58 protein-coding genes and 2 tRNA genes (2 of these 60 only partly in view) are annotated in these 55,791 nt (G+C 73.3%); 24 read left to right on the top strand and 36 right to left on the bottom strand.

What is annotated here, in order from left to right; translation table 11 throughout:
* Positions 1-1,031, top strand: the 3' portion of a protein-coding gene (locus BUE29_RS20420; protein WP_073392310.1) for an ATP-grasp domain-containing protein. The gene continues 295 nt to the left of window position 1, outside the view; only the last 1,031 of its 1,326 coding nucleotides appear in the window; its start codon lies beyond the left edge, outside the window; the stop codon is at positions 1,029-1,031.
* A 2-nt stretch (positions 1,032-1,033) separates the two neighbouring features.
* The gene (locus tag BUE29_RS20415; protein WP_073392309.1) at positions 1,034-2,080 is read left to right on the top strand and encodes a D-alanine--D-alanine ligase family protein; all 1,047 of its coding nucleotides are present in this window, start codon (positions 1,034-1,036) and stop codon (positions 2,078-2,080) included.
* Here BUE29_RS20415 and BUE29_RS20410 read toward each other — a convergent pair.
* From BUE29_RS20410 to metG, 4 genes are all read right to left on the bottom strand, one after another.
* Positions 2,074-3,234: a resuscitation-promoting factor gene (locus BUE29_RS20410; RefSeq protein WP_159440917.1), complete on the bottom strand. Its 1,161-nt coding sequence runs from the start codon at positions 3,232-3,234 to the stop codon at positions 2,074-2,076. The two genes, BUE29_RS20415 and BUE29_RS20410, sit on opposite strands and share 7 nt — an antisense overlap.
* Positions 3,235-3,308: 74 nt before the next feature.
* Entirely contained in the window at positions 3,309-4,436 is a 1,128-nt protein-coding gene (locus BUE29_RS23535; protein ID WP_143168295.1) for a resuscitation-promoting factor, read from the bottom strand.
* Between the two features lie 344 nt (positions 4,437-4,780).
* Positions 4,781-5,635 (bottom strand): TatD family hydrolase, encoded by an 855-nt coding sequence (locus BUE29_RS20400; protein WP_073392307.1) that lies wholly within the window; start codon positions 5,633-5,635, stop codon positions 4,781-4,783.
* Entirely contained in the window at positions 5,619-7,418 is a 1,800-nt protein-coding gene (metG, locus tag BUE29_RS20395) for a methionine--tRNA ligase (RefSeq protein ID WP_073392368.1), read from the bottom strand. The genes BUE29_RS20400 and metG overlap by 17 nt, the downstream gene beginning before the upstream one ends.
* A gap of 205 nt (positions 7,419-7,623) precedes the next feature.
* Here metG and BUE29_RS20390 point away from each other — a divergent pair, with 205 nt between their 5' ends.
* Positions 7,624-9,267 carry a S53 family peptidase gene (locus BUE29_RS20390; protein ID WP_073392306.1) on the top strand — a complete coding sequence of 548 codons (1,644 nt, stop codon included), beginning with the start codon at positions 7,624-7,626 and terminating at the stop codon, positions 9,265-9,267.
* A gap of 46 nt (positions 9,268-9,313) precedes the next feature.
* On the opposite strand, the gene rsmI is transcribed toward BUE29_RS20390, so the two are convergent.
* Positions 9,314-10,159, bottom strand: coding sequence for a 16S rRNA (cytidine(1402)-2'-O)-methyltransferase (rsmI, locus tag BUE29_RS20385; RefSeq protein WP_073392305.1), 846 nt, complete (start codon positions 10,157-10,159; stop codon positions 9,314-9,316).
* A 227-nt stretch (positions 10,160-10,386) separates the two neighbouring features.
* On the opposite strand from rsmI, the gene BUE29_RS20380 reads away from it, so the two are divergent.
* The 3 genes from BUE29_RS20380 to BUE29_RS20370 all read left to right on the top strand — a co-directional run bounded on the left by BUE29_RS20380 (position 10,387) and on the right by BUE29_RS20370 (position 14,731).
* Positions 10,387-12,030 (top strand): dolichyl-phosphate-mannose--protein mannosyltransferase, encoded by a 1,644-nt coding sequence (locus BUE29_RS20380; protein ID WP_084181566.1) that lies wholly within the window; start codon positions 10,387-10,389, stop codon positions 12,028-12,030.
* A gap of 40 nt (positions 12,031-12,070) precedes the next feature.
* On the top strand, positions 12,071-13,120 hold the full coding sequence (locus BUE29_RS22930) for a hypothetical protein (RefSeq protein WP_200800344.1): 1,050 nt from the start codon (positions 12,071-12,073) through the stop codon (positions 13,118-13,120).
* 81 nt (positions 13,121-13,201) lie between these two features.
* The gene (locus tag BUE29_RS20370; protein WP_073392303.1) at positions 13,202-14,731 is read left to right on the top strand and encodes an AMP-binding protein; all 1,530 of its coding nucleotides are present in this window, start codon (positions 13,202-13,204) and stop codon (positions 14,729-14,731) included.
* Here BUE29_RS20370 and BUE29_RS20365 read toward each other — a convergent pair.
* Positions 14,719-15,420: a phosphatase PAP2 family protein gene (locus tag BUE29_RS20365; RefSeq protein WP_159440916.1), complete on the bottom strand. Its 702-nt coding sequence runs from the start codon at positions 15,418-15,420 to the stop codon at positions 14,719-14,721. The genes BUE29_RS20370 and BUE29_RS20365 overlap by 13 nt on opposite strands.
* A 141-nt stretch (positions 15,421-15,561) precedes the next feature.
* Between BUE29_RS20365 and BUE29_RS20360 the strand changes: the two genes are divergently transcribed.
* Both BUE29_RS20360 and BUE29_RS20355 read left to right on the top strand, forming a co-directional pair.
* The gene (locus BUE29_RS20360) at positions 15,562-15,816 is read left to right on the top strand and encodes a hypothetical protein (RefSeq protein ID WP_073392301.1); all 255 of its coding nucleotides are present in this window, start codon (positions 15,562-15,564) and stop codon (positions 15,814-15,816) included.
* Positions 15,816-16,019 carry a CsbD family protein gene (locus BUE29_RS20355; RefSeq protein WP_073392300.1) on the top strand — a complete coding sequence of 68 codons (204 nt, stop codon included), beginning with the start codon at positions 15,816-15,818 and terminating at the stop codon, positions 16,017-16,019. Before BUE29_RS20360 ends, BUE29_RS20355 begins: the two co-directional genes overlap by 1 nt.
* A gap of 126 nt (positions 16,020-16,145) precedes the next feature.
* Here BUE29_RS20355 and BUE29_RS20350 read toward each other — a convergent pair.
* The 4 genes from BUE29_RS20350 to glp all read right to left on the bottom strand — a co-directional run bounded on the left by BUE29_RS20350 (position 16,146) and on the right by glp (position 19,047).
* Positions 16,146-16,219 (bottom strand) — tRNA-Ala (locus tag BUE29_RS20350).
* Between the two features lie 63 nt (positions 16,220-16,282).
* Positions 16,283-16,996, bottom strand: a complete 714-nt coding sequence (gene sepX / locus BUE29_RS22265; RefSeq protein WP_143168293.1) for a divisome protein SepX/GlpR — start codon at positions 16,994-16,996, stop codon at positions 16,283-16,285.
* Between the two features lie 139 nt (positions 16,997-17,135).
* Positions 17,136-17,780, bottom strand: coding sequence for a GNAT family N-acetyltransferase (locus BUE29_RS20335; RefSeq protein ID WP_073392297.1), 645 nt, complete (start codon positions 17,778-17,780; stop codon positions 17,136-17,138).
* A gap of 25 nt (positions 17,781-17,805) precedes the next feature.
* Positions 17,806-19,047 (bottom strand): molybdotransferase-like divisome protein Glp, encoded by a 1,242-nt coding sequence (gene glp, locus BUE29_RS20330; RefSeq protein WP_073392296.1) that lies wholly within the window; start codon positions 19,045-19,047, stop codon positions 17,806-17,808.
* Between the two features lie 140 nt (positions 19,048-19,187).
* Here glp and BUE29_RS20325 point away from each other — a divergent pair, with 140 nt between their 5' ends.
* The 5 genes from BUE29_RS20325 to mscL all read left to right on the top strand — a co-directional run bounded on the left by BUE29_RS20325 (position 19,188) and on the right by mscL (position 22,965).
* Positions 19,188-20,567, top strand: coding sequence for a UTP--glucose-1-phosphate uridylyltransferase (locus BUE29_RS20325; RefSeq protein WP_073392295.1), 1,380 nt, complete (start codon positions 19,188-19,190; stop codon positions 20,565-20,567).
* On the top strand, positions 20,564-21,115 hold the full coding sequence (locus tag BUE29_RS20320; RefSeq protein ID WP_073392294.1) for a 5-formyltetrahydrofolate cyclo-ligase: 552 nt from the start codon (positions 20,564-20,566) through the stop codon (positions 21,113-21,115). The genes BUE29_RS20325 and BUE29_RS20320 overlap by 4 nt, the downstream gene beginning before the upstream one ends.
* A gap of 66 nt (positions 21,116-21,181) precedes the next feature.
* On the top strand, positions 21,182-21,625 hold the full coding sequence (locus BUE29_RS20315; protein WP_073392293.1) for an FmdB family zinc ribbon protein: 444 nt from the start codon (positions 21,182-21,184) through the stop codon (positions 21,623-21,625).
* A gap of 120 nt (positions 21,626-21,745) precedes the next feature.
* Positions 21,746-22,402 (top strand): SAF domain-containing protein, encoded by a 657-nt coding sequence (locus BUE29_RS20310; protein ID WP_084181560.1) that lies wholly within the window; start codon positions 21,746-21,748, stop codon positions 22,400-22,402.
* 77 nt (positions 22,403-22,479) lie between these two features.
* Entirely contained in the window at positions 22,480-22,965 is a 486-nt protein-coding gene (mscL, locus tag BUE29_RS20305; RefSeq protein WP_073392292.1) for a large conductance mechanosensitive channel protein MscL, read from the top strand.
* A gap of 47 nt (positions 22,966-23,012) precedes the next feature.
* Here mscL and BUE29_RS20300 read toward each other — a convergent pair whose 3' ends face one another.
* Genes BUE29_RS20300 through moaC form a run of 4 tightly spaced genes read right to left on the bottom strand, consistent with a single transcriptional unit; the run spans position 23,013 to position 24,821 of the window.
* Positions 23,013-23,198 carry a hypothetical protein gene (locus BUE29_RS20300; protein ID WP_073392291.1) on the bottom strand — a complete coding sequence of 62 codons (186 nt, stop codon included), beginning with the start codon at positions 23,196-23,198 and terminating at the stop codon, positions 23,013-23,015.
* On the bottom strand, positions 23,195-23,704 hold the full coding sequence (locus BUE29_RS20295) for a molybdenum cofactor biosynthesis protein MoaE (RefSeq protein ID WP_234971538.1): 510 nt from the start codon (positions 23,702-23,704) through the stop codon (positions 23,195-23,197). The genes BUE29_RS20300 and BUE29_RS20295 overlap by 4 nt, the downstream gene beginning before the upstream one ends.
* Entirely contained in the window at positions 23,704-24,192 is a 489-nt protein-coding gene (locus BUE29_RS20290) for a MogA/MoaB family molybdenum cofactor biosynthesis protein (RefSeq protein WP_073392290.1), read from the bottom strand. The genes BUE29_RS20295 and BUE29_RS20290 overlap by 1 nt, the downstream gene beginning before the upstream one ends.
* Positions 24,189-24,821, bottom strand: coding sequence for a cyclic pyranopterin monophosphate synthase MoaC (gene moaC, locus BUE29_RS20285; RefSeq protein ID WP_234971537.1), 633 nt, complete (start codon positions 24,819-24,821; stop codon positions 24,189-24,191). Before moaC ends, BUE29_RS20290 begins: the two co-directional genes overlap by 4 nt.
* Positions 24,822-24,968: 147 nt before the next feature.
* On the opposite strand from moaC, the gene BUE29_RS20280 reads away from it, so the two are divergent.
* Positions 24,969-26,537 carry a CocE/NonD family hydrolase gene (locus BUE29_RS20280; RefSeq protein ID WP_143168292.1) on the top strand — a complete coding sequence of 523 codons (1,569 nt, stop codon included), beginning with the start codon at positions 24,969-24,971 and terminating at the stop codon, positions 26,535-26,537.
* Between the two features lie 21 nt (positions 26,538-26,558).
* Here the strand turns inward: BUE29_RS20280 and BUE29_RS20275 are convergent, their stop codons facing one another.
* Complete coding sequence (locus BUE29_RS20275; protein WP_073392288.1) at positions 26,559-27,146, bottom strand: signal peptidase I; 588 nt, start codon at positions 27,144-27,146, stop codon at positions 26,559-26,561.
* A 276-nt stretch (positions 27,147-27,422) separates the two neighbouring features.
* On the opposite strand from BUE29_RS20275, the gene BUE29_RS20270 reads away from it, so the two are divergent.
* Positions 27,423-28,091: a TasA family protein gene (locus BUE29_RS20270; RefSeq protein WP_073392287.1), complete on the top strand. Its 669-nt coding sequence runs from the start codon at positions 27,423-27,425 to the stop codon at positions 28,089-28,091.
* A gap of 3 nt (positions 28,092-28,094) precedes the next feature.
* The gene (locus BUE29_RS20265) at positions 28,095-28,634 is read left to right on the top strand and encodes a hypothetical protein (protein ID WP_073392286.1); all 540 of its coding nucleotides are present in this window, start codon (positions 28,095-28,097) and stop codon (positions 28,632-28,634) included.
* A gap of 48 nt (positions 28,635-28,682) precedes the next feature.
* Here BUE29_RS20265 and BUE29_RS20260 read toward each other — a convergent pair whose 3' ends face one another.
* From BUE29_RS20260 to BUE29_RS22650, 5 genes are all read right to left on the bottom strand, one after another.
* A complete protein-coding gene (locus BUE29_RS20260) occupies positions 28,683-29,465 on the bottom strand; it encodes a bestrophin-like domain (RefSeq protein ID WP_073392285.1) in 783 nt (260 codons plus the stop codon).
* Positions 29,465-30,286, bottom strand: a complete 822-nt coding sequence (locus BUE29_RS22260) for a hypothetical protein (protein ID WP_143168291.1) — start codon at positions 30,284-30,286, stop codon at positions 29,465-29,467. Before BUE29_RS22260 ends, BUE29_RS20260 begins: the two co-directional genes overlap by 1 nt.
* Entirely contained in the window at positions 30,283-32,322 is a 2,040-nt protein-coding gene (locus tag BUE29_RS20255) for a hypothetical protein (RefSeq protein ID WP_159440915.1), read from the bottom strand. Before BUE29_RS20255 ends, BUE29_RS22260 begins: the two co-directional genes overlap by 4 nt.
* On the bottom strand, positions 32,310-32,552 hold the full coding sequence (locus BUE29_RS22655; protein WP_073392283.1) for a hypothetical protein: 243 nt from the start codon (positions 32,550-32,552) through the stop codon (positions 32,310-32,312). The genes BUE29_RS20255 and BUE29_RS22655 overlap by 13 nt, the downstream gene beginning before the upstream one ends.
* Positions 32,553-32,615: 63 nt before the next feature.
* On the bottom strand, positions 32,616-32,876 hold the full coding sequence (locus tag BUE29_RS22650; protein ID WP_073392282.1) for a hypothetical protein: 261 nt from the start codon (positions 32,874-32,876) through the stop codon (positions 32,616-32,618).
* Positions 32,877-33,053: 177 nt separating this feature from the next.
* Between BUE29_RS22650 and BUE29_RS22645 the strand changes: the two genes are divergently transcribed.
* Together BUE29_RS22645 and BUE29_RS20235 are read left to right on the top strand one after the other, a co-directional pair.
* Positions 33,054-33,278, top strand: a complete 225-nt coding sequence (locus BUE29_RS22645) for a Nif11 family protein (protein ID WP_073392281.1) — start codon at positions 33,054-33,056, stop codon at positions 33,276-33,278.
* Positions 33,279-33,355: 77 nt separating this feature from the next.
* Positions 33,356-33,607: a hypothetical protein gene (locus BUE29_RS20235; RefSeq protein ID WP_073392280.1), complete on the top strand. Its 252-nt coding sequence runs from the start codon at positions 33,356-33,358 to the stop codon at positions 33,605-33,607.
* On the opposite strand, the gene BUE29_RS20230 is transcribed toward BUE29_RS20235, so the two are convergent.
* Positions 33,601-34,302, bottom strand: a complete 702-nt coding sequence (locus tag BUE29_RS20230; protein ID WP_143168289.1) for a response regulator transcription factor — start codon at positions 34,300-34,302, stop codon at positions 33,601-33,603. The genes BUE29_RS20235 and BUE29_RS20230 overlap by 7 nt on opposite strands.
* Positions 34,303-34,613: 311 nt before the next feature.
* On the opposite strand from BUE29_RS20230, the gene BUE29_RS20225 reads away from it, so the two are divergent.
* The 6 genes from BUE29_RS20225 to BUE29_RS20200 all read left to right on the top strand — a co-directional run bounded on the left by BUE29_RS20225 (position 34,614) and on the right by BUE29_RS20200 (position 41,993).
* Positions 34,614-36,227, top strand: coding sequence for an IPT/TIG domain-containing protein (locus BUE29_RS20225; protein ID WP_073392278.1), 1,614 nt, complete (start codon positions 34,614-34,616; stop codon positions 36,225-36,227).
* A 35-nt stretch (positions 36,228-36,262) separates the two neighbouring features.
* Positions 36,263-36,335 (top strand) — tRNA-Arg (locus tag BUE29_RS20220).
* Between the two features lie 139 nt (positions 36,336-36,474).
* Positions 36,475-37,611, top strand: coding sequence for a glycosyltransferase 87 family protein (locus tag BUE29_RS20215; protein ID WP_159440914.1), 1,137 nt, complete (start codon positions 36,475-36,477; stop codon positions 37,609-37,611).
* Positions 37,612-37,623: 12 nt separating this feature from the next.
* Entirely contained in the window at positions 37,624-38,874 is a 1,251-nt protein-coding gene (locus BUE29_RS20210) for an arginine deiminase (RefSeq protein ID WP_200800343.1), read from the top strand.
* Positions 38,871-39,641 carry an SDR family NAD(P)-dependent oxidoreductase gene (locus tag BUE29_RS20205; RefSeq protein ID WP_073392276.1) on the top strand — a complete coding sequence of 257 codons (771 nt, stop codon included), beginning with the start codon at positions 38,871-38,873 and terminating at the stop codon, positions 39,639-39,641. Before BUE29_RS20210 ends, BUE29_RS20205 begins: the two co-directional genes overlap by 4 nt.
* Before the next feature lie 33 nt (positions 39,642-39,674).
* The gene (locus tag BUE29_RS20200) at positions 39,675-41,993 is read left to right on the top strand and encodes a HelD family protein (RefSeq protein WP_084181550.1); all 2,319 of its coding nucleotides are present in this window, start codon (positions 39,675-39,677) and stop codon (positions 41,991-41,993) included.
* Here BUE29_RS20200 and BUE29_RS20195 read toward each other — a convergent pair.
* The 15 genes from BUE29_RS20195 to BUE29_RS20130 all read right to left on the bottom strand — a co-directional run.
* Positions 41,956-43,230, bottom strand: coding sequence for a sensor domain-containing phosphodiesterase (locus BUE29_RS20195; protein WP_073392275.1), 1,275 nt, complete (start codon positions 43,228-43,230; stop codon positions 41,956-41,958). The two genes, BUE29_RS20200 and BUE29_RS20195, sit on opposite strands and share 38 nt — an antisense overlap.
* 258 nt (positions 43,231-43,488) lie before the next feature.
* Positions 43,489-43,662: a hypothetical protein gene (locus tag BUE29_RS22925; protein ID WP_200800342.1), complete on the bottom strand. Its 174-nt coding sequence runs from the start codon at positions 43,660-43,662 to the stop codon at positions 43,489-43,491.
* Between the two features lie 68 nt (positions 43,663-43,730).
* Complete coding sequence (locus tag BUE29_RS20190) at positions 43,731-44,285, bottom strand: DoxX family protein (protein ID WP_084181602.1); 555 nt, start codon at positions 44,283-44,285, stop codon at positions 43,731-43,733.
* Between the two features lie 121 nt (positions 44,286-44,406).
* A complete protein-coding gene (locus tag BUE29_RS20185; protein WP_073392274.1) occupies positions 44,407-46,041 on the bottom strand; it encodes a solute symporter family protein in 1,635 nt (544 codons plus the stop codon).
* Entirely contained in the window at positions 46,038-46,412 is a 375-nt protein-coding gene (locus tag BUE29_RS20180) for a DUF485 domain-containing protein (RefSeq protein ID WP_073392273.1), read from the bottom strand. Before BUE29_RS20180 ends, BUE29_RS20185 begins: the two co-directional genes overlap by 4 nt.
* Before the next feature lie 73 nt (positions 46,413-46,485).
* Entirely contained in the window at positions 46,486-47,586 is a 1,101-nt protein-coding gene (locus tag BUE29_RS20175) for an MSMEG_0565 family glycosyltransferase (RefSeq protein ID WP_073392272.1), read from the bottom strand.
* Between the two features lie 5 nt (positions 47,587-47,591).
* Positions 47,592-48,422, bottom strand: coding sequence for a carbon-nitrogen hydrolase family protein (locus BUE29_RS20170; protein ID WP_073392271.1), 831 nt, complete (start codon positions 48,420-48,422; stop codon positions 47,592-47,594).
* Entirely contained in the window at positions 48,422-49,681 is a 1,260-nt protein-coding gene (locus BUE29_RS20165; RefSeq protein ID WP_073392270.1) for an MSMEG_0569 family flavin-dependent oxidoreductase, read from the bottom strand. Before BUE29_RS20165 ends, BUE29_RS20170 begins: the two co-directional genes overlap by 1 nt.
* Positions 49,681-50,526: a carbon-nitrogen hydrolase family protein gene (locus BUE29_RS20160; RefSeq protein ID WP_073392269.1), complete on the bottom strand. Its 846-nt coding sequence runs from the start codon at positions 50,524-50,526 to the stop codon at positions 49,681-49,683. Before BUE29_RS20160 ends, BUE29_RS20165 begins: the two co-directional genes overlap by 1 nt.
* On the bottom strand, positions 50,523-51,929 hold the full coding sequence (locus BUE29_RS20155; RefSeq protein ID WP_073392361.1) for an MSMEG_0567/sll0787 family protein: 1,407 nt from the start codon (positions 51,927-51,929) through the stop codon (positions 50,523-50,525). Before BUE29_RS20155 ends, BUE29_RS20160 begins: the two co-directional genes overlap by 4 nt.
* 5 nt (positions 51,930-51,934) lie before the next feature.
* Positions 51,935-52,993, bottom strand: a complete 1,059-nt coding sequence (locus BUE29_RS20150; protein ID WP_073392268.1) for an MSMEG_0568 family radical SAM protein — start codon at positions 52,991-52,993, stop codon at positions 51,935-51,937.
* 3 nt (positions 52,994-52,996) lie between these two features.
* Entirely contained in the window at positions 52,997-53,521 is a 525-nt protein-coding gene (locus BUE29_RS20145) for an MSMEG_0572/Sll0783 family nitrogen starvation response protein (RefSeq protein WP_073392267.1), read from the bottom strand.
* Between the two features lie 33 nt (positions 53,522-53,554).
* Positions 53,555-54,379, bottom strand: coding sequence for an amidohydrolase family protein (locus BUE29_RS20140; RefSeq protein ID WP_073392266.1), 825 nt, complete (start codon positions 54,377-54,379; stop codon positions 53,555-53,557).
* Between the two features lie 123 nt (positions 54,380-54,502).
* Positions 54,503-55,537, bottom strand: coding sequence for a dipeptidase (locus BUE29_RS20135; RefSeq protein ID WP_084181601.1), 1,035 nt, complete (start codon positions 55,535-55,537; stop codon positions 54,503-54,505).
* A 47-nt stretch (positions 55,538-55,584) separates the two neighbouring features.
* Positions 55,585-55,791 carry the 3' portion of an MBL fold metallo-hydrolase gene (locus BUE29_RS20130; protein ID WP_073392264.1) on the bottom strand. Its footprint extends 432 nt past the window's final position, so the window shows 207 of its 639 coding nt (coding positions 433-639); the start codon falls outside the window, past its right edge — the gene reads right to left on this strand; the stop codon is at positions 55,585-55,587.

Below are 55,791 nucleotides of genomic sequence, written 5' to 3'. Positions count from 1 at the left end.
CCTTCCACGTCGTCCCGCGCCCCGAGGACCCCGGGTACGCGCAGGCGCTGCTCGACGTCGTGCGGGCCGAGGGCGTCGACCTGTACGTCCCGGTGTGCAGCCCGGCCGCGAGCCGGTACGACGCCGACGCCGCCGCGCTGCTCGCGCCGCACTGCGAGGTGCTGCACCTCGACGGCGACGCCGTGCGCATGCTCGACGACAAGTACGAGTTCGCGCGGACGGCGGCGAAGCTCGGTCTCGACGTTCCCGACACCCACCTCGTCACGTCCGCGGACGACGTCCCCGAGCGCGTGGACGGCGCCGCCGCCCCCTACGTGCTCAAGAACCTCGCCTACGACCCGGTGAACCGTCTCGACCTCACTCCGCTGCCGCGCCCGACGCCGGAACGGACGCTCGCCTTCGCGCGGTCCAAGCCGATCTCGCCCGAACGGCCGTGGATCGTGCAGTCGCTGCTGGCCGGGCAGGAGTACTGCACCCACAGCACGGTGCGCGACGGGCGCGTCCTCGTCTGGGCGTGCTGCGCCTCCTCGGCGTTCCAGGTCAACTACGCGATGGTCGAGCAGCCCGAGATCGAGCGCTGGGTGCGCGACTTCGTCGGCCCGTTGCGGCTGACCGGGCAGGTCAGCTTCGACTTCATCGCCGGCCCGGACGGCCGGGTCCGCGCGATCGAGTGCAACCCGCGCACGCACTCGGCGATCACGATGTTCCACGACCACCCCGACCTCGCCGCCGCCTACCTCGGCGAGCTCGGCGACACCGCCCCGCTGCGGCCGTTGCCCGGCTCGCGACCGACGTACTGGCTCTACCACGAGCTGTGGCGCGTGCTGCGCCGGCCGTCGACCGCGGCCGAGCGGTGGCGCGTCGTGCGCGCGGGCACCGACGCCGTCTTCGACCGGGACGACCCGCTGCCGTTCCTGCTCGTGCACCACCTGCAGGTCCCGGTCCTGCTCCTGCGTGCACTGCGCCGCGGCACGCGGTGGACCCGCATCGACTTCAACATCGGCAAGCTCGTCGAGCCCGGGGGCGACTGATCGTGCCCCGCCCGCCGCGCCGCGTCCTGCACCTCGCGGGTTCGCCGACCGACGACTTCTTCGCCGACCTGTCCCTGCTGTACGCGGCGGACTGCCTGGCCGCGGTCGCCGACCCCGCGCGCTACGACCCGCTGATCGCGTGGGTCTCGCCGGACGGGTCGTGGCGATTCCCGGCGAGCCTGGATCGCGGCGATATCGCCGCGGCTGCGCCGTACACCCTGCCCGCCGCGACTGCCCGGCTGGCCGACGAGGGCGTCGAGGTGGTCGTCCCCCAGCTCTTCTGCCGGGCGGGAATGACGACGTACCGCGCACTGATCGAGGCGCAGGGCATCCCGCTGGTCGGCAACACCGGCGACGTCATGGCGCTGACGGCGAACAAGGCCCAGGCGAAGCAGGTCGTGGCCGGCGCCGGCGTGCGCGTCGCGGCGGGCCGCGTGGTGGACCGCGGCGAGGATCCCGCCGTGGCGCTGCCCGCCGTCGTCAAGCCGGTGGACGCGGACAACTCCGCCGGGGTCAGCCTGGTCCGCGAGCGGGTCGAGCTGCGCACGGCCCTGGCGGCCGCCCTGGCGCACTCCCGGCAGGCGCTGGTCGAGTCCTACGTCGAGCTCGGCCGCGAGGTCCGCTGCGGCGTGGTGGAGCGCGACGGCGAGCTGGTGGTGCTGCCGCTGGAGGAGTACGCCGTGCACCCGACGCGCAAGCCCGTGCGCGGCGCGGACGACAAGCTGGCCCGTGACGGCGCGGGCGAGCTCGGCCTCGTCGCGAAGGACGCCGAGCACGCCTGGATCGTGCCGCCGGACGACCCGGTGAACGCCGCCGTCGGCGCCGCAGCCCGGGCGGCGCACCGCGCGCTCGGCTGTCGGCACTACAGCCTGTTCGACTTCCGGGTCGATCCCACCGGCACGCCGGTCTTCCTCGAGGCGAGCCTCTACTGCTCGTTCGCGCGGACGAGCGTGCTGGCGGTCATGGCCGCCGCCGCGGGCATCCCGGTCGAGCGGCTGTTCGCCGACCTCGTCACCGCCGCGACGGCGGGCGAGGGTGCGCCTCAGTAGTAGTTGTGGGCCTGCCAGAAGCCCCAGGCGCCGCACGGGGTGTCGTAGCGGGCCTGGATGTAGCCGAGGCCCCACTTGACCTGGGTGCGGTAGTCGGTCTGCCAGTTCGGGCCTGCCGAGGACATCTTGGAGCCGGGCAGCGACTGCGGGATGCCGTAGGCGCCGCTGGGGTTGGCCGCGTTGACCCGCCAGCCGCTCTCGTGGTTCCACATGGTCACGAGGCAGTCGTACTCGTCGTTGCCCCAGCCGTACTTGCTGCTCATCAGCGAGCGGGCGTAGGCCTTGGCCGAACCGGGGTCGGGCGTGCCGGTGGCCGGGGCCACCACGACCTTCTTCGTGCCGACGGCGACGACGCGGGTCCGGGGCTCGCTGACCACGATCGTCCTGACGACCTTGCGGCCGGTCTCCTTGCCGTCGACCAGGACCACCGAGTACGTGATCTGCGAGCGGCCGTTGCGCCCACTGGTGAGGATCTTGGTGCGGCCCTTGGTCAGCTTCTTGTCGTCGTGCCGCGAGGTCTCGTACTTGACGTCGACGGTGCGCGTGAGCGTGCGGGTGCCGACCCGCTGCAGCGTGATCGTCTGTCCGTCCGCCGTCGCGGCGGAGAGCGGGACGGACAACCGGTCGTCCTTGTCGGGGAGCACACGGATCTTCGTCAGCAGCGCCCGGACGGTCGCCTCGGTGGTGCTGACCGCCTCCCGCTCCCCGTCGTGGACGACGGTCACCAGGCGCGGCGTGCGGATCGCGATCGCGCTGGGGTCGAGCGGCAACCGCTTGGCGCGCGACACCGAGACGAAGTCGCTCGAGGAGTAGCCCAGCTGCGCCAGTGCCACGCTCACCGTCGGCGCGGTGGTCCAGACGTTCTTGGGCACGCCGTCGACGTTCAGGTGCAGCAGCCGCCCGCGGCGCAGGACGACGGTCATGCCGTCCTCGACCTTGCTGGTGGTGGTGGGGGCAACCAGGTCGTGCGACTTGACCTCGAAGCCCTCGTCAGCGAGCAGACCCCGCACGTCGGCGGCGGTGGTGTCGACGGTGGTGGCCTTGCCGTCGACGGTCAGGCGCACGGTCTTGTCGACGGTGGCCCACGCGACCGGGGCGGCGACGAGACCGGCCAGGACCGCCCCGTAGAGGCCGTACTTCACGCTGCGCAGCACTGGGTCAAACTCCTCGAGCACATCTGAGCTGCGTCCCGTCGGGGTTCACGGGACGGACGGGCGGGTCGAACCTGTCAGAGCCGCGACCCACAGACCGGCCACGGGCTCGACCCGCGGGCGTTGTAGACCTTCGTGGCGATCTCGATCTGCTCCTCGCGGCTGGCGAGGTCGGCCCGGGCCGCGTACTTGCCGCCGCCGTTGGAGTTCCACGTGCCCTCGTCGAACTGGACGCCGCCGTAGAAGCCGTTGCCGGTGTTGATGTGCCAGTTGCCGCCGGACTCGCAGTCGGCCAGCGCGTCCCAGTTCAGGCCGCCACCACCGCTGCTGCTGCCGCCGCTGCTGTGGCTGGTCGACACCTTGGGCTTGGGCCGGCTCTTGGTGCCGACGCGCTCGACCTGCGTGCGCGGGTCGGCGACCACCGAACGGTCGACGAGCTTCTGCCTGGTCTTCTTGCCGTCGACGTAGACGACCGAGTAGACCAGCCGCGCGGTGCCTTCCTTGCCGTTGCGCACGACCTTGCTGTTGCCCTTGTACATCTTCTTGTCGTCGACCTGCTTGACCGTGAAGTCGATCTTCTCGGTGCGGGTGACGCGCTTGGTGTCGACGCGCTGCACGCGCACGCGCAGGCCGTCCCCCACCACCGTGTCGAGCGACGGCGTGACCCGGTCGTTGCTGTCGAGCGTCACGCCGAGGTTCTTCAGCAGCTCACCGACGGTGCGGGCCGTCGAGACGGCGCGCTGCGATTTCTTGTCGTGCGCGACGACGACATCCTTCGGGGCGCGCAGCGCGATCGAGGTGGCGGCGTCGACCGGCAGTCGCTTGGCGCGCGACACGGAGACGAAGTTCGCCGGCGAGTAGCCGAGCTGCGTCAGGGCCTGCGCGACCGTCGGAGCCGTGGTCCAGACGTCCTTGGGCTTCCCGTCGACGTTCAGGTGGAGCAGTCGGCCCTGCTTGAGCACGATCTTCGAGCCGTCGGACACCGCGGTGTCCAGGCTCGGCGCGACGATGTCGTGACCGTCGACGTGGTAGCCGGCGTCCTTCAGCACACCGCGGACGTCGTCGGCCTGCGCGTCGACCTTCGTCGTGTGGCCGTCGACCACCAAGGTGACGGCGGTACCCCCGGAGGTCGCGAAGGCGGCCGTGCCGCCGACGACGCCGGCGAGAACCGCTCCGTACAGGCCGTACTTGACGCTGCGATGCACCCACACACTCCCACTGCCGTTCGGGCTCCGGTTCGGCCCGTCCTGGTTGGTCACGACAACGTAACGAGAGGTGCGGCCCGGGTCCAAAACCGGAGGGGCCGGCGGCGCCCGAATTGCCCCGATGACGGCATGTTGCAGCCCGTAGACGACCGGGAGCGTTTTCGGTCACGCACGGTGAGGAGCAGGGCTCGACTCAGGGTTGAGACAGGGGGGCGCAGCCGCATGATCGCGGGCCTCGCGGTCCTACCCGGAATGCCGGGCGCACCGCCCGTCCCAACTCATGGATGACGCACCAGGGGTCACTAACCGTTGCGAGCAACCAATAATTGTGACGCATGCCACAGTTAGGTGTCAGGTGTGTCGGGAACTCGGATCCCGAACACCCGGTGCGCGGTCCGTCGCGTCGCGGCGGCGAGGTCCCCCACGTCGTGACCACCGGCGCGCGCCAGCTCGCGCAGGGTGAGCGGCAGCAGGCGGGGCGCGTTGGGCCGGCCTCGGAACGGGTGCGGTGTCAGGAACGGCGCGTCGGTCTCGACCAGGACGTGCTCGGCCGGCGTCACGGCCGCGGCCTCGCGCAGCGCCGGCGCGTTCCGGAACGTCACGACCCCCGGGAAGGACAGCACGTACCCCGCCGCGACACATTCGCGGGCCATGGCCGCGTCCCCGGAGAACGCGTGGAACACGACGTGCTCCGGGGCGCCCTCCTCCCGCAGGATGCGCAGCACGTCGGCGTGCGCGTCCCGGTCGTGGATCATCAGCGGCAGCCGGGTGCGCTTGGCCAGCTCGATGTGGCGGCGGAAGTGCTCGTGCTGCAGCGCGGGTGCCGTGCGGTCCCAGTAGTAGTCCAGCCCCGTCTCGCCCACGGCCACGACGCCCGGCAGGCCGGCGAGCCGCTCCAGCTCGGCGTACCCGTCGTCGTCGAGGTCGCCGACCTCGGTGGGGTGGACGGCGACCGCCGCGTACAGGCCCGGGTGCCGCGCCGCGACGCCGGCGCACCAGCGTGACGAGGCGACGGTGTCACCGACGGTGACGGCGGCGGTGACGCCGACGGCCCGTGACGCCGCCAGCTCCGCGGTCACGAAGTCGTCGTCGGCGGCCACCCCGGCCCGCTGCGCCATCGCGTCCAGGTGCGTGTGGGCGTCCAGGACGGCCGAGGCGAGCGGTTCGGGGGACGGCGGCGGGTCAGTCTCCCGGGGCAAGCCGCTCGAGCTCCTCGGCCACGATCGCGGGGTCGAGCTTGGTGAACACCGGGGTCGGCGGTGCGAGCTGCCGGCCGACCTCGATCGGCACCGACTCCCAGCGCGCGCCGGTGTCGTAGTCGCCCGTCAGCACCGAATACGTCGGCGAGCCGACCGCGGTCGGCTCGTCGAGCTCGACGAGGTCGGGCATGGCGGCCCAGCGGCCCTCGCCGCGCAGCATCGCGTGCACCCTGGACGACGACGACGGCAGGAACGGCGTCAGCAGCGTCTTGGCGTCGTCGACGACCTGCAGCGCGACGTGCAGCACCGAGGCCATCCGCTCGGGGTCGCTGTTCTTGAGCTTCCAGGGCTCCATGTCGGACAGGTACTTGTTCGCCGCGCCCACGACCCCCATCGCCTCGCCGATGGCCGCCTTCTGCCGGGAACGGGCGAGCAGGTCGCCCACGGTGCCGAACGCGGCGCGCGAGGTCGCGAGCAGCGCGTGGTCGGCGTCGGTGAGCGCGCCCGGGTCCGGGACGGCACCCAGGTTCTTGGCCGTCATCGAGATCGTGCGGTTGACCAGGTTGCCCCAGCCCGCCACCAGCTCGTCGTTGTTGCGGCGCACGAACTCCGACCAGGTGAAGTCGGTGTCCTGCGTCTCGGGTCCGGCCACGGCGAGGTAGTAGCGCAGCGCGTCCGCGTCGTAGCGCGAGAGCATGTCGCCGACGTAGATGACGACGTTGCGCGACGAGGAGAACTTGCGTCCCTCCATGGTCAGGAACTCGCTCGAGACGACCTCGTAGGGCCGGTTCAGGGCGCCGAGCGAGCCGGGCGTGCCGCCCTTGGCGCCTACGCCGGAGTAGCCCATGAGCATCGCCGGCCAGATCTCGGCGTGGAAGACGATGTTGTCCTTGCCCATGAAGTAGTAGGCGCGGGCGTCGTCGGACTGCCACCACGCGCGCCAGGCCTCCGGCTCGCCGCGCAGCTGCGCCCACTGGATCGAGGCCGAGAGGTAGCCGACGACGGCGTCGAACCACACGTAGATGGACTTGTCCGGCCGGTCGCGCCAGCCGTCGAGCGGCACCGGGATGCCCCACTCGAGGTCGCGCGTGTACGAGCGCGGCTTGAGGTCGTCGAGCAGGTTGAGGCTGAAGCGCTGGACGTTGGGACGCCAGTGGTCCTGTTTGCGCAGCCACGTGGCGAGCACCTCGCCGAAGGCGGGCAGGTCGAGCATCATCTGCTCGATCTCGACGAACCGCGGGGTCTCGCCGTTGATGCGCGACACCGGGTCGATGAGGTCGACCGGGTCGAGCTGGTTGCCGCAGTTGTCGCACTGGTCGCCGCGGGCCTGCGGGTAGCCGCAGATCGGGCAGGTGCCCTCGATGTAGCGGTCGGGCAGCGTCCGGCCGGTGGACGGGCTGACCGCGCCGAGCTGCGTCTGCGGGAAGATGTAGCCGTTCTTCCGCAGGCCCAGGAAGATCTCCTGCGCGATCGCGTAATGGTTCTGCGTGGTGGTGCGGGTGAACAGGTCGAAGGACACGCCGAGCGCCTGGATGTCCTTGGCGATCACCAGCGCGTTGCGGTCGGCGAGCTCGCGGGCGCTCACGCCCTCCTGGTCGGCCTGCACCTGGATGGGCGTGCCGTGCTCGTCGGTGCCGCTGACCATCAGCACCTTGTTGCCCGCCATCCGCTGGTAGCGGCTGAAGACGTCGGGCGGGACGCCGATGCCCGCGACGTGCCCGATGTGGCGGGGTCCGTTGGCGTAGGGCCACGCGGCGGCGGTCAGGATGTGCTGGTCGGTCACGCGCACCAGCCTAGTGACGGCGGCACCGGCGTATCGGCGCCCGCGGCGCCACGGTGCGACGCCCGCGTCAGCTCCATGTGAACGGGATAAGAGTCGTGCGTACCGGTGTCCGGCCGGCGTCGTTGGGCCCGATGACCCTCGCACCCGGCGAGGCCGAAGCAGAGGACTCTCGATGGCCCATCGCTGCTCCCCCTCGCGTCGGACGGTGGCGCTGACCGCCGCCGGCATCCTGGTCGCCACCGGCGGCATCGCGCTGGATCCCGTCGCGGCCTCGGCCGCGACCTGGGTGCCCACCTCGACCACGGCGCTGTCGCCGACCGACGCGGTGCGGCTCGCCGCGGCCCCGGCGACGCGTTCGCTGCGGCTGACCGTCGGGCTGGCCCCGCGCAACCGGTCGGCGCTGGACACGTTGATCGCCCAGCAGGCGACGCCCGGCAGCGCGAACTACGAGAAGTACCTCACGCCGGCGCAGTTCACCGCCCGCTTCGCCGCGACCCAGGCCACCGCGACCCGCGTCACCGACTACCTGACCTCGCAGGGCATGCAGCACGTCACGGTGGCAAGCAACCGGCTTCAGGTCACCGCGGACGCCACCGTCGCCCAGGCGCAGCAGGCGTTCCACACGTCCATCGCGTCCTTCTCGCGGGCCGGGAAGCGCGTCATCGCCAACACCTCCGCCGCGCAGGTGCCGGCGACGCTCGCCGGTGCGGTCACCGGAGTGCTCGGGCTGTCCGACCTCGGCCCGGCGCTGCCGACGCTGCCGAGCGCGCCCAAGCTCACCGGCTACTACCCCAAGGAGTACAACACCGTCTACCACTCCGCGGGCACCAAGCCGGGCACCGGCACCACGCTCGCCGTCATCGCCCAGGGCGACCTCACCCAGACCGTGAAGGACCTGCGCTACGCCGAGGCCAAGCAGGGCCTGCCGCAGGTTCCGGTGACGCTGCGCTACAACGGCATCAAGAGCGCCGACACGGCCGGGACGATCGAGTGGGACCTCGACACGCAGACCAGCACCGGGATCGCGCCGAACGCGTCGCGGCTCTACGTCTACGTCGCCACGACGCTCACCGACTCCGACCTCGCGCGCTCGATCAACGACTTCGCCGCCCGCAACGAGGCCCGCTCGGGCAACGCGTCGCTCGGCGAGTGCGACCTGCTCCCCTACCTCGACGGCTCGATGGTCGTCGACGACATGGCGTTCGCCGAGGCCGCGGTGCAGGGCCAGACCTTCTTCGCCTCCTCCGGCGACACGGGCAGCTCGTGCCCGGTGGCTCCGACGAACGGCGTGCCCGGCAGCGGCCCGACCGACACCTCCTACCCGGCGTCCTCGCCCTACGTCCTCGGTGTCGGCGGGACGACGCTGCTCGCGAGCGATGCGAACGCCTACCAGTCCGAGATCGCGTGGAACGCCGGCGGCGGCGGGGTGTCGCCGGTCGAGTACCCCGGTGCGTGGACCAACGGCGTCAACCTCGCCGGCACCGCCGGCCTGCGCGGCGTCCCCGACGTGGCGTTCGCCGCCGACCCGGTCAGCGGCGGCAACATCTACGCCACCGACAGCGGGACGACCTCGGTGCAGACGGTCGGCGGCACCAGCCTCGCCTCGCCGCTGGCCATGGGGCTGTGGACGCGCATGGTCGCGACCCGCGGCGCGAAGCTGGGCTTCGCGCCGCCCAAGCTCTACGCGTACTACAGCCGGGTCCAGGCCGGGAACCCGGTCACGGCCGTCCCCGGCTTCCACGACGTCGTCGCCGGCGCGAACGGCGTCTACACGGCGCTCCCCGGCTACGACTACACGACGGGGCTCGGCAGCTTCGACGTCGCGGTGCTCACCGGCAAGCTGGGCTGAGCCCGCTCGGGCACGGTGGCGGCGCGGCGGGGCTCGACCGGAATCGTCAGCCCTGCTTCGCCGCCACCACCGCGTCGAAGACGGCCCGCTTGGGCACGCCCCGGTCGCGCGCGACCTCGGCGATCGCGTCCTTGCGGGGGTGGCCCGCCGCCTCGCGACGACCGACGTCGGCGGCGAGCTCGGCCGGCGAGGCGTCGTCGGCCGACGGCGTGGCCCCGGCGACGACGACGGTGATCTCACCGCGGACCTCCCCGCCCGCCCACTCGGCCAGCTCGCCGAGCGTGCCGCGCCGCACCTCCTCGTGGGTCTTCGTCAGCTCGCGGCAGACCGCCGCGGCCCGCTGCGACCCGAACGCGGCCGCGAGGTCGGCCAGCGTGGCCGCCAGTCGGTGCGGGGCCTCGAAGAGCACGAGCGTGCGCGCCTCGGCGGCGAGCGCGGCGACCGCCCGGCGCCGCTCGCCGCTCTTGCGGGGCAGGAAGCCCTCGAAGCAGAACCGGTCCACGGGCAGGCCCGACACCGCGAGGGCCGTGGTGACGGCCGAGGGGCCGGGCAGACAGGTCACGGGCAGTCCCGCGGCCACGGCGGCGGCGACGAGCCGGTAGCCGGGGTCGGACACCGACGGCATCCCGGCGTCGGTCACCACGAGGACGTCCGCCCCGTCGCGCAGCGCGTCGAGCAGCTGCGGCACCCGGCCGACCTCGTTGGCGTCGAAGAAGGACACGACGCGTCCGGCCGGCGCGACGTCGAGGTCGGCACACAGCCGCCGGAGCCGGCGGGTGTCCTCGGCGGCGATCACCGCGGCGGTGGCGAGCGCGTCGCGCAGCCGCCCCGACGCGTCGTCCGGACGCCCCAGCGGGGTCGCGGCGAGCAGGACGCGTCCGCTGTCGGCCATGTCAGCACCGTAGTGCGCCGCCGACTGGCGACTTCCGGGCCGACTGGCGAGCTATAGCTCGCCAGTCGGCCGGACAGTCGCCAGTCGACACACGAGGTCGCCAGTCGACGCGCGAGGTCGCCAGTCGACACACGAGGTCGCCGGTCATCGACACGCGAGGTCGCCGGTGGACACACGAGGTCGCCGGTGGACAGGTCCGGTCGGGAGGCTGTCTCTACTATGACGGCGTGACGGCGACGCTCGAGGCTCCGGCGAGCGTGCCGGGCCCGGACGACGCCGAGCCGCCCCACCCGCGCCGGCCGGCGCCCGCACAGCTCGCCCGGTGGCAGGACCCGCGGCCGCTATTGGGCTGGCTGATGACCGCCTTCGTCACGCTCGTCGCGGGGTTCACCCGGTTCTGGGCGCTCGGCTCGCCGCCGGGCGCCAACACCGTCCCCAAGAACGGGATGCTCTTCGACGAGGTCTACTACGCGGTCGAGGCGCAGGAGCTGCTGCGCTACGGCTACGAGGACAACCGCGGCTACATGTTCGTGGTGCACCCGCCGCTCGGGAAGTGGCTGATCGCGGCGTCGGAATGGCTGGTCGGCGGCCGCGACTCCACCGAGAACCTCACCAACTCCCTGGGCTGGCGCATCGCCCCGGCCGTGGTCGGCACGCTCGTCGTCGTCCTCGTCGCGCGCACCGTCCGGCGGATGATGCACTCGAATCTCTTCGGCGGCGTGGCCGGCCTGCTCATGGCCCTTGAGGGGTTGTCGGTCGTCCTCTCGCGCACCGCGATCCTGGACATCTTCCTGCAGTTCTTCGTCGTGGCCGCGTTCGCGGCGCTCGTGGTCGACCGCGACGCCATGCGGGCACGGCTGGCCGGGCTCGTCGCCGACGGTGTCGACCTCGCCGCCGGCACGCCGAGCCTCGGCCCCCGACCGTGGCGGCTCGTCGGCGGCGTGATGCTCGGGCTGTCCTGCGCGGTCAAGTGGTCGGCGTCCTCGTTCCTCGTCCTGTTCGTGATCATGTCGCTGGTGTGGGACCGCGCGGCGTTCCGCTCGGCCGGCGTCCGACACCCGACGGCGACCTGGGCGCACCGGTCGCTGGTCCCGGCGGTGGGGTCGCTGGTGGTGGCGCCGATCGCGGCGTACCTGTTCACGTGGTTGGGCTGGTTCACCGGCGAGAACTCGTGGAACCGCCACTGGGCCGACACGCACTCGAGCACGACCCACTCCTACTTCGGGCGCCTCGACTTCTGGTTCGGCTGGATCCCCGGTCCGATCCGCTCGCTCGCCGCGTACCACCTGGACGCCTACCGCTTCCACGAGCAGCTCGACTCCCCGCACTCCTACCAGTCCAACCCGTGGAGCTGGCTCGTCCTCGGCCGGCCGGTCGACTTCTACTACAACGGCGCCGAGAAGACCTGCGGCGCGAAGGACTGCTCGCGCGAGGTGCTGCTGATCGGCACCCCGCTGCTGTGGTGGGCGTTCGTGCCGATGCTGCTGTGGCTGGCCTGGCACTGGTTCAGCACGCGCGACTGGCGCGCCGGGGCGGTGTGGTTCGCGTTCGCCGCCGGCTGGCTCGTCTGGTTCCAGAACCTCGACCGGACGATGTTCCTGTTCTACATGGCCCCGCTCGTCCCCTTCCTGGTGATCGGCCTGACGCTGGCGCTGGGCGTGATGTGGGGACCTGCCGTCCCCGTCGCCGGCGCGGCGCCGCCCGCCCGCGCCCACGCCGCGCGGCGGCGCCGACTGTGGGGAGCGGCCGGCGTCGCGGGGTACCTTGCCCTCGTCGTCGCCGACTTCGCCTGGATGTGGCCGATCTTCACCGGCGGCCTGTTGACCTACGACGATTGGCACGCGCATATGTGGCTGCCCTCGTGGGTATGAGCACGAGACACGATCTGCCGGAAATCAGGAGGACCTCCCCATGAGTCTTGCCGCCAAGGCGCGCCGCGCCCCGTTGCGCGCCGTGACGGGCGCGTTCATCGTCAACAGCGGCGTCGGGAAGCTGAGCGCCGACGACGACACCGCCAAGGCGCTGCACGGCATGGCGAGCGGCACGTACGGGTTCCTGGGCAAGGTCGATCCGAAGCTGTTCGTCAAGGGCCTCGCGGTGGGCGAGATCGCCCTCGGCGGCGCCCTGCTGCTTCCCGTCGTCTCGCCCGTCGTGGCCGGTCTCGGCCTCACCGCGTTCTCGGCCGGCCTGCTGAACATGTACTGGCAGACCGACGGCATGCACGAGGACGGCGACCCGCGTCCCACCCAGGCCGGGCTGCCCATCGCCAAGGACGTCTGGATGCTCGGTATCGGCGCCGGGCTCGTCGTCGACGGCGTGCTCTCGCCCGCGCACGACAAGCACGTCGCCGTGAGCGCGAGCGTGCACGAGAAGCTCAACCGTCGACAGCGGCGCAAGGCCCGCAAGGCTGCGAAGAAGTCGGCCGCCGGAGCCATCGCGACGGTGCGCGAGCAGCAGGCGGAGCTCGGCAAGCGCGCGTCGAAGGCGGCCAAGAAGGCACAGCGGTCGGCGTCCTCGTCGTCGTCGTCCGACGCCCGCAAGAAGGCGCGCAAGGCCTCCGAGGACGCCGCCAAGCGTCTCGGCGAGGTCCGCGACGCGGCCGCGCCGGTCGTCGCGGCCAAGGCCAAGCAGGCCACGGCCCAGGCGCGGTCGACCGCCGCCGACCTCAAGACGCAGTACGGTCCGGTCGTGGCCGACAAGGCCCAGCAGGCCCGCTCCACCGCCAGCGACCTCTACGACCAGTACGCACCGGTGGTGGCCGACAAGGCGAAGCAGGCGCGTTCCACCGCGGCCGACCTGTACGACGGGTACGCGCCGGTCGTCGCCGACAAGGCCAAGCAGGCGCGCGACACCGCGGCCGAGTGGTACGACGACGCGTCCACCGCGGCCGAGAAGCGCGCCAAGAAGGCGCGCAAGCAGACCCGCAAGCAGGTCAAGAAGGCCAAGAAGGCCGTCGCCTGAGGCACGGCACGAGGGTTCCTTCGAGGGCCTCCCGATGGTGAGATCGACGGCAGTCGACATCCACCGCCGGGAGGCCCTCGCGTGTTCTATCCGCTGACCGTCCGCGACTTCCTCGACCGCGCCGAGCAGGTCTACCCCGACCGCGTCGCGGTGATCGACGAGCCCGAGCAGCCGGCCGCCAGCCTGGGCGAGATCACCTACCGCGAGATGGCCGCACTGGCCCGCGCCCAGGCCGCCCGGCTGGACGCGCTGGGGGTGCCGGTCGGCGGCCGGGTCGCGTTCGTGTCGGAGAACTCGGCCCGGCTGCTGACCTCGTTCTACGGCGTCTCGGGGTTCGGCCGGGTGCTCGTCCCGGTGAACTTCCGCCTGAGCACGGCCGAGATCGGCTACATCGTCGGGCACAGCGGGGCGGACGTCGTCTACGCCGATCCCGCCCACCGGCACGTCCTGGACGCCCTCGACGTCACCCACAAGTTCGTCCTGGGCGACGACGACGACCTCTACGCGCGCGACGCCGAGCCCCGCCCGTGGGACGACCCGGACGAGAACGCCACGGCCACGATCAACTACACCTCGGGCACGACCGCCCGGCCGAAGGGCGTCCAGCTGACCCATCGCAACAACTGGTTGAACGCCACCGTGTTCGGCCTGCACACGACGATCAGCGACCGCGACGTCTACCTGCACACGCTGCCGCAGTTCCACGCGAACGGGTGGGGCATGCCGTTCGCCATGACCGGCGTCGGCGCGCAGCACGTGATCCTGCGCAAGGTTGACGGCACCGAGATCCTGCGCCGGGTCCAGCGCCACGGCGTCACCGCGATGTGCGCCGCCCCCGCCGTCATCGCCGCCGCCCTGGACGCCGCCCCCGACTGGTCGGGCGATATCCCGGGACGCGATCGCGTCCGCATCATCGCCGCCGGCGCTCCCCCGCCGACCCGCACCATCGAGCGCGTCCTCGACGAGCTGGGTTGGGAGTTCATCCAGATCTACGGCCTCACCGAGACCTCGCCGCTGGTGACCGTCAACCGGCAGCGGGCCGAGTGGGACGCGCTGTCCACCCACGAACGGGCGCGACGCCTCGGCCGGGCCGGCGCGCCAGCGCTCGGCGTCCGGGTCACGGTCGACGCCGACGGCGAGGTGCTGACGCAGTCCAACCACAACCTGGCCGGCTACTGGGAGCAGCCCGAGGCGACCGCCGAGGCGCAGGCCGGCAACTGGTTCCACACCGGCGACGGCGGGATCGTCGACGACGACGGCTACCTGGTGATCTCGGACCGCAAGAAGGACGTGATCATCACGGGTGGGGAGAACGTGTCGTCCATCGAGGTCGAGGACGCGTTGATGTCCTACCCGGCCGTGAAGGAGGTCGCCGTCATCGGCATCCCCGACGACAAGTGGGGCGAGTTGGTCACCGGGCTCGTCGTGACCGACGGTTCGGCGGTGTCGGCGCCGGACCTCATCGCCCACTGTCGCGAGAGCCTCGCCGGCTACAAGTGCCCGAAGCGCATCGACTTCGTGGCCGAGCTGCCGCGTACGGCCACCGGCAAGCTGCAGAAGTTCAAGCTGCGCGAGGAGTTCTGGTCCGAGCGGGACCGTCAGGTGAACTGACCGGCCGGCGGCCGGGCGGCCCGGCGCGCCGCCACGGCGTCGGCGAGCAGGGCGGTCGCGAGCACGAGACCGGTGCCCAGGCAGATGCCGCCGACGGTGTCGGTGGCGTAGTGGAAGTTGTTGCCCACCAGGCCGACGGCGCCGAGCAGCGTCCACGTCACGAGCCCCGCGACGGCGGCTCGACGCGGGCCGCGGCGCAGTTCGAGGCGCAGCACGAGGAGCGCCACCACCGTCGTGGTGGCGGCCAACCCGGTCTCGTGCCCGCTGGGATAGGCGTAGCCGGCTTCGAGGACGGCGGGGTCGAGCTGCTCGGCGAGGCCGAACCGCCGGTCGAACGCGGGCTTGAGGACGTGCGACTCGAGCAGCAGCCCCACCAGCGGCGCGAGACCCGCGATCGCCACCACGTCGAAGGCGCGGACGACGAGCGCGCCGATGCTGATGAGGACCAGGATGCCGACGGTGAGGACGGGATCGGTGAGCGCGAGCAGCAGCCGGGCCACGACCGAGTCGGTGTGCGTCACGAGCCAGTGCCGGGTGGGTTCGTCGAACCCCACCGGTCGCGGGTTGCCGTGCACCCACCACCCCAGGGCGGCCAGGACGGCGAACGCGGCCACGACGGTCGCCGCGACCGGCGCCCGGCGCGCCGCCAGCGGCCGCCGCTGCGTGGCGGTGGGGGACGCGACGTTCACCCGGCGATGATCCCAGACCCGGCTGTGGCGCCGGTCGCAGCGCACGGCGATCGCCGTGCGACACGCCACCTTCGGGGTGTTCCCCGCACCGCACGGGTACCCCTGTCGTCGAACCGGAACCCCCAGACGAGGAGTTCGACCATGCAGATACCGCGGATCGATCCGAAGAACGCCGCCGGGCTCGTCGACAAGGTCGTCGGCCTGGGCAAGGAGATCGTGGGCACCGTCGCCGGCAACGACCGGTTGGCGAACGCCGGCCAGGTGCAGCAGGACAAGGGCACCGAGCGACTCAAGGCCACCAAGGCGCAGACCCGCGCCGACGGGCACGAGGCCAAGGCGAACGCCGCCGAGCAGCGGCAGAAGGCCGCCCAGAGCGTGAAGGAGGCGACGAGCTGATGGGCATCGGCGAGAACATCAAGGGCGCGGCGAAAGAGAAGCTCGGTCAGGCGACCGACGACGACGAGCTGCGCGCCGAGGGCAACGCCCAGCAGGCCAAGGGCGAGGCCGAGACCGACGAGACGAAGGCGCGCGCCGAGGCCCAGGCGCACGAGAAGAAGGCCGACGCGCTCGAGAAGGAGCAGGAGGCGCTCGAGAGCTGAGCCGCCCCGCACACGCGAAGAGGCCCGGACGCCCATGGTGTCCGGGCCTCTTCGCGTCCGCGCGTTGCCACCCGGGTTCGCCCTGGAGACGACGAAGGCCCCGCGCCGCGGGGCCTTCGGTAGGGGTGGAGCTGAGGGGAGTTGAACCCCTGACCCCCTCGATGCGAACGAGGTGCGCTACCAGACTGCGCCACAGCCCCTGACCGGTTCGTCGTGCCCTGCGGGCCCGGCCGAACCGTCGACCAGACTAGCAGGGCGCGCGATCAGCTTGCCCGGCGCTGCAGGGCCGCGGTGGCGGCCTCCTCGTTGTACAGCCCGGTGAGGTCGATGGTGTCCATGCTGTGCAGCTCGATGTCGTCGTCGTCGATGCGCACGACCGACTGCGGCGCCTCCTCGAAGCGGCCGACCTCCTCGGTCGCGTCGTAGCCGGCGGGGCGACGGGCGGCGGCGCGCAGTTGCCGGTTCTCGCGACGAGACCGGTCGCGGAGCGCCTGGTTGCGCAGGAACAGCACGTATCCGGCGAGCCCGAGCAGGAACGGCACCGCGAGCAGCCACATGATCCCGCCCATGACGAGCGCGGCGAGACCGAACACCACGCTGCCACCGGCCAGGATCGTCAGCGAGCGCCGGCGGCGGGCGAGCATGTCGGCCCGCGCCTCGGAGAGGTCGGCACGGTCGGGTGGGTACATCAGCGCCTCCTGGGCGGCGGGCACGGGCCGGCGCGCCGCGGCGGCGAGCGTGGCGGAACGATCGGTGGTGTCGCGGCTGCGCTGCGAGCGGCGCGGGACGAAGACGTCGGGGTCGTCGGTGCGGGGGTCGGCGGCGTCGGCCCGGCGGCCGAGGGCGCGCATGCCGCGGCCCCAGTCGGCGACCGAACGCTCGCGCCTCTTCTCGTCGTTGCGACGCAGGACCATGGGGACGACGACGATGAGCCAGAGGACGGTGAGGATGACCACCGTCATGAACGGCGACGGCATTCACGCACCTCCAGTCACACCAGTAACACGACTCCCGCCAAGTTAGTGAGCGTCGTGGCCCCGACCCCGTACGTCCGACGGCGTGTCGACAAAAACCCTCACGTTGAGGTTGAGAACGTCCGCCGGATGGCGCTCGGCGTCATCCTCCGCCGCGCACCGCCCGCCACGTCGGCACCGGCGGCAGCCGGTCGAGGCGCGAGAGCATCGTGGCGCCGCGCAGCTCCTCGACGGTGAGCGCGAACGCCGCGTGGTCGCGCCACGCGCCGTCGATGTCCAGGAACCGCTCGTAGTAGCCCTCGCGCCGCAGCCCGAGCTTCTCCACGACCCGTAGGCTCGCCTTGTTCTCGGGCCGGATGTCGATCTCGATGCGGTGCATCCCGACGTGCTGGAAGCAGTGGTCCATGACGAGCGCCACCGCGGTGGGGGTGATGTTGCGCCCCGCCACCGCGGAGTCGACCCAGTAGCCGATGGTGCACGAGCGCAACGCGCCGTGGACGACGTTCGAGACGTTGACCTGGCCGACGAGGCGGCCGCCGTAGTCGACCATGAACGGCAGCATGATGCCGCGCCGCGCCGCCGCCTTGAGCGAGGAGTGCAGCGTCGGCCACGCGCTCACGGCGTTGCGCTCGTCCCAGGCGTGCGACGAGGTCGGCTCCCACGGCGTCAGCCACGCCTCGTTGCGCAACCGGACCTCGCTCCAGCCGCGCGCGTCGCGCAGCCGCGGCGCGCGCAGCTCGACCGGCCCGGCGCACGGGTGCGCCGGCCAGCCGGGGGTCCTGGCCACGGCAGCTCCTCGCCCCTCGACCGCGCTAGCGGTTCGACAGCAGCAGCGGGACGACGGTGACCTGCTCGCCGGCCGAGACCGACGTGACCTCTTCGTCGATCACGACCAGGCAGTTGGACAGCGCGAGCGAGGCGAGCAGGTGCGACCCGGGGCCGCCGATGAAGGAGACGCTGTAGCCGCCCGACGACTCGCGGTGCAGCACGCCGCGCCGGTACTGCCGCGTGCCGTGCGTGCTCGTCGCGCCCTCGAGCGCGGTCGCCTGCACCGTCGCCCGGTTCAGGCTGCGCTTGCCCAGCAGCTTGCGGATGGCCGGACGGACGAACGTCTCGAACGACACCAGGCTGCTGACCGGATTGCCGGGCAGGCAGAAGATCGGCACCTTGTTGCCCAGATGACCGAAGCCCTGCGGCCGTCCCGGCTGCATCGCGACCTTGGTGAACTCGACGGTGCCGAGCTCGCTGAGCGCCTCCTTCACCACGTCGTAGGCGCCCATGGACACCCCACCGGTCGTGACGAGGACGTCCGCGCGCAGCAGCTGGTTCTCGAGCGCGTCGAGCAGCGCGGAGTGGTCGTCGGCCACGATGCCGATGCGCCGCGCATCCGCGCCGGCGTCGCGCGCGGCGGCGGCGATCATGTAGGAGTTCGAGTCGATGACCTCGCCGAACGACGGCGTGCGCCCGACCTCGATCAGCTCGCTACCCGTAGACAGGATGGTGACGCGCGGGCGGGGTCGGACGGTGACCCGGTCGCGGCCGAGGGCAGCCAGCAGCGCGAGCTGCTGCGGCCCCAGCGCGGCGCCGGCGCCCAGCGCCGGCGCGCCGGCCGCGAGGTCCTCACCGGCGCGGCGCAGGCACTCGCCGGTCCGCACGGGACGGCCGACCGCGACGCGGGCCAGCCCCCGGTCGGTGTCCTCCAGCGGGATGACGGCGTCGGCACCGGCCGGGATCGGCGCGCCGGTCATGATGCGCATCGCGAGGCCGGGGCCCATGCCCGAGCGGGCACGGGCGCCGGCGGCGACGTCGCCCACGACCTGCAGCACCGTCGGGTCGCCCTCGGCGGCGTCGCGCGTGTCGATCGCGCGCACCGCGTAGCCGTCCATGGCGGAGTTGTCGAAGCTCGGCAGCGGGAAGTCGGCGCTGACGTTCTCGGCCAGCAACAGCCCCTGGGCGTCCAGCAGCGTGAGCTCGATCGGGTCGATGGAGCCGATGCCGTCGAGCACGATGGCGAGGTGTTCGTCGACCGTCCGCAGGCGATCGTCGTCGGCCACGCGCCGTCCCCCTTGCTCGGAAACCTTCGTCGCCCCGCTGAGCCGGGGCACCACTGACGGCGTCCAGCTAAGCACGCGCGGGCCGGCGGGCGCGGGAACCGGCCGCGCGCTGCCTGCGATACGTGACAACATTAACGACCGTGAGCGCAGACAACCTCGCGGCCGCGGTCCAGCGCATGCGCGACGCGGACGTGTCGGCCGAGGCCATCGCGACCTTCGAGCGCGGGTACCGGCTGATCGAGCAGGGCGAGTCCGGGATCATCGTCGAGGAGTCCATCGAGCCCCTCGGCGAGCTGCCGGAGCTGGCCGGGCTCGACGCGCCGATCGACGACGACGCGGTGCACGCCACGGTGATGATCCGGCTCAACGGCGGCCTGGGGACGTCCATGGGCCTCGACACCGCCAAGACCCTGCTGCCGGTGAAGCCCGGCACCACCTTCCTCGACGTGATCGCCCGCCAGACACTGGCGTTCCGGCGGCGGCACGCGGTGGCGCTGCCCCTCGTCTTCATGAACAGCTTCCGCACCCAGCAGCCCACGCTCGAGGCCCTCGCCCGCTACGAGGACCTGGCCGTCGACGGCCTGCCGATCGACTTCCTGCAGAGCCGCGAACCGAAGCTGCGCGAGGACGACCTCGCCCCCGTCGACTGGCCCGCCGACCCCGACCTCGAGTGGTGCCCGCCGGGCCACGCCGACGTCTACCCCTCGCTGCGGGCGTCCGGGCTGCTCGAGCAGCTGCTCGCCGCCGGCTACCGCTACGCGTTCTGCGCGAACGCCGACAACCTCGGCGCCGTGGTCGACCCACGGCTGCCGTCCTGGCTCGCCGCGACCGGCACGCCGATGGCGCTGGAATGCTGCGTACGCACCCCCGCCGAGCGCAAGGGCGGCCACCTGGCCGTCCGACGATCGGACGGCCGGCTGATCCTGCGCGAGACGGCGCAGACGTCGGACGAGGACGCCGCGGCCATGCAGGACCTCACCCGCCACCGCTACTTCAACACCAACAACCTCTGGCTCGACCTGCAGGCGCTGGCCGACGAGCTCGACCGCAGCGACGGTGCGCTGGAACTGCCGATCATCCGCAACAGCAAGACCGTGGACCCGTCCGACGCCACGTCCACGCCCGTCGTCCAGATCGAGGCGGCCATGGGATCGGCCGTCAGCCGCTTCGACGGGGCGCGGGCCGTGGCGGTCGGTCGCGACCGCTTCATCCCGGTCAAGACGACCGACGACCTGCTGCTGCTGCGCAGCGACGTCTTCGAGCTCGACGACGAGTACCTGCTGCGGACCGCGACCGACCCGCTGCCGCTCGTGAGCCTGGACAAGGACCACTACAAGCTGGTGCCGGACTTCGACCGGCACTTCCCCGCCGGGCCGCCGTCGCTGACCTCGGCCACGGCACTGACCGTCGAGGGCGACGTCACCTTCGGCGCGGACGTCCGGGTCGTCGGTGACGTGACGGTGTCCGCCGCGGACCTGGACGACGGTCGCGTGCCGGACGGGGCCGTGCTGGGCGAGTGAGCGCGCAGGACGCCAAGGCCGAGCTGCGCGCGCGGTTCGCGGCGGCCCGGCGGGCCATGCCCGACGACCACCGCGCGCGGGCGAGGCGAGCCGTCGCCGGACACGTGCTCGCGCGCGCCGACGGCTGGCCGGTCGTCGCCGCGTACGAGCCGCTGCGCACCGAACCCGGATCGGTCGCGCTGCTGGCGGGGCTCGTCGCGGCGGGGGCGCGGGTGATCGTGCCGGTGACGCTGTCCGACCGCGACCTCGACTGGGCGCCGTGGTCGGCCGCCGGCCGCGGGGACGCGCTGGGCCGCGAGGCGGTGGGTGACGTCTCGGCCGTCCTGGTGCCGGCCTCGGCGGTCGCGCGGGACGGCACCCGGCTCGGGCGTGGCGGCGGCTCCTACGACCGCGCGTTGGCCCGGGTCCCCGCGACGGCGCCGACGGTCGCACTCGTCTTCGACGACGAGCTGGTGGCCGACCTGCCGCGCGAGCCGTGGGACGTCGCGGTCACGGCGGCGGTGCGGCCGGCGGGCTGGACGGACCTGGGTGTCGCCGCCGGCGGTTAGCAGTCGTATCCTGAGAGTGCCAGCTCGGGTGCTGCGCACTTCCCGCCCACGGAGGAACCCCCGACGATGCCCACCTACCAGTACGCGTGCACGAACGCCGACTGCGGCAACCGCTTCGAGCTGGTGCAGTCGTTCACCGACCCGGCCGCCTCGGAGTGCCCGGTGTGCGGCAGCCCGGTCCGCAAGGTCTACGGCTCGGTCGGCGTCGTGTTCAAGGGCTCGGGCTTCTACCGCAACGACAGCCGGGCGCAGCAGGGCTCGGGCGGCTCCGGTGGGTCGAACGGCTCCGGCGGCGCGGCGGGCAAGGACGCGAAGGGCGGCTCGGCCAAGGACTCGGGCTCGTCGTCCGGGTCGTCGGGTGACTCGTCCGGATCGGCGTCGTCGTCGAGCGGATCGTCGCCCAACGGATCGTCGTCGAGCGGGTCGTCGCCGAACGGATCGTCGTCGACATCCTCGTCGAGCGGGTCGTCGGGATCATCGGGGTCGGGCAAGTCGGCCGCACCGGCGTGACCGCGGCCCGCTAGCACGGCCCACCGACGGGTTCGCACCGCGCCGTCCACAGCCGGCGCCGTCGTCCACAGTCAGGTCGGCCGCACCCGCGGACCCCGCCACGTTTCCTAGCGTGGCCTCGTGCTCACCTCCCTGCGCCTCGCCCTCGGCCGCGTCGGCCGATGGCCGCGCGCCGCCGCAGCGGCGGCGTGCCTGCTGCTCGCGGCGGTGTCGGCCCTCGCGGATCGCGCCGCGCCGGGCGCGTCGGCACGGGGGCACCCGGTGGTGATCAGCACGCGTGTCCTGGCCGCGGGGCACGCCCTCGTCGCGCGCGACCTGCGGGTCACGCGGTGGCCCGACCGGCCGCCGCTGCCCGGCACGCTCGCCGACGCGCGCCACCTGGTCGGTCACCGGCTGGCGGGTCCACTCGCGGCCGGCGAACCGGTCACGAGGCTGCGTCTCGTCGACGACCGGTTGACCATCGGGCTGGGGCGCTCGCTGGTCGCCCAGCCGGTCGACGTCGACACCGACGTTCGTGGGCTGGTCAACCCCGGCACCCGCGTCGACCTGCTCGCTGTCGCCGTCCCCGACACCGTGCCGTCGGGCGACGCCCCCGCCGCCGGGGCACAGCGGGTCGCCGACGGCGTGCGCGTCCTGGCCGTGCTGCCGGGGCCGCAGGACGCGACGTCCACCCGCGCCGGGTCACGGCTCGTCCTCGCCGTCTCGCGCCCCGACGCGGTGCGCATCGCCGGGCTGCGGGTGAACCGGATGTTCACGGTGGTGGGCAGTGGGCCCTAGTTCCGGTTGTGGCCAACGGGTCCTAGTCTCTTCTCGCGAGCGGCCCTCCGGTGGTCGCGCCGTCCCGAGGAGAGCACGTGATCAAGGGGTTCAAGGACTTCATCATGCGCGGCAACGTCGTCGAGCTGGCGATCGCGGTGGTGATCGGCACGGCGTTCCAGGCGGTGGTAAGCGGTGTCGTCAACGCCGTCATCAAACCGCTCGTGAACTCCGCCGGTGGTGCGAACGTCAACGGGCTCGGCTTCTCGCTGCGCCACACCGAGGGCGTGAAGGCGGGCTCGGCGCAGGACGTCCTCGGCAAGTCGACCTTCATCGACCTCTCGTCCATCGTCAACGCCGTCATCGCGTTCCTGGTGACCGCGGCGGTGGTCTACTTCTTCATCGTCGTGCCGATGAACACCTTCCAGGAGCGGCGCGCACTCAAGGCGGCCAAGGGCGAGCCCGATCCGACACCGCGGGCCGAGGACGTCATCCTGCTCGAACAGATCCGCGACCTGCTCGCCGCAAACTCCGCGACCGGGGTCGCCCAGACGAACCCCGCGAAGTCGCCGCCCACGGGCTGAGGACCCTCGCACGGCACGGTGCGAGCGCGGCGGCGGGGAGCGTCGGGTCAGTCGCCGTGGTGGGGCGGCCGCTCGCGGTGGTACCACTCCGCGTCGCGCTCGGCGCGCTCGTCGCCCCAGCCCACGTCGGAGTCGTCGCGCGAGCGCGACGGCAGCACCGGCTCGTCGTCGCGGGCCCGTGCCCGCCGGGGCGCGGATTCGCCGGAGCGCTGCGGTTGCCTGCGGTCGGTCACGGACAGTTCACCCACTCGTCGGTGCCGTCGGCGAACACCTGTCGCTTCCAGATCGGCAACCGGTCCTTGACCGTGTCGACCAGTTCGGCGCACAGCGCGAAGGCGGCCTGCCGGTGGGCGGTCGCGACCGCGGCCACCAGCGCGACGTCGCCGACCAGGAGCGGGCCGACGCGGTGGCTCACGGCGAGCGCGATCGTGCCCGGCCGGGCGGCGAGGTCGGCGGCGATCTCGCGCAGCACCTGCTCGGCGCTGGGATGCCCCTCGTACTCGAGCGCCAGCACGCGGCGGTCGTGGTCGTGGTCGCGCACCACGCCGGTGAAGACGACCTGCGCGCCGGCGCGGGGATCGGCGACCGCCCGTTCGTGCGCCACGACGTCGAGCGGCGCGGCGCCCACCGCGACGAGGCGTACCGGCGGCAGCGTCGGCCCGGCGACGGCCGCCGACTCGGGCTGCACCTGCGTCTGCGCCTGCGCCATGCGGGTCAGCACGTCGTCGGCCTCGTTCATCACACGCCCCCGCCCGGCTGATGGTCGCCGCCGCCGAGCTGGTCCACCGCGTGGTCGAGCAACGGGGTCAGGACCGCGAGCCCGTCGCGCACTCCACCCGGCGACCCCGGAAGCGTCACCACCAGGGCGGTACCGATCGTGCCCGCCACGCCGCGCGACAGCACCGAGGTCGGTACCCGGTCGCGTGACTCGACGCGAAGCGCCTCGGCGATGCCGGGCACCTCCCTGTCGAGCAGCGGCGCGACCGCCTCGGGCGTGACGTCGGTCGGCGTGAGGCCGGTGCCACCGGTCGTGAGCACGGCCCGGGCGCCGGCGGCCACGGCGTCGGTGACGGCCTCGCGGATCCGCTCGACCTGGTCGGGGACGATGCGACGCAGGGCGATCTCGTGGCCGAGGTCGACCAGGGACGACGCGAGGATCTCGCCGCTGTCGTCGCCACGCTCGCCGCTCGCCGAGCGGTTGGAACAGGTGATGACCGCGACCTTCACGACGGCCCCGGTGAGGTACGCGGCGCTGCCCCGTCCGGCGACCCGACCGCCGAGCCGACCGCCGCGGACGTGCTGCCCGGCGTGCGCTGCGGCGGGCTGGCCGGCGTGGCGCCCGCGGTGTCGCCGGTGCCGCCGGCGTGCCACGCGCCACTGCGGCCGCCGGCCTTGGCGACGAGCCGGACGTCGGTCAGCCGTGCCCCGCGGTCGACCGCCTTGACCATGTCGTAGAGGGCGAGGCCGGCGGCGACGACCGAGGTCAGCGCCTCCATCTCGACCCCGGTGCGGTCGGCGGTGCGGGTCGTCGCGGCGATGTCGACGGCGTCCGCGCCGACCTCGAGCTCGACGCTGACCGCATGAAGGGCGACGGGGTGGCACAGCGGAACGAGGTCGGACGTGCGCTTCGCGGCCGCGATACCGGCGATGCGGGCGACCGCGAGTGCGTCGCCCTTGGGCAACCCGTCGCGGCGCAGCAGCGCGATCACCTCGGGCGTCGTCTCGAAGCGGCCGGCGGCGGTGGCCGTGCGCGTCGTGACGTCCTTCGCCGACACGTCCACCATGCGGGCGGCGCCGTGGTCGTCGACGTGCGTGAGCCGGGCCGGCGAGCCCTGCGCGTGGTCGTCTGCGGACACGCTTTCGACAGTAGTCACCGCCGTGCGGCCTCCACGCGGGCCGGGCAAGATGGGCCGGTGCCCCCCGAACCACCGGCCACACCGGACCCGCCCGCCCCAGGCGGGGCACCGGGAGCCGGCCGCCGACGACGGCGGCCCCGTGGCGTGGTGATCGGCGTCCTGGGGGTCGTGGTCGCGCTCGTCGTGGCCCTCGTGCTGGTCGTGGTGCTGCGCGACGACCGGCAGGACGAGACCGACCCCGCGCCGACGGACGCCGTGAAGGACGCCGTCCCCATCGCGATGTCCGACGGCGTCACGATCCGCGCGCAGGTCACCGAGCCCGCCGCCCGCGGTCGCCGGCCACTGGTGATCATGCCGACCAGCTACGGCGCGAACTCCACGCAGTACGCCGTCGTCGCGCACCAGCTCAGCCGCGCCGGCTTCGTCACCGTCGCCTACACCCAGCGCGGGTTCGCACCGTCCGGCGGCTCGATCGACCTCGCCGGTCCCCGCACCCAGCAGGATGCCCGGGCGGTGCTCGACTGGTCGCTGCGCCACACCCGCGCCGACCCGGCGCACGTCGGCATGCTGGGCGTGTCCTACGGCGCCGGCATCTCGCTGCTCACCGCCGCGCACGACAAGCGGGTCCGGGCCGTCGTCGCGTTCAGCACCTGGGCGAGCCTGGCGCAGGCGTTCCACCCCGCTGACACCACCAGCGTGCTCGCGCTCAACGGCCTGCTGTCCAACGAGCGGGTGACCGATCAGCTGCGCTCGCTCGAGGACGGGCTCCGCACCGACCCCGCCACCTACGGCGACCACTTCGCCGCGCTGTCGCCGCCCCGCTCGCCCGCGACCTTCGTCGACCAGCTCAACGCCAACCGGCCGGCGATCATGCTGGCGAACGGCTGGCAGGACTCGCTGTTCGCGCCGGGCATGCTCGTGCCCTTCTACCGGCAGCTCACGACGCCGAAGCGATTGCAGCTCTCGGTCGGCGATCACACCGGCCCCGAGACCGACATGCTGGCCGGTACCCGCAGCCGCACCGGCGACGCCGCCTACGCCTGGCTGCTGCACTACCTCGGCGGCGCCGCCAACGGCATCGACGCCCAGCCGCCGGTGCAGCTCGAGGACGTCACCACCAAGACGGTGCAGGTCTACCGCGACTGGCCGAACGCCGGCGGCATCACGAATGCGCTCGCCGCGCCGACACCGTCCGGCGTGGCGATCACGCAGGCGCCGGCGACCTGGCAGGCGTCGGTGCGCACCGGCCAGGACAGCGCCGCCACCGCCGGGCTCAGCCAGTTCGTCCGCGCGGAGGCCTACCGGCTGCCCACCGCGCGGCCCGCCAGCTTGCCGGCCGACCGCGCCCTCGTCTGGTCGGCGGGCGCGCTCACGAAACCCACGAGGGTGCTGGGTTCGTCGCGCCTGACGCTGTCGGTCGCGTCGTCGTCGCCCCGCGCGACGCTGTTCGTCTACCTCTACGACACCGCGGCCGACGGCACGGCGTCGCTGATGACGCTGACGCCGTACACCGTGAGCGGTCTGCGCGCCGATGCCGCGAAGCCCGTCACCGTCGACACCGAGCCGATCGACTGGACGCTCGCGGCGGGGCACACCCTCACCGTCGTCGTCGACACCGTCGAGCCGCGCTGGAACCAGGTGGCGCCGGCCGGCTCGACGCTCACGCTGTCCTCGAGCGCCGCGACGCCGGCCCGGTTGACCGTGCCGCTCGGCTGAGGACGGCGCACCGCTCCCCCGTCAGCCGACCGTCGCCGCCGTCGGCGCACCGCCGGGCCCGGGCTCGCTCGCGACGGCCCCGGCGGGGCTGCAGTCCGGACAGCAGTCGGTGCAGTGCTCGTCGCGCAGCATCCGGCGCACCGCGCCCCAGGTCAGTCCCAACCCGAGCAGCACGACGAGCACGTAACGGCCCCACGACCCCTGCAGCGCGACCGCCAGCCGGCCGATGCGGGGCAGGTGACCGATCACGACCGGCACCCGTTCGCCGGCCGGCACCGCGTGCCACGGGTCGTCGGCGGGATTGGCGTCACCCCTGGTGTGCAGCACGACCCGGCCGCCGCGGTCGTGCGTGATCGCGACGATCCGGTGGGCGACCGGGGCCGGCTGCCCGGGTGGCACGAGGACCGCGATCTGCCCGACCTGCAGGGACCGCGTCGCCCGCGGGACCGTCAGCATCATGTCGCCCGGCTGATAGGTCGGTCGCATGCTGCCCGTCAACACGGTGCGCGCCGACACGTGCAGGAACGCGTGCGCGGCGACCATCGCGGCGAAGCCGAGCAGGGTGGCGCACGCCAGCGCTGCCGAGGTCACCCGGACCAGGACGCTCACCCGTCCGGGTCGCGGGTGCAGTCCGGTCGCTCGGGTGTGTCCGTCGTCGGATTGCCGCATGGCCTCGCCTGTCGCGTGGGTCGCTTTCCCTAGGCAGTCGGCCGGCACGGACCACGGTGCAGGGCCGGCCCGGCATCTCGACGTTTCGTCCACATTCGACGCGATGACGACGAACCGGCTCAGCCGTCGCCGTAACGCGTCGATGACTCAGATCACACGACGCGACGCCTGACACCGTCGCCGTTCCCCGCGCCAGCCCTGTCGAAGGAGACCTCCGTGCCGACGTCCACTCACCACTCCTGCCGCCGTGGCCGCTTCGGCGTCACCAGGTCGCTGGCCGCGGCCACCGCCGGCGTGGCGGGGATCGCCCTCACCGCCGGCGCGGTGTACGCGACCATGAGCGCCGACGCCTCCAACACGACGGCCGAGCAGGTGTCCAGCGGCACCCTCAAGCTGGTGCTCTCCGACCGCGGCGCCGGCTTCGGCCAGCAGATCGCCGACATCGCCCCCACCGACGTCGTCAACCGCTATGTCGACCTCGCCAACACCGGCACCCTCGCGGGACGGGCGCTGACCGTCGCCGTCGCCGACGCCGCACCGACCGCGCTGACGACCGACGCCGTGCGCGGGCTGCACGTGACCGTCTCGCAGTGCGCCGGCGCCACCTGGGATCCGACCAGCGGACAGTGCGGGGCCGGCGGGACCGTCACCAAGCTGATCGACACCGCGGCGCTCGCCGCGCTGGCCGCCACGCCCGCCGCCGTGTCCGCCGGCACGCTCGCGCCCGGCGACACCGTGCACCTGCAGGTGGCGGTCGCGCTGCCCGACCAGGTCGAGACCACCGTCAACGGCGTCCTGCCCGTCAACACCATCCAGGGCCTGTCCGCGAGCCTCACCTGGACCTTCGCCGAGGCGCAGCGCACCGGCGTCACGACCAACAACTGACCGGTGCGCGCCCTCCGGTCGCGGGTCGCGGTCGTCGCGTCGGCCGGTGTCCTGCTCGGCGTGGTCGCCGTCCCGCAGTGCGCGTCGGCCAGGCCGGCGGCACGCGGGACGAGGCCGCAGACCCTGACGAGCGCGCGCTGGTCGGCCGTCGCCTCGCCCAACGCCGTCGGGGGGCGCACGGGAGCGCTGCAGGTGCCGATGAGCGTGCTCGGTGGCAACCAGTACTTCTGGGTCACCAATGTCGGGACGACCCGGCTGACCGACGCGGCCGTCACCGTCACCTACTCGGTCACGGCGTCGACGGGGCTCGGCGTCGGCAGCCTGCAGCTCCTCGCGTGCACCGGCGCCGGGGCGGCGTGGAACGAGACGACCGGGGCCTGCGTCGGCGGTACGACGCAACTGCTCGCGACCACCGCGGCCGCGCCGACGGCGAGCACGGTCGTGCCGGCCGCTCCCGGCGGCGCGCTGCGCATCCAGCTGCACGCCGTCTCGTTGTCGGTTGCCGTCACCGCGGCCGTCTCCGTCACCGTCGTGCGTCGCTGACGCCCCACCGCCGACGGTCGTCCGGGGCACTGCGGCACTCGCGCACGTTCACTGAGCGATCATGCGCAAAATCCCCGTTCCGTAGGAACCCGCGCCGGCGTGGACCGAGCCCAGGAAGGGGTATTCGAGGATGAGCGCCAACAGCAGCGCCTGGCCCAGCACCTCGGTGACGACGACGAGCACGAAGCCGTGCACCAGCGCGGAGTCGAGCGAGAACAGGAACAGGCAACTCAGCGTGGCCGCGGCGCCGAGCAGGACGAGCACCTTGAGCGCGCCCGGCACCGTGCCGTCCGCCTCTTCCGTGCGCGCCCGGTTCTGCTCGGTCAACGCCGAGAGCGTGCTCTGCATCTCGTCGTAGGCGGCGACCCGCACGTCGTCGCCGGGCGGTGCGATGCGCGCCACGGCGTCGTAGACCGCCGCGAGCTCGCCGCTGTTCGGCGTCTCGCCCCGCTCCATCGCCGGGAACTGCGTTCCTTCGAGATCGCGCACGTAGCGGCGGATGGCGTCGTCCACCACTCGCTGCTCGGCCGGGTCGAAGGTCGACCTGGCGGTCCGCGCGAGCTGCGCCAGTGCGGTCGCCTCCTTCGACACCGTGGTCTCGGCGCCCTCGAAGCTGGTCCAGAGGGTCACGATCACGAACCCGAGGAGCACGCCGTAGACGCCGACGACGAGCGAGAGGACCACGGCGAGGATCTCGTTGTGGTTGCCGCGAGCCGGATGCATCCGCCGCCGGTAGGCCCGCAGCAGCAGCACGACGCCGACCTCCAGGAGCACGCCGAACACGACGAACAGCGCCCACGTCGGCACGTGGACCAGCAGCCAGCGGTCCATCAATCGCTCCTGCCGGCGGTCGCCCCGCCGTCGCCGGACGCGACGGGGACCGCCGGCGCCCGATCGGCCGGCGCCAGGTCCGGCGCGGGCGCGGCGGTGATGACGATCGGCTCCGGCTGCCGGGTGAGCGAGCCCAGGGTGGAGATGATCCGGGTCAGCACGCCGTACACGAGCTCGGCCGAGAATCCGCCGAGCAGGGCGAGCACCGGTTTGCTGAGCGAGTCCGACGAGGTGTCGCCGAGCGGGATGATCTCGGCGAGCACGAGGCCCGCGATGAGGCCGAGCAGGAACCGAGCCCAGTAGGTCGGCGCGTACCGCGGCTCGTAGGTGAAGGCCGTGATGTGCAGATTGGCCTTGAACAGCGCGGCGAACGACGCGCCGATCCCGGCGCCGCTGAGCAGGAACACCTCGTTGACGGCGGTCTCGAGACCCGAGCTGGTGAAGATGTCACCACTGCCCTTCGTGACCACCGACGACGTCGCCGTCGCCGCGAACACCGCGATGCAGGCCACCGCCGTGATCATCAGCCGGCGGACGAGCGGCACGTCGCGACCCCACTCGGTCAGGCCCCGATCGTCGGTGTCGCCCAGGTAGCGCAGGCTCAGCGGAGTCGCCGGTGCCACGGCTTGCGCGAGCAGCCAGTGATCGGCCAGCACCCGTCGTACCCCCTCGGCGTCCGCCGGGTCGACGGACCTGATCTCGTCGGCGCGCAACGCGACCGCGACCGGGACGTGCCGGCCACGAGCGAGCAGGTACGTGACCATGAGCCAGTTGTCCATCGACGCGACCTCCAGTGCGCGCGCCGCGGTCGCGTCGCTCATCGCGCGGCCCGGCCGGTCGGCGGCAGCGGGCAGGACGAGTACCGGCCCGCCGGGCTGCCGCCCTGCCAGGCGACCACCACGACGTGCGCCCCGCGGCGGATCGCGGCGGCGGCCGCCGCGGTCGGGCGCCAACCCGGTCGATCGAGGAGGGGGGACACCGCCGCGACCCGGCGCCGGTCGTGGGAGTAGACGACCGCGCGGAAGACCCGCAGCTGCTGCGGGGCGGCCGGCCCCGTCGACCACGCGAGCCGCGCCGCCGACACGGTGGTGAGCACCGGGCCGGTCCCACGTCGCGCCGCGACGCAGCCGATCGCGACGACCGCCGCACAGCCACGGGCCGTCGCGCCGGGCGAGCCGGTGCGCGCCGGCAGGCAACGGCGGCCGGGTGCGGCCGCCGCGGACAGCGCCGCGAGCAGCGTCGGCAGGGTCCTCGCGCCCGACGCGACGGCTCGCGCCACGAGCACCGATCCGGGCATGCCGGGCCAGCCCGCTCCCGCGTCGCCGACCGTCAGCCCGAACAGCACACGCTGGACGGTGAGCTCGTCGTCCGGCCCCTTGCCGACGAACGGCGACGGACCCTCGCGCGCCAACGAGTACGTCAGCGGCGGCGAGACGTCCTCGGTGTCGGTGTAGTCGACGTCGCCGGCGTGGGGGATGTCGAGCGCGGCGGCGTTCGTCACGCGCTGCGCGAGGACGGCGAAGTACGACGCGAAGCCTTCGGACCAGGCGAGCTGTTCGCCCTCGATCCGGCCGTGCGTCGCGGCCTGCCCCTGGCCGATGGCATGCGGCCCCTCCACCCCGGCGGTGAGTCCGAGGCTCTGCTCGACGTAGTGGCCGAACTCGTGCTGCGTCACGTCCCAGTCGAAGCGATCGTCGCGCAACAGGTGCAGGGCCCCGTCGCCACCGGGGTTGAAGCTGGAGATGATCCGGGCGGTCGGGTAGAGCGCGGTGAGCCGTACCGCCAGTCCCGGCGTCACCAGCCCGGCGGCCCGCGTGGCCGACACGAGGGCGTCGCCCACCGCGAACGCCGTGTTGTTGTCGGCGCGGTTGTTGGCCCGCAGCGTCACCCGCAGCCGCAGCGCCCCGACCAGGTTCAGCTCGGAGGAGTCGATGCCCCAGGGTGTCGAGGTGGCCTCGTCGGCGACGCGCACGCCGGGGTAGACGCTGCGGACGCGCAGCACGCACCGTCGGCAGCGTCGCCGGTCGCGATCGGCGACGTCGCCGGCGAACGAGCCGTCGTCGGAGGTGACTCCGAGCGACACCGAGCGGTCCCGCTCGAGGTCGACCAGTTCGACCGCGGCCGCGCGGATGGCGTGGGCTCGTCCCGTCGCGTCGTCGTAGCGGGCCTGCCCGCGCACGGTGAGCCCGACGCCCTGTCCCGTCACGAGCCCGACCTCGTCGCGCGCGTCGCCGTAGCGGATGTCGCGCAGGCGGTGCCGGAACGTCGTCACGGACTCGTGCGGTCGACGGCGTTGCGCCACCGTCAGCGCCACCGCCTCGGGACCGGCGTCGCTGGCCACGACGTCGCCGGATTCCTCGCTGACGTAGAGCACCCTGCGCAGGGTCTCGCGCCGTCCCGACGCGACGACCTCGGCCGTCGCGGTCAGCGTGCCCGTCACCCGCACGGCGACCCGGACCTTGCCGGGGAAGCGGAGCTCCGGTGCCGATGCCGGCGTCGGGACTGCGGCGTCCGCCCGCTCGGCGACGAAGATCCCGGCGCTGCCGTGCAGCGCGACCTTGCGGACCACCGACCGCGCCGGAGCGGCGACGACCACCGTCACGGCGGTGAGGGCGCCGGCGCGCCAGGACGCGGGTGGCCGGACGTCCAGGCCGTAGGGCTCGACGGCGTGGCGTACCGCCGCCCGGCCGGGTTCCGGCGTGGGGCGAGCGGTCGACGCCGACGCGGCCGGGGTGCCGCGGTGGGCCGTGCACGCGACCAGGCCGGCGGATGCCAGCGTCGCCGCGGCGCAGACCGTGGCCGTCAGGCCGGGCCGACCGACCGCGCGGCGGCGGCCGCGCCGCGTCACGCGTCCCACGGATCGCGCTCCGCACCGTGCCAGCCCCAGCAGTTCCGGTAGCCGCCCGCATCCGGTCCACCCTTCTGCGCGCCGGCCAGGGCGGCGTCGATGTCGGCGGCCGAGACGGTCAGGCCCTGTGCCGCCGACACTGTCGTCACCGCGCTCTTCATGGCGGCGACGACGGCGTCGGCGAGCTGCGGGTCGGCCGTCAGCCGGCGAAGGAAGGTCACGGCGTCCTGCTGACTCATGGCTGCTCCTCGGGTCGTGACGTGCAGTGGGAAAAGGAGTGCGGTGCGCCCGGAACGGGCGTCTCACATTCCGGTGATCTGACCCAGGCGGTGGACGTGGGCGGTGCAGATGTGTCGGCCGTTGTGCCAGTGCTCGACCGTCACGTGCCGATTCGCCGGCTGACCGTGCCAGCTCTTCACGACCCGGATCTCGTGCGCAGGCCTGGGCGAGGCGGCGTATTCGCGTATCCCGAGGTCGTCGTCGATCTTCGTCGTGAGGTGATCCGCCACCTCGTGCTTGTCCTGGACTTCGAAACCGGGCCGTTCGCGGAATGTCACCGTCATGATTCGCTCCTCGCGCTGGTTGAACTCCCGGTGGAGTCCGTCGGACAGCGAGCAAACGCCCGTGACGACACCCGCGCTTCGTCACATTTGACGATGTGCCGCCTGCCTGGCGACGCCGACGCTGGCGGCTGCCCGTCCGAACCGCGACGGGGACGTCGAACACGAAGGAGACAGACCATGTCGCAGGAAGACGCCGTCACGCTGATCAAGCAGCTGAACGACGACGAGTCGCTGGCGAAGTCGGTCCGGACCGCGCAGCTGGACGCGGTCGTGGCCGAGGCCAAGAAGACGGGTCTCGAGGTCAGCGGTGACGACCTCAAGGCCGCCCTGAACGGCGCGCAGAAGGGCAGCATCGACGTCAACATCCCCGGCTGGTTCTCGACCACCGTCAACTGGGACTGAGGCGCCGGCCGGGCTGATCCCCGGGGGGCGGCCCGGCCGATCCCACCCCGACCGACGACACCGAGAAAGGAGCACCGATGAACGTGGTCATCAGTCCCGCGGTCCACGCCTACGCGAGCGACGAGGATCTGCAGCGCCTGAACGCGATCCAGTCGCTGCGCGACGTGGACGCGGCGAACCCGGGGTACCACGACCTGCGCCTCGGCAAGGACCGCTACGTGGCCGGCTACGACAAGGCCACCGACACGCTGACGTTCGTCGCGGTCTACCGCCACCACAACACCAGGAAGGAGAAGCAGGCCGGCACGGCGGTGCCCGGCTATCACTGACCCCGTGCCTGTCGCAGCAGGTCGCCGCCCACCAGCTCGCCCCCCACCTCAGCGAGCACCCCGGGCAGCCGGCAGGAACGCCGGGTCAGCGCCACCGCGTCGCCCAGCGAGCGGACGTCGAGCTTGCCGTAGACGCTCCGGACGTGGGCGCGCACGGTGGCGAGGGAGACGACCTGCTGTCGCGCGATCTGCACCGGCGTGCGGCCCGTCGCGAGCGCGGCGAGGACCACCTGCTCGCGAGGCGTGAGCAGGTCGAACCGACGCGCTTCGGCGATCCGGAGCGTCAGGTCGCGACGCGTCCGGGCGGCGCGGTCCGTCGGCCACCCACCGCGGACCGCGCCGGCGGTCAGCCGGACGATGTCGTCGCCCGGCAGCCGGCCGTCGAGGACGAGCGCCTGCGTGTCGGCCGCGATCCGGGCCAGCACGGCGATGTCCGCGTCGGGGCCGGCCATCACGACGGTGCGCCGCGGTAATGCCCGAATATCCGGTGGGGCCACCCCCCGTCCCTTTGTCAAGATCAATAGCACCGCGTCGCCGAATCCCGATTCGCGACCATTCCTCGGGTCGCCGGAGTTGATGGCCGCAATTCCCGCGACGCCGAGTCCGGCGACGTACATGGCGGCGAGGATTGCGTCGTGACACACGACGGTGGTGCGGGTCGGACATCCGGAATCGACTGCATCGGTGGGTGACATGCGCGATGTCTGTCACGTTCCGCACGATTTGTCCGATTGGCGAATTGGCGGCATTCTCGCCTCCGACGACGCGCGTCGCGGGTTCCGCAGCTGCGCCCCGCGACGATTTCGGCGCGCTTCGAATACGGCGCGATTCCGGCCGATAGGCCGACGTGACCCGTTGGCGCATTCCCGCAGCGCGGAGATCGACTTACGGACGCGAATTCGGAGACGATCGACACCCTCGTCCGCTCGCTTCACCCGGCCTGTACAGTTCCGTCGCCGCCGGAACCGGGAGGGAACGCGAGATGGTGCGTCGGACGAGTCGTGTCGTGGGAACGGTCGGGGCGCTCGTCGCTGCGGCGACGACCGTGGCCGCAGCACCGGCGGCGGCCGCAGCACCGGCGGCGGCCGCGACGGCGGTCCCGTCGGTCACGTCGCTGTCCGCCACGAGCGGGCCGCTGAGCGGCGGCGGTCGCATCACGGTGGTGGGCAGCAGATTCGCCCGTGGCGCCACGGTCACCTTCGGTGGCAGCGCAGGGCGTTCGGTGACGTACGTGTCGGCGAGCCGGCTCACCGTGACCGCGCCGCCGCACGCCGCCGGCACCGTCGACGTCCGGGTGCGGACGGCGAAGGGCACGTCGGCCGTCCGGGCCGCCGACCGGTTCCGCTACGTCGCGGCGCCTTCGATCACCTCGGTCGCACCCGTCGCCGGGCTGCCCGGCGGCGGGGCGACGGTAGTGGTGCGAGGCGTCAACTTCACCTCGACGACCGCGGTCGCCTTCGGGTCGACGCGCGCGGCCGCCCGGTACGTCTCGGCGACGCAGTTGAGCGCCACCGCGCCCGCGCACGAGGTCGGCGTCGTGGACGTGGTCGCGAGCAACGCCTACGGGCGTTCCGCGGCGACCGCCGCCGACCGGTTCACCTACCGCGACGCGCCGCAGCCGGTGTCCGACCTCCGGCTGGCCGACGTCGGTACGACGACCGCGACGCTGCGATGGACCCCGTCGGCCACGGCGGACGTGACAAGCGTGATCGTCCGCCGCGCGACCGGTGCCGTGCCGCCGGCCACGGTCGGCGACGGCACCGCGGTCGCCACGGTGCCGGCGGGCACGAACACCGTCCTCGACAGCGGGCTCACCAGGGCGAGCACGTACTCCTACGCCGCCTTCGCCGCCGTGCCGGGACCGCTCTTCGCGCGAGCGGCGACGCTGACCGCAACCACGGTGACGAACTCGCGGCCGGACGTGCCGACCCAGGTGGGCGTGAGCCCGGGCGCGGGGAGCAACGCGGCGGGCTGCACCGTCGACGCGCCGTGCGGCATCCCCTCGACCGCCGGCTCGCCGGTCTCGCTCGTGGCAAACGCGAGCGACCCCGACGGCGACGCCGACCGGGTCACCGTCCGGTTCCGGCTCTGGGACGCCACCGGCGCCACGCCGGACTACCTGCTCGACGCCGACGACCCGGACGGCGTCGCCGCGCCGGTGTCCGGCGCCGGGGGCACCGCCTTCGTGCGCGTGGCGGCGTCCCGCCTCGTGGAGGGCCATCTCTACGGCCTCGACGCGACGGCGTCCGACGGTCGCCTGGCCAGCGTCACCACCGCGGCCCGCTACTTCCGGCTGGACACGACCTCGCCGACGAACGTCGCGGTGACCTCCGACGACACCGGGTTCCAGGTCGGCAGGACCGCGCACTTCCACCTGAGCGCCACCGATCCGACTCCGGCGACGGGTGCGGCATCGGGCGTCGATCACTTCGCATACAGCTTCAGCTCGAGCTCGGCCCTCGACAGCGACGGCGGCACGCACGTGACCGCCGTCGACGGCAGCGCCGACATCACCGCGACGCCGACGACGTGGGGTCCGAGCTCCCTGTACGTCGTCGCCGTCGACGCGGCGGGCAACCACTCCGACGTCCGGACCTACCAGTTCTACGTCCAGGGCTGAGCGGCCTGCCCGTAGGCTGACCGGGCACGATCCCCGCCCTCGTAGCTCAGGGGATAGAGCGCCGGACTCCTAAGCCGGGCGTCGCAGGTTCGAATCCTGCCGGGGGCACCGATGTGCGCTGCCGCTCCGACCTGCATCGTCGCGGCCAGGACCGCGACGATGCAGGTCGAACTCGGCGAGTGGGGTGGGGATGGCCGGGACGCCGCGTGCCGACGCCATCACCCGACGTCGCCCGAGCGACCTCCGCATGACGGCGGTCGCGGCGTTCGCGCTCTCGGCGCTGGCCGCGGTGCTGGTCAAGCTGACGCTCGCGCCCTCGCCGTTCGGCGACCTGCGGATCTACCAGCTCGAGGGCGCCGCCGTCCGTCACGGCGCCGACCTCTACGGACCGCTGCCCGGCGTGCACGGGCTCGCGACCTACCCGCCCTTCGCCGGCATCGTGTTCGTCGCGACGACGCCGCTGCCCTTCGCGGCGTTGACGGTGCTCAACCTGCTGGCGACGCTCGCCACGCTCGCGTGGGTGTGCATCGCGGCCGGGCGCCTCGGCGGCCTCGACCGCGGGCGGGCGGTGACGTTCGGCCTGCTCGTCGCGGCCGCGGGCGTCTGGTGCGAGCCGGTCGCGATGACGCTGCAGTACGGCCAGCTCAACCTCTACCTGCTGGCGCTCGTGCTGTGGGACGTCACCCGGCCACCGGGATCGCGGCTGCCGGGCGTGGGGATCGGGCTCGCCGCGGCGGTGAAGGTGACGCCGGGCGTCTTCGTCGTCTACCTGCTGTTGACGCGCCGGTTCGCGACCGCGGCCAGGGCGGCGGTGACGTTCGGGGCGACGGTGGCCGTCTCGCTGCTGGTCGACGCCCGCGCGACCGTCGCCTTCTGGACCGACCATCTCTTCGACGTCGAACGCGTCGGCCGGCTCGAGAACGCGGTCAACCAGTCGGTGCGCGGCTGGCTCGTCCGGGTCGACCACACCCGCGACACCCCGCCACCGGCACTGCTGCTCGTCGTGGCGGTCGCGGTCGTCGGCCTCGTCGCGGCGACGCGCGCCCACGACCGCTTCGGCGACCGGTGGGGCGTCCCCGCCTGCGGGGTCACCGGCCTGCTCTGCTCACCCGTCGCGTGGAGCCATCACTGGGTCTGGTGCCTGCCCGTCCTCGTCCTGCTCGCGATCGAGCGCGTCTGGTGGCTCGTGGTGGCCGGTGTCGCGACGTTCTGGTCGTTCGCGGTCTGGGCCGTCCCGCACCGCGACGGCGCCGAGCTGCATCTCTCGGCCGGGCAGGTCCTGGTCTCCGGCTGGTACGTCGTGTTCGGCATCGCCTTCCTCGCACTGACGCTCGTCCGCACCCGCCGGCGTGTCCCGCGGACGGCGGCGCGCGCCGTCGGCTGACATGCTGGACGCGTGACCGATCCCGTCCTGCTCCCCCACCTCGGCTCCGAGATCGGTCGGCTGCGCCACGTCGTCACGCACCGCCCCGGCCGCGAGCTCGACCGGCTGACGCCGAGCAACATCCGTGGCCTGCTCTTCGACGACGTCCCGTGGGCCGACCGTGCCCGCGAGGAGCACGACGCGTTCGTCGAGGTGCTCGCGAGCCGCGGCGCGACGGTGCACCACTTCGCCGAGCTGCTGACCGGCGCGCTCGACACCGCGGACGGCCGCGAGTTCGTCGTCGAGCGCACCTGCACCCCCGAGCGGTTCGGCGAGCAGATGGCCCGCTCGCTGCGCCGTCTCGTGGACGACGCCGACGCGCGCACGCTCGCCGGCCTGCTGATCGGCGGGGTGCTGAAGTCCGACGTCGACCTCACCGCATCCGCCGGCCTGCACTGGCAGTCGCTCGGCGCCGACGACCTCGTCCTCCCCCCGCTGCCGAACACGCTGTTCCAGCGCGACAACTCCGCGTGGATCGGCTCCGGCGTCACCGTCAACCCGATGGCCAAGCTGGCCCGGCAGCGCGAGTCCGTCCACACCCGGGCGGTGTACCGCTACCACCCGCTGTTCCGGGACGCGCAGTTCACGTTCCTCTACGGCGACGACGACCGCGACCACCGGCCGGCGACCCTCGAGGGCGGCGACCTGCTCGTGCTGAGCGAGGACGTCGTGCTGGTCGGCATGGGCGAGCGCACCACCCCGAGCGCGGTCGAGCTGCTCGCGACCCGGCTGTTCGCCGCGGGCTCGGCGCGCACCGTCCTCGCCGTCGACATCCCGGCCGCGCGCGCCACGATGCACCTCGACACCGTGCTCACGATGGTCGACGTCGCGACCTTCGTCGCGTACCCGATGCTCGACCTCGAGGCACTCCGCGCGTGGCGGCTGACGCCGGGCGACGACGCCGGGACGCCGTTACGGGTGACGCCGGCCGGCGACCTCGTCACCGCGCTGGCCGAGGCCCTGCACGTCGACGAGGTACGGGTGCTGCGCGCCGGCGACGACCCGCACGCCGCCGAGCGCGAGCAGTGGAGCGACGGCAACAACTACTTCGCCCTCGAACCCGGCGTGGTCGTCGGCTACGACCGCAACGTCGTGACGAACGCGTTGCTGGAGAAGCACGGCATCGAGGTGCTCACCGTGTCCGGCGGCGAGCTCGGCCGCGGCCGCGGCGGAGCACGGTGCATGACCTGCCCGATCGTGCGCGACCCGGTCGCCGCGGGATGAGCCCCGCCGCCGCCCGTCGCGCGTACGTGGTCACCGGCGCCGGTCGCGGGGTCGGCCGCGCGATCGCGCAGCGCCTCGCGCGCGACGGTGCCGTGGTCGCGCTCGACCTCGACGCCGACGCGCTGTCGTGGACGGCCGACGAGCCGGCGGTGACCGCGGTGTCCGGCAGTGCCGCGGACCCCGCCGTCGCCACGGCAGCGGCGAGCCGGGCGGCCGAGACCGGGTCGCTCGCGGGGTGGGTCAACAACGCCGCGGTGTTCCGCGACGCCGAGCTGACCGACCCCGTCGCCGTCCTCGGCTTCGTCGAGGCCAACCTGGCCCCGGCCGTCGTCGGGTGCGCCGCCGCGGTCGCGGCGTTCCGGGCGGCGGGCCGCGGCGGCGCGATCGTCAACGTCTCCAGTCACCAGGCGCAGCGCCCGGTGCGCGGCGCCCTCCCCTACGCGACCGCGAAGGCGGCGATCGAGGGGCTGACCCGCGCGGCCGCGGTCGACCACGGCCCGGAGGGCATCCGCGTGAACGCCGTCGCTCTCGGGTCGATCGACACCGAGCGCTACCGACAGCTGCTCGACGACCTGCCCGCCCAGGATGCCGCGGCGACGCGGGCCGACATGGCCGACCTGCACCCGCTCGGCCGGGTCGGCCGGGGCGACGAGGTCGCCGACACGGTCGCCTATCTGCTCTCCGACGCGGCCTCCTTCGTGACCGGCGCGATCGTCCCCGTCGACGGCGGACGCTCGGTGCGTGGACCCGACCCGGAGCAGCGGTGACCCCGGGACGCGTCCCGCTAGCCTGATCGGATCGTGAGCGAAGACCAGAACCCCCCGGCCGCACCGGCAGCACCGGCCCCCGAGGTCGTCGAGGCCGAACTGGCGATCGAGCAGCGGCACGTGACGCGCCTCTACGAGCTGCGCGACCGGCTGCTCACCGACGCCAGGGCGGCGCTGGCGCGTACGGCGAGCAGCGGCACCGTCGGCACCCCCGGGGCCCGGACCGAGCGCGACGCGTTCATGCGCCTGTACGGCGAGCGGGTGCGCACGCTCGAGAACGTCGAGGCGCGCATGTGCTTCGGTCGGCTCGACGTCGACACCGGCGAGCGTCGCTACGTCGGGCGCATCGGCCTGTCGGACGAGGAGCGACACGAGCTGCTCGTCGACTGGCGGGCACCCGCGGCCGAGCCGTTCTACCAGGCCACGGCGGCACGACCCGGCGGCGTGCTGCGACGCCGACAGATCTCCACCACGCGCCGCCGCGTCACCGACATCCAGGACGAGGTGCTCGACCTCGCCGGCTTCGAGGCGGCGGGCGTCGACGGCGGCCACGTCGTCGTCGGCGAGGGCGCGCTGTTCGCGAGCCTCGACGCCGCCCGCGGGTCACGGATGCGCGACATCGTGGCGACGATCCAGTCCGACCAGGACGCGGTCATCCGCGCACCGCTCGCCGGGGTGCTCGTCGTGCAGGGCGGGCCGGGGACGGGCAAGACCGCGGTCGCGCTGCACCGCACCGCGTTCCTGCTGTACGCCAACCGGGAGCGGATCGCCCGGTCCGGCGTGCTGCTCGTGGGGCCCAACCGGGTGTTCCTGCGCTACATCGACCAGGTGCTGCCCGCTCTGGGCGAGGCCGACGCCGTGGTCATGGCGACGCCGGGCGAGCTCTACCAGGGCGTCGTCGCGACCGCCGTCGAGACCGCGGACGTCGTCACCCTCAAGGGCGAGCTGCGGATGGCCCGGGTGATCGCGGAGGCCGTCAAGCGGCGGCAGCGCCTGATCAACTCCGGTCGGCCGCTCGACGTCGAGGGCACCGTCATCAGGCTGCAGCCGCGGTACGTGCGCGAGGCGCGCGAGGCCGCCCGCCGCTCACGCGCCCCGCACAACGTCGCCCGCCGCACCTTCGTGTCGGTGGTCATGCGCCACCTGGTGCGGGCGCTCGCCGCGGCCCGCGGGACGGACGTCGACGACGACACCCGCCCGGGACTGCTCGCCGAGCTGTACGCGGCGCGCGACGTGCGCCGTGAGCTCAACCTGTGCTGGCCGCCGATCAGCCCCGAGCGGCTGCTGCGCGACCTGTTCGCGGTGCCGGAGCGGTTGGCCGAGGCCGCCCCCCGGCTCGGCCGCGACGAGCGGGCCCGGCTGCGGCGCGACCGCGGCGCCCCGTGGTCCGCCGCCGACGTCCCGCTGCTGGACGAGGCCGCCGAGCTGCTCGGTGCCGACGAGACGAGCGACGCCACCGTGACCGCCGCCCGCGCCGAGGCCGAGCGTCGCGCCGAGGTCGAGTACGCCCGGCAGGTGCAGGACACCTTCGGCGGCGCGGACTTCGGTACCGCCGAGCAGCTGGCGTCCCGCTACGCCGGCGGCGGCTCCTTCGCCACCGTCGCCGAGCAGGCCGAGACCGACCGCGCGTGGGCGTTCGGGCACGTCGTCGTCGACGAGGCGCAGGAGCTCTCGCCGATGATGTGGCGGCTGCTCATGCGCCGCTGCCCGTCCCGCTCGTTCACCGTCGTCGGGGACGTCGCGCAGACCGGTTCGGCGGCGGGCACGACGGCCTGGTCCGACGTCCTCGCGCCCCACGTCGGCGACCGCTGGCGGCAGGCCGAGCTGACGGTCAACTACCGCACCCCGGAGCAGGTGATGGACCTCGCCGCGGCGGTGCTGCGCGCGGCCGGATCGTCGGTGCAGGCGCCGACGTCGGCGCGGGTGGGGCGTCACGAACCGGTCTTCACCCGCACCGCGGACGATCCCTGCGGTGCCGCCGCGCTCGCCGACGTCGTCACCCGGGAGCGGCAGGACAGCGGCGGCGGGACGGTCGCCGTCATCACGCCCGCGGCCGGGCACGACACCGCGGTGGCCACCGTGCGCGCGGCCCTGCCCGAGGGGATCGTGACCGCCGACTCCGACGCGCTGGGCTCGCCGGTGTCCGTGCTCACCGTCGCCGCCGCGAAGGGGCTCGAGTTCGACACGGTGGTCCTCGTGGAGCCTGCGGCGATCGTCGCCGAGTCGCCGCGCGGGGTCAACGACCTCTACGTCGCCCTCACCCGGCCGACGCAGCGACTGCACGTCGTCCACTCGGCCGTGCTGCCCGCCGGTCTCAGTCCTCGCCCGTCTCGGCCCGCACGAAGCGATTGAGCAGCGACATCCCCGCGGCGACGACGAGCTCGCGGTCCTGCGTCATCACGTAGCGGAAGCGACGGTCGTCGTCGACCGAGCGCTCGCTCTCGGCGACGAGCTCCTGCGCCGCGAGCGCGACCGCGCCGTGCGTGCCGAGCACGACCAGCACCCATTCGTCGCGCAGCGGGTCGTCGGGCGCGATGTCCGCACCGTGGGTGCCCTCGGCGGGGCGGCGGGGCATCCCGACGCCGAACACCACCACCATCGGCGAGCGGACCGCGAACGAGGAGTACCGGCGGGCGACGTCGGCGCCGAAGCGCGACGCGCTCTGCACCGCACAGAGCACGACCGGCGGGTCGTTCAGGGTCGCGGCCTGTGCCTCGATCTCGTCGGTCAACTGCCGCAGCACGGCCTTGCGGGCGATGCGGTAGCCGCGCCGCTCCGAGATCAGCTGGTAGGGGGTCGGCGCGGCGTCGATCCGGCTGACGCGGCGGGCGCGCAGCGGCGCGGTGCCGGGATGCAGGCCGGCGGGTCGGCCGAACAGGTAGCCCTGGCCGAGCGACGCGCCGATCGCCAGCGCCCGCTCGAGCTGCTCCTCGGTCTCGATGCCCTCGGCGAGCATCAGCGCACCGGTGCGCTCGCAGTACGCGGACACTCCGCGCAGCGTGCGCGCTGCCTCGGCGTCCATCGTGCGCTGCACGAAGGTCAGGTCGAGCTTGACCATGTCCGGCCGGATGAACTCGAGCATGGCGAGCGAGTCGGGGTTCACCCCGACGTCGTCGACGGCGATCCACCAGCCGGTGTCGCGAGCCTCGTCCACGGCCGCGAGCAGCGCCGACGGCTCGGTGAGGATCTTGCGCTCGGTGAGCTCCAGCACGATCGTCAGCCGCTCGGCCGCGGTGCGCCAGATCTGGCGCGACTCCTCGGGCGGCCGCAACCGGGACGCGACCGGCTCGACGTTGACGAACAACGCGGTGTCGGTGTCGATGCCCGACTCGAGCCCGCCACGCAACGCCGCGGTGCGGCACGTCCAGTCCAGCTCGGCCAGCCGTCCACCGCGATCCCCCTCGGCGAACAGCTGAGCCGTGGTCACGTCACCGAGGCCGGGCCAGCGCGCGAGCGCCTCGTAGCCGACGACGGGACGGGCGGACGCGGTCAGGTCGACCACCGGTTGGTACAGCATCACCGGCGGGCCCGCCGCCAATGCGCGGTCGACGAGATCTACCCCTCCGCCGGTGCGTGGCGGCCGTGACATCGCGGTGCAGCTCCCCGTCCTCGCATCCCCCGTGCGATTCGTGCGTGCGCAGCCAGTGTGCCCGGTCCCGGGGGGCAGCGGCGAGCGGGTACTGGCCGAGTAGTCCGCGGCACCGTCCGTTTGCCCGAAGTCGACCCGGTTGCCCCGCTTGCCACGGCCGCGAAACGGGCCGGTGACACGACAGAGCCCCGCGACCGTGCGGTCGCGGGGCTCCGCAGAGATGCCGGGTGACGGCCGGCGTCGCCGGAGAGTCGGCGCTCAGCCCTCGATCTCGTCGGCGTCGGCCTTCGCCAGCTCGGTGTCGGTCGTGGCGCCGTCGGCCTCTCGCTTCGACACGTCGGCCCACTTCTCGTCGCTTGAGGTCTGGTCGTTGACCTGCTCGACCATCTCCTGGTCGCTGACGCCTTCGCCGGCCTTGTGGGTCTCGCCCATCGGTGTCTCCTTCACGGTCTGCGGTGCTGTCCGGACTGTCCGCGGTCAGCGGTACCCAGGGGACCCGGTCAGCGAACCAGGACCGTGATGATCCCGACGACGATCCCGCCCGCGGCGAGCGCGTATCGCACGACGCCGCGATCCCAGGGCCGCCCGTGGTCGATCGACAGCCGACCGGCCCCCACCAGCGTGATGCCGAGCGCCAGCACGGTGAGCAGCAGCTCGTACTCGTAGCCGCTGTTCATGGCGAAGAAGGCGTTCTTGCCGGCGTCCGCCTTGACCGCGGTCGCGCCGGCCATCGTGGCGATCAGCGCGGCACCGGCGAACGACGTGCCCAGCCCCACGATGAGCAGCGCGCCGCCGCCGAGCTCGGCCAGCCCGGCCAGGAACGCGAGCGGCTTGCCCGGGCTGTACCCGGCCGATTCGAAGAACTGCGCCGTGCCGGTCAGGCCGTTGCCGTTGAACCAGCCAAAGAGCTTCTGCCCGCCGTGGGCGATGAAGACCACGCCGGCGATCACGCGGATCGCCAGCAGGCCGAGGTCGTGTTCGCTGAATCGGCCGCGCGTCCGGGGCGTCGGCGTCGCATCGGCACGGTCGGTGGTCGGGGTGGCGGTTGCAGCCACGAGGATCACTCCCTGAGTCGGTGAACGTTCAACTATCGACCGTAGCGGACGTCAGGTGTTTGCGGGCAGTTGCCCCGATTTGCACATCGCGCTCCCAGGCACGGCCCCGCGCGGTGGGCCGTCAGTGGGTGGCCGCGCGCTCGGCGCCGGCCCCGGTGAGGCTGCGCACCTCCATCTCGGCCGCCTTCTCCGGCGTGGAGCCGCGGCGGCTGGTGAGCGTCCCGACGACCGCGAGCAGGAACGACAGCGGGATCGTGACGATGCCGGGGTTGTCGAGGCCGAACCAGTGGAAGTCGATCGACGGGTCGGTGATCATCGACGTGCTCTTGCCGTCCGGCCCCGCCGGCTTGCCCGAGACCACCGGCGAGAACACGATCAGGACGAGGCACGACGTGAGCCCGCCGTAGATGCTCCACAGCGCGCCGCGCGTGTTGAACCGTCGCCAGAACAGCGAGAACAGGATGGTCGGCAGGTTGGCGCTGGCCGCGATCGCGAAGGCGAGCGCGACCAGGAACGCGACGTTCTGCCCGTTGGCCAGGATGCCGCCGACGATCGCGACGACGCCGATCACGACGGCGGTGACGCGCGCGACCCTCACCTCTCCCTCGCCGGACACCTGCCCGTGCTTGATCACGTTGTTGTAGACGTCGTGGGCGAACGACGCGCTCGCGGTGATGGTCAACCCGGCGACGACGGCGAGGATGGTCGCGAAGGCGACCGCGGCGATGATGCCGAGCAGGAACGTGCCACCGAGCTCGAAGGCCAGGAGCGGCGCCGCGGAGTTCGCCTTGCCCGGTGCCGCCGCGATGGACTCGGGCCCGACGAGCGCGCCGGCCCCGAACCCGAGCACGAGGGTGAAGAGGTAGAAGATGCCGATGAGCCAGATCGCCCAGACGACCGAGCGACGTGCCTCCTTGGCCGACGGCACGGTGTAGAAGCGCATCAGCACGTGCGGCAGCCCGGCCGTGCCGAGCACGAGCGCCAGGCCGAGCGACAGGAAGTCCAGCTTGGTGAGACCGGTGAGCCCGTACTGCTTGCCGGGGTCGAGCAGCGCCTGACCGCCCTCGCCCGCCTTGGTCACGGACGCGCCGAGCAGCTCGGAGACGTTGAAGCCGTACTTGCCGAGCACCCACACCGTCATGACCGCCGCGCCGACGACGAGCAGGGCGGCCTTGATGATCTGCACCCAGGTCGTGCCGCGCATGCCGCCGACGAGGACGTAGGCGATCATCAGCACGCCCACGACAGCGATGACGAGCGCCTGCCCGCCCTTGGACTCGACGCCGAGCAGCAGCGCCACGAGACCGCCGGCCCCCGCCATCTGCGCGAGCAGGTAGAAGAAGGTCACGATCAGCGTGGACAGCCCGGCCGCGGCCCGGACCGGTCGCTGCGCCAGCCGGAAGGACAGGACGTCGGCCATGGTGAAGCGCCCCGTGTTGCGCAGCAGCTCGGCCACCAGCAGCAGCGCGACCAGCCACGCGACGAGGAAGCCGATGGAGTAGAGGAACCCGTCGTAGCCGTAGATCGCGACCGCGCCTGCGATGCCCAGGAAGCTGGCCGCGGAGAGGTAGTCGCCGGCCAGCGCCACACCGTTCTGCGGACCGGTGAAGTTGCGCCCGCCCGCGTAGAACTCCGACGCGCCGGCCCGTCGTCGCGACACCCGCAGCACGATGACGAGGGTGACGACCACGAACAGCGCGAAGATGGTGATGTTGACGCCGGGTTCGCCGAGGTCGTCGGCGAGGGGCGCGCTCATGCGTGCTGCTCGGGCAGGTGGACGCGCCGGGCGAGATCCTCGGCGGCGGGGTCGAACCGTCGACCGGCCCAGCGCGCATAGACCATCGTGATGACGAAGGTCGACACGAACTGCAGCAGCCCGATCACCAGCCCGAGGTGGATGTTGCCCACCACGGTGGTCCCCATGAAGTCGCCGGCGTAGTTCGACAGCAGGACGTAGACGAGGTACCAGGTCAGGAACAGCGCCGACATCGGGAACACGAAGCGACGGAACGTCCGCCGCAGCGCGTCGAACTCCGGCGAGTTCGCGACGTCGACGTAGGTCTCGGTCGGGGCGTCGCGGTCGACGGGTGGCCGCTCCGGCTCACGCTTTCCCAACGACGACGACATGGGCAGTCCTCTCGACCGGCGGGTGTTGCCGAGGAAAAGACCGCAATTGCCTGGGTATGAGCTGTGAGCCGGGTCACAGGTGCGGGGCGGTGGGCTGGCAGAGGGCGGCGTAGAGGTCGGCGTGGGCCGACGCCGCGGCGCGCCAGGTGTGGCGTTCGGCGAGGGCACGGCCCCGGCCGACCCGCTCGGCGTCCGGCCCGCGAGCGGCGGCGAGCAGGCCGGCCGCGAGGTCGTGCGGGCCGGCGGCGAAGGTCGCGGCGCCGGCGAACACCTCGCGCAGCACCGGCAGGTCGCGCATCACGACCGGGACGCCGGCCGCCATGGCCTCGAGCGCGGCCATGCCGAACCCCTCCTTGACCGACGGGAAGGCGAACGCGGTCGCCCCCGCCACGTAGGACGGCAGCGCGTCGTGCGCCACCGGCCCGAGCAGCACCGGCTCGACGTCGAGTGCCGCGGCCCGGGCCAGCACCGCGGCCCGGTAGTCGCGGTAGTCGAAGAGCGTCTCGCCGCCGGCGACGACGAGCCGCAGGCCGGGGTCGCGGCGGCGCGCGTGCGCCATGGCCTCGACGAGATCGGCGCTGCCCTTGCGCGGCTCGATGCCGCCGACCGCCAGCACGTAGCGGCCGAGCTCCGCGCGACGACGGTCGCGGTCGGCCGCCGCCACGCCGGCGAAGCGAGCGGCGTCGACGCCGTTGGGGATCACGGTGGCCGCGATCCCCCAGCCGGCGCGCACCTCGGCGGCCACCGCGTGCGACACGCACACGTGGGCGTACGGCGTCACCACGGCCCGCTCGTGGCAGGCCGCGAGCTCGGGCGTGGTGAAGGTGTCGAGGTGGTGGATCGTCCGGACGCACCGGGGCGCGGCGTTCGCGCTGATGCAGTCCTGCGCGTGGACCACGTCGTAGTCGTGGCCCACCGCCGCGAAGGCGGTGCCCAGCACGTCGATCGACCGCAGGATGCGCGTCCCCACCGACTCGCCCTCGACCTCGGGGAAGGGCACGAGCCGCACCCCCACCGCGGGATCGACCGGCCGGAAGAAGCCGGCGTCCCCGCCCCGCGCGAGCGACCACACGTCGACGTCGTGACCGAGCTCGACCAGGGCCTCCGCGAGCGCGAGGGTGTGCACGACCCCACCGCGCGGGCGGGTGGAGTAGGTGAGCAGCGCGATGCGCACCGCGGCTACTTCTCCGCGTAGAGGTCGGGACGGCGTTCCCGCAGGTGGTGCAGCACCAGCCGCGCCCGCTCGACCTCGGCGTCGACGTCGACCTCGGCGACGGCGAGACCGGCCTTCGCCCACGTCCGCGCCAGCACCTCGCCACCCGGGCCCACGACCTTGGACTGGCCGAGGAAGCGCAGGCCGCCCATCGTGCCCGTCTGGTTCGCCGCCACCCACACGACCTGGTTCTCCGCGGCGCGGGCGCAGTCGTAGAGGTCGAACAGCCGCGACTGCCGGTCCTGCGTGAGCCGCGGTGCCCGCTGGGTCAGGCTGGCCGGCCACGCGCACAGGCACGCGACGACCCGGGCACCGTCCAGGGCCAACGTGCGCGCGGCCTCCGGGAACGTCTTGTCGTAGTCGATGAGCATGCCGAGCCGGCCGACCGGGGTGTCGAACGCCGCGATGCGGTCGCCGGCGGCGTAGACCAGGGCCTCGCCGGGCGGCTGGTGCACCTTGCGGTAGCGACCGAGGACACCGTCGCCGGTCAGGCACACCGCCGAGTTCCACAGCCGGCCGTCCGCGCGCTCGGAGTACCCGAGGCAGACGACCAGGTCGCCCGCCATCGCGCGGATCTGCGCGAATTCGTCCGCGTCGGGATCCAGCGCGGGCGGCAGCGCGTCCGGATCGGGCGAGCGCAGGTCGGCCAGGTAGCCGCCGAGGGCGGCGTCGGGCAGCACCAGCAGCGACACGCCGACCCGGCGGGCGGCCGCCACGACCGACCCGATGCGTTCGAGCGAACGGGGCAGGTCGCGGCCGAAGTGCGCCGACGCGGCCGCGATGCGCAGTGCCGCCATCAGTCGGCGGCGACCGGGGTGGCGGGCACCGCGGCGCCGAGCGCGGCCGCGACGTGCGCGGCGTCGCGCTCGATGCCCGCGAACCGCCCGGAGCCCCAGGTGTGCAACCACGGCAGCCCGACGAAGAACAGGCCGGGCACCGGCGTGACGCCACGGACGTGCTGCGGGTGGCCGGCGCCGTCGAACACGGGAGCGTGCAGCCACCGGTAGTCGCGCGTGAAACCGGTCGCCCACACCACCGCGGCCAGCTCGGCCGCCCGCAGCCGCGAGCCGCGGTAGCCGTAGGGGCGCCACACCGGCTCGTAACGACTCGGGGGCTCGGGCACCGACAGACCGCGGGCGGCGATGTGCGCGTCGATGAGCGCGTTGATGCCGTTGTAGACGTCGTCCGCGGCGTCGAGGTTGCGTTCGAGGTCACCGTCGAACACCAGGTCACCTCCGCCGACCTCGCGGAGCCGGCCGTGCAGCGTCATCCCCTGCCGCGCGAAGGAACGCAGGTCGATGTCGCGACCACCGTCGCGACCGGTCACGTAGTGGTTCGTGCGGTCCTCGGTGCGCTCCGCCGGCGGCTTGTCGGTGACCGGCTTGTCGTAGTGCCCGGTGTCGTGCATCCAGGAGATGACGTCGCGACCCCGGTAGCGGCGCGCGAAGCGGGGCGCGTTGCCGACGGCGAGGTGGACGTCGCGGCCCGCGAGCAGCAGGTCCTCGGCGATCTGCGCACCCGACTGGCCGGTGCCGACGACGAGCACCGGCCCGGCGGGCAGCGAGTCGGGGCTGCGGTAGCGCGACGAGTGCACCTGCTCGACGTCCTCGGGCAGGCGCTCGGCCAGCCGCGGCACGCGGGGCAGGTGGTAGCCGCCCGTCGCGACGACGACCCGCGCGGCCCGGATGCGCCCGCCCGACGTCTCGACATCGAACCCGGCGCCGTCCTCGGCCGGGCGTACGGAGCCGACGGCGGTGTGCTCGCGCAGCGGCGGGGTGAACGTCGTCAGCCAGCCGTCGAGCCAGTCGACGATCTCCTTGCCGACCATGAAGCCCTCGGGCTCCGGACCGTCGTAGTGGTGGCCGGGCAGCCGGCACTGCCAGTTCGGCGTCACGAGGCAGAACGAGTCCCAGCGGGCGTCGGCCCAGCTGTGCATGCGCGTGTCGCGTTCGAGCACGACATGGTCGATCCCGCTGCGCGTCAGGTACCAGCTGACCGCGAGGCCGGCCTGTCCACCGCCCACGACGACGACGTCGCGTCGCTCGGGGGCGCGCATCACGCCCCCACCGCTGCGAGGGCGTAGGCGTCGGTGCGCCGGTCGCGTAGGTGACACATGCCGCCGTTGCGCGCGCCGCCGAGCATGTCGGCGAGGTCCACGTCGGCGTACGCGACGCCCGCAGCGGTACCGGTCGTCGCGAGCACGTCGCCGCCCACGTCGACGATCTTCGCGCTGGCGACGAAGCGCAGGTCGCCGAACGTGCCGGCCTGGTTCGCCGACACCCACAGCACCTGGTTCTCGAGGGCCCGCGCGCGGTCGAACAGGTCGAAGCGGCGGGTCCACCGGTCGGCGGCGAGATCGGGCGCGGCGTGCGTGCGCGCCGCGGGCCACGCCGACATGCAGGCCACGACGTCGGCACCGTCCAGCGCGAGGGCGCGGGCGGCCTCGGGGAAGGCCTTGTCGTAACAGATCATCATGCCGAGCCGGCCGATCGGGGTGTCGAAGGCCCGGAACCGGTCGCCCGCGGCGTAGGACGCCCCTTCGCCGAGCGGTTGGTGGACCTTGCGGTGCACGCCCAGCACGCCGTCCCCGCTGACCGCGACCGCGGTGTTGTAGCGCTCGCCGCCGGCGGCCTCGCAGAGGCCAGCGGTGACGACCAGATCACCGGCCAGCGCCGCGAGCCGCGCGACCTCGGGGCCGTGGACGTCCAGCGCCGGCGGCAGCGAGACCGCGCCGGCACCGTCGAGGTTGGCGAGGTACCCGCCGAGGGTCGCCTCCGGCAGGACGACGAGCCGCGCCCCGCGTTCCCGAGCCTCGGTGAGTATTGCGCTGATCCGCGCAAAGGAGTCGTCGAGATCCCGCCCGAAATTCGCCGCCACCGCGGCCACCGTCATCCTGCTCACGGCTGCGTCCTTCCGTCGGCCGGACCGAGCCCGGTGACACTGGCTGGCACCGCCGTGGTGACGGCGCCGTCCGGCCAGCGCAGTGCGACGCCGGCCCCGGGAACCAGCTCGCCGCAGGCAGCGCTGACCGCGGGTCCCGCATCGGCCACCGGACGGTCGGTGCCGTCGGCGGTGAGCATGGCGAAGCCGGGGAAGCAGCCGAGCCAGTCCGCCGTCGTGGCCCCGGCCGGGGTGGGTACCGCCGCGACGTCGAGCACGGCGCCGCAGCCGCTCGCCTCCGCGAGCATGCCGAGGGTGCCGACGACGCCGGCCATGCTGACGTCCTTCGCCGCCGCCGGCGCCGTCCGCGCGACCATGCCGCCCATCGCCCGCAGCTCCGGAGTGCGGCGGATGCTGGTCGAGTCCCACTGCCGTCCGGTGTGACCGGGACGCCAGCCGCCGCCGAGGTCGGCCGTCAGGCTCACGACGTCACCGGCCCGACCGCCACCGGCGGGGACGGGCTGCGCGGCACGTCCGAGGGCCGTCACCGACAGCGCGGCCGGGACGCCGAACTGGGTGTGGCCGCCGAGCACCGGGACGTCCCACGCCGTGGCCGCGGCCCGCAGGCCCGAGATCACCCGCGCGGCGAACGAGGCGTCGCGGGCGCCGACGGCGTCGAGCAGGCCGAGCGGCTCGGCCCCCATCGCGGCGAGGTCGTTGACGTTCACGAGCACGCCGCACCAGCCCGCCCAGGCGGGGTCGCGTTCGACGAGCGACGGGACGATGGCGTCGCACGCGGCGACGACGTCCGTGCCGGGTACCGGCGCGCCGTCGTCGCCGACGAAGCCCGGTCCGCCCAGGTGCAGCCCGGCGAGCAGCGCGCCGAGCGCGCCCTTCGTGGCGCGGGCCTGCGCGGCGAACCGGTCGACGGGCCAGCGCATCGCGACGTGCGGGTGCCCCGCGACGGCGACGTCACCCACCGGTCGCCAGCCGAGGCGCAGGAACAGCGCGACGTTGGCCGCCTGCACGGTCGCCTCGAAGCGCAGCGCCCCCAGCCGCTCGGCGTGGGCGCACGCGGCGCGGACGAGCGCACCGCCCAGCCCGGCGGTGCGACGCGCGTCCGGACGGACCGCGAGGCGACCGCCGTGCCACCATCCGACGTCCGGTTCGACGACCGGGCCGATCCGCACGCCACCGAGCACGTCACCGCTGCTCGTGCGTGCGACGAGCACGACCGTGCGCGGGTCGTCGTCCACGTCGTCGCGGTCGCTGCCGGCGAACAGCCCCTGTTCGGCGACGAACACGTCGTGCCGCAGCCGGTGGTAGGCGGCCAGGCCCGCGGCGTCGTCGGCGACCTCGACCGTCCAGTCCCGCAGCGGCGTCGCGACGGCGCCGATGAGCACCGAGCCGAGCACGTCGGCCACCGGGCTCACCCGCCCGCCGTCGAGAGCGCGCTGCAGGCACCGCAGGCTGCGCAGCCCGCCTTCTGGTCCGCACCGCGCATGCCGGCCGCCGACAGGAGGTCACCCACGCGTGACGACACCTCGGCCACCAGCCACGACGGTGGCGCCGTGGCGCGGTCGACCTCGGTGGCGAGCGTCCCCGCGATCGGCCGGTACGGCACGACGAACGGGTACACGCCCATGTCGATCAGCTCCGCCGCCCCGGCGACGAGGTCGTCGGGCTCCTCGCCGAGCCCGACGATGAGATAGGTCGACACCTGGTTGCGTCCGAAGACGCGGACGGCCTCGCGCCACGCGTCGCGGTACTCCGCCATCGGCACCGAGCCCTTGCCCGGCATCCAGCGACGGCGCACGTCGTCGTCCATCGACTCGACGTGGATGCCGATGCTCACCGCGCCGGCGTCGCGCAGCTCGGTGAGCACGGCGAGGTCGGCCGGCGGTTCGAGCTGCACCTGCACGGGCAGCCCCGGCACGGCGGCGGTCACCGCGGCGACACAGCGGGCGAGGTGGCGCGCGCCGCGATCGCGCCCGGCCGACGTGCCGGTCGTCATCAGCATCTGCGTGACGCCGTCGAGCCGGACGGCCGCCGCGGCGACCTCGGCCAGCTGCGCCGGGGTCTTGACCGCGGTGGTCGACCCCTGCCGCAGGGACTCCTCGATCGCGCAGAACCGGCAGCGCTCGTCCTCGCCGTAGCGGATGCAGGTCTGCACCACCGTCGTGGCGAGGACGTCGCGGCCGTGCAGCCGCGCGATCTTCTCGTAGGGGACGCCGTCGGCGGTCTCGAGGTCGTAGAAGCGCGGCCGCGCGACCGGGGCGACGTCGAGTCCGAGGTCCGCGCCCTCGAGCAGCAGCCGGCCGCCGCGGACGCGGTACTTGCTCGTCGGGACGATGGGCAGCGCCGCACCGACCCCGCCGAGGAGCACGTGACCGTCGTCGGACGGCCCCGCGCCGGCGCGGCGGCGGACGGGAGCGTCCACCGCCACGCCGTGCACGGCGAGGTCGGCCCGCAGGCTGGTGCTCGTCACGGCTCAGACCATGAAGTTGGACTGGATGATGGCGCCCTTGTTCGCGTAGTGGATCACCGCGTCCTGGACGTCGAGGGGGTGCGCCGGGATGACGCCCTCGATCAGGTCCTCCTCGCGCATCCCGTGCAACGCCATGCCGAAGCGGCAGCAGTAGACGGTGCCGCCCTCGGCGATGAACGTCGCCAGCGCGTTGTTCATGTTGTTCTCGCCGGGGAAGGCGTCGTCGCCCGTGGTCGGGAAGCCACGGTTGGCGTTGCAGTTGATCGAGCCGGGGCCGTAGAAGTACAGCGCCGACTCGAAACCCTTCCGCAGTGCCCGCGTCGCCTGCAGGATCGCCACGAAGCTGACCGACGACTCGTGCGCGATCGCGTGCACGAGGCCGAACCAGGCCTGCCCCTCGCTCGCCTGGTAGTCCGGGAAGATCTTGGTCGAGCCGTAGAGGCTCGATCCCTTGGGCAGCGACGGGTGGGGGATCTCCTCCAGGCTCAGTTTGCTGTTCTCGACGATCTGGTCGGCGGTCTCGGTCACGGGTTGTCTCCTTCGGTGGTGGGGATCGGGCGGTCAGTCGTAGAGCGCGGCGAAGTTGTCGGCGAACACGCGTCGACCCAGCTCGCCGTCGCCGGCGGCCGCGGCGAGCCGGGCGTGCTCGCCGACCCAGTCGCCCCACGGCTCGTCCGAGGCGAACAGGACGCGGTCGGCGCCGATGCCGCGCGCGTCGATCTCGCGCGCCAGCCAGCGCGGCGCGAAGCCGATCGCCCAGCTGGTGTCGGTGTAGACCTGCTTGCCGGCGGCGATCCAGTCGAAGAAGCGGCCGCCGATCAGCTTGATGTGCCCGCTCATCCCGCCGCCGAGGTGCACCAGATGGATGCGGACGTCGTCGGCGTAGCGCTCGACGAGCGTGCCGACCTGGTCGATGTCGGACGCGGCACCGGGCGAGGTGTGCACGTGCACGGTCAGGTCGTGCTCGCGGGCGGCGGCGAAGATCGTGTCGAGCTGTGGCCGGCACGCGTCGTCGGTGGCCGAGCCGCCGAGCAGGAACGTGGTCTTCAACGCGCGCACGCCCGGTTCGCCGGCCAGCGTGAGCGCCGTGGCGTTGAGCTCGGCGTCCTGCGGCCGGGGCGAGACGTACAGCCCGGCCCGGACGCGGTCGTCGCGCCCCGCGGCCTCGACCACCAGCTCGTTGAGCGCGAACGTCTCGCCGACGTCGGGGACGCCGTAGTTGGGCAGGACGAGGCAGCGGTCGGTGCCCTCGCGGTCGAGGTCGGCCAGCAGCTCGGCGACGGTGGCCCGGGCGGTGGTGTCGGGACTGACCGCCGGCCCGCCGTAGAACGGGTGCGACGGCAGGACGCCCAGATGGCGATGCCCGTCCGCGATCGTTCCCCGCATGCCGACGAGTCAACGGCCGCGGGGTTCGCGAGTGGTTACCGTCGGAACAATTCCACGTATCGCCGCGGGCGCTCGTGTTTCGGCGCAGCTACATGCGATCCCCCGGGCGGGGCCGGCGCGCCGTCAGAGGCCGGCGTCGCGCATGGTGCGCAACACGTTGCGGTGCGTGAGCGCGGCGAGGTCGTCCTCGGACCAGCGGCGGTCGCGCAGCTCGGCCAGCAGGGCCGGGTAGGTGGAGACGTCGCCGAGGCCCTCGGGCAACGCGTCGCAGCCGTCGAAGTCGCCGCCGAGCCCGACGTGGGCGACCCCGGCGACCTCGCGGACGTGCTCGACGTGGTCGGCGACGTCGGCGACGGTGGCGACCGGCGGTGGGTCGGTGGCCGCCCGCCGGGCGGCGGCGAGATCCCGGGCGGCCAGGTCGCGGCGGTCCTCGCCGCGCTCGGCCATGTCGGCGACCACGGCGGACTCCCACTCGTGGCAGGCCGTCGACACGAACGACGGCACGAACGTCACCATGCACACCCCGCCGTTGCCGGCGAGCGAGCCCAGCACGTCGTCCGGGACGTTGCGGACGTGATCGGTGACGGCCCGGGCGGACGAGTGGCTGAAGATCACGGGCACCGACGTGACCGCCAGCGCGTCGCGCATCGTGGTCGGCGCGACGTGCGAGAGGTCGACGAGCATGCCCAATCGGTTCATCTCGCGCACGACGTCACGACCGAAGTCCGACAGACCGCCGACCGCGGGGACATCGGTGGCCGAGTCGGCCCACGGCACGTTGTCGTTGTGCGTCAGCGTCAGGTAGCGCACCCCCAGCGCGTGCAGCGTCCGCAGCACTGCGAGGGACGAGTCGATCGAGTGACCGCCTTCGGCCCCGAGCAGCGACGCGATGCGCCCGGTCGACCACGCAGCGTCGACGTCGGCCGCGGTCAGCGCGAGCGCGAGCCGATCCGGATATCGCGCGATCATGCGCAGCACGAAGTCGATCTGCTCCAACGTGCCCGTGACGCTGCCGGCACCGAAGCGGGTGGGCACGTAGACCGACCAGAACTGGGCGCCGACACCACCGTCGCGCAACCGCACGAGATCGGTGTGCGTGGCCGTCTGCACAACGTCGACCGGGTAGGCGTCGAGGTCGTAGCCGTTGAGCTGGCGCATCGCCCACGGCAGGTCGTTGTGCCCGTCGACGATCAGCTGGTGCTCGCTCACACGTCGACCGTCTCGGCCGGCGCAAGGTGGGTGAACTCGCTGCCGTACTCCGCGCCGATGCGGGTCACGTGACCCTCGACCATGGTGCGGCCGACGTCGGTGAGCAGGCTGTCGTGCAGGTTCGACACCCGCGGCGCCCGGACCGCGACCACGAAGTCGATGACCTCGCCGATCTTGGACCAGGGCGCGTGCGTCGGCGCGAA

The organism is Jatrophihabitans endophyticus (genome assembly GCF_900129455.1).
In the GTDB taxonomy this organism is placed as follows: domain Bacteria; phylum Actinomycetota; class Actinomycetes; order Mycobacteriales; family Jatrophihabitantaceae; genus Jatrophihabitans; species Jatrophihabitans endophyticus.
Note: the sequence above shows the minus strand (reverse complement) of the source record. Positions and strands in the feature narration are given on the sequence as shown.

What these genes read in the sequence shown, in the direction of transcription:
- rsmI (WP_073392305.1), bottom strand. Translation starts at nt 10,159, where the DNA reads ATGGCCGACAGCGGACGCGTCCTGCTCGCCGCGACCCCGCTGGGGCGT.
- BUE29_RS22930 (WP_200800344.1), top strand. Translation starts at nt 12,071, where the DNA reads ATGAGTCTTGCCGCCAAGGCGCGCCGCGCCCCGTTGCGCGCCGTGACG.
- BUE29_RS20360 (WP_073392301.1), top strand. Translation starts at nt 15,562, where the DNA reads ATGCAGATACCGCGGATCGATCCGAAGAACGCCGCCGGGCTCGTCGAC.
- BUE29_RS20355 (WP_073392300.1), top strand. Translation starts at nt 15,816, where the DNA reads ATGGGCATCGGCGAGAACATCAAGGGCGCGGCGAAAGAGAAGCTCGGT.
- sepX (WP_143168293.1), bottom strand. Translation starts at nt 16,996, where the DNA reads ATGCCGTCGCCGTTCATGACGGTGGTCATCCTCACCGTCCTCTGGCTC.
- BUE29_RS20315 (WP_073392293.1), top strand. Translation starts at nt 21,182, where the DNA reads ATGCCCACCTACCAGTACGCGTGCACGAACGCCGACTGCGGCAACCGC.
- BUE29_RS20295 (WP_234971538.1), bottom strand. Translation starts at nt 23,704, where the DNA reads ATGAACGAGGCCGACGACGTGCTGACCCGCATGGCGCAGGCGCAGACG.
- BUE29_RS20260 (WP_073392285.1), bottom strand. Translation starts at nt 29,465, where the DNA reads ATGGACCGCTGGCTGCTGGTCCACGTGCCGACGTGGGCGCTGTTCGTC.
- BUE29_RS22260 (WP_143168291.1), bottom strand. Translation starts at nt 30,286, where the DNA reads ATGAGCGACGCGACCGCGGCGCGCGCACTGGAGGTCGCGTCGATGGAC.
- BUE29_RS22655 (WP_073392283.1), bottom strand. Translation starts at nt 32,552, where the DNA reads ATGAGTCAGCAGGACGCCGTGACCTTCCTTCGCCGGCTGACGGCCGAC.
- BUE29_RS22650 (WP_073392282.1), bottom strand. Translation starts at nt 32,876, where the DNA reads ATGACGGTGACATTCCGCGAACGGCCCGGTTTCGAAGTCCAGGACAAG.
- BUE29_RS22645 (WP_073392281.1), top strand. Translation starts at nt 33,054, where the DNA reads ATGTCGCAGGAAGACGCCGTCACGCTGATCAAGCAGCTGAACGACGAC.
- BUE29_RS20235 (WP_073392280.1), top strand. Translation starts at nt 33,356, where the DNA reads ATGAACGTGGTCATCAGTCCCGCGGTCCACGCCTACGCGAGCGACGAG.
- BUE29_RS20230 (WP_143168289.1), bottom strand. Translation starts at nt 34,302, where the DNA reads ATGTCACCCACCGATGCAGTCGATTCCGGATGTCCGACCCGCACCACC.
- BUE29_RS20215 (WP_159440914.1), top strand. Translation starts at nt 36,475, where the DNA reads ATGACGGCGGTCGCGGCGTTCGCGCTCTCGGCGCTGGCCGCGGTGCTG.
- BUE29_RS20205 (WP_073392276.1), top strand. Translation starts at nt 38,871, where the DNA reads ATGAGCCCCGCCGCCGCCCGTCGCGCGTACGTGGTCACCGGCGCCGGT.
- BUE29_RS20195 (WP_073392275.1), bottom strand. Translation starts at nt 43,230, where the DNA reads ATGTCACGGCCGCCACGCACCGGCGGAGGGGTAGATCTCGTCGACCGC.
- BUE29_RS22925 (WP_200800342.1), bottom strand. Translation starts at nt 43,662, where the DNA reads ATGGGCGAGACCCACAAGGCCGGCGAAGGCGTCAGCGACCAGGAGATG.
- BUE29_RS20185 (WP_073392274.1), bottom strand. Translation starts at nt 46,041, where the DNA reads ATGAGCGCGCCCCTCGCCGACGACCTCGGCGAACCCGGCGTCAACATC.
- BUE29_RS20180 (WP_073392273.1), bottom strand. Translation starts at nt 46,412, where the DNA reads ATGTCGTCGTCGTTGGGAAAGCGTGAGCCGGAGCGGCCACCCGTCGAC.
- BUE29_RS20170 (WP_073392271.1), bottom strand. Translation starts at nt 48,422, where the DNA reads ATGGCGGCACTGCGCATCGCGGCCGCGTCGGCGCACTTCGGCCGCGAC.
- BUE29_RS20165 (WP_073392270.1), bottom strand. Translation starts at nt 49,681, where the DNA reads ATGCGCGCCCCCGAGCGACGCGACGTCGTCGTCGTGGGCGGTGGACAG.
- BUE29_RS20140 (WP_073392266.1), bottom strand. Translation starts at nt 54,379, where the DNA reads ATGCGGGGAACGATCGCGGACGGGCATCGCCATCTGGGCGTCCTGCCG.
- BUE29_RS20135 (WP_084181601.1), bottom strand. Translation starts at nt 55,537, where the DNA reads ATGCGCCAGCTCAACGGCTACGACCTCGACGCCTACCCGGTCGACGTT.